The organism is Exiguobacterium sp. Leaf196, assembly GCF_001423965.1.
GTDB lineage: Bacteria > Bacillota > Bacilli > Exiguobacteriales > Exiguobacteriaceae > Exiguobacterium_A.
In genome coordinates this window covers 983,286-1,038,426 of sequence record NZ_LMPV01000001.1, presented here as the reverse complement: position 1 = coordinate 1,038,426, position 55,141 = coordinate 983,286, and the positions used below count along the sequence as shown (strand labels likewise).

Below are 55,141 nucleotides of genomic sequence, written 5' to 3'. Positions count from 1 at the left end.
TCCGTTCCTCATAAATATAGTCCGTTCGCCTGGACGACGAAGTGTGAATGTTCGTAGTGGTAGGTGATGACGGAATAGTCGAACGGACGACCGTTCGTTAAGTGAAAGACTGTCTCGATCGTCAATCCAGGATCGCCCTCGGCGAGATCCAGATGACGAGCCGTCTCTGCGCTTAATTTCCCGACGTGCATGTACATATCCGAGAATCCAATGTTCAATTGCAGTGCTGTCTCTAAATATTCGAAGATCGATTGTTCGACGATTTCGCGATTTAAGTACGGAACGATCGATTGACGATAATAAGACTCTTCGAGACAGAGGATTTTGCCGTCAATGAAACGGATTCGCTTAACGTAATAGACTGTCTCACCCGATTCGATCCCAAGATTCTTCGCGATATTATCCGTTGCATCGATTGGTTCGAGTACGAGAACAGTTGACTCAATCGTATGACCGACGAGATTCTGCTTGAATCCTTGAGTCGAGAACAATCGAATATAGCCGGTCCGATTCGTCTTACGGACAAAAATCCCGCTTCCACGGACTTGAAAGATGATGCCTTTTCGTTCAAGCAATTCGAGTGATTTTGTCATCGTCGTTTTACTGACAGCGAACTGCCGGATTAGTTCTTCGAGGATGGGTAGTTTGTCGCCTTGCTTTAACTCATGTTTTTCTATGTATTGCTCGATTTCATCGGCAGTTTGCTGGTATTTCAGCATAGGACACCTTCTTTTCTCACGAACTGATTTCTAATGTGAGTTTAGCATATTATTGATGTCTCCAAAATAGAATAGTTAATTAAATTATTTATGTATTGATTAATTGTGCATGTACAATTAAAATGAAAGGGTATTCAACGCGTCATATTCAGGGGAGGTACACAATATGGGCAAGGTTCGCGATTATCAAAAACTGGCGCACTCGATTTTAGAAGCGGTCGGAGGAGAAGAAAATATCATCAGTGCTGTTCGATGCGCTACACGACTTCGTCTTGTCTTAAAACGTTCAGATCCAGTAGCCAAAGAAACGGTCAGTGCATTACCTGGCGTCATTACGGTCGTTGAGTCTGGCGGGCAATTTCAAATCGTCATTGGTCAACACGTTGGAGAAGTCCATCAAGAATTTGTGAAACTCGTCGATCTAGAGCAACCGGACACGGAAGAGGCACCGAAAGGGACGGTCCTTAACCGAATCATAGCGACGATGTCAGCCGTTTTTGCACCGTTCGTTTATATCTTAGCTGCAGCAGGGATTCTGCAGGGAACATTGATTTTAGCCACACTTGCTTTTCCGGCATTCGCGAAGACGGGCACTTATGAAGTCTTCAGCTTTATCTCGTGGGCGCCTTTTACGTTCTTGCCAATTTTCATTGCCATCACGGCAGCGAACCATTTTAAAGTCAATGCATTCATTGCCGTTGCGTGTAGTGCGGCACTGGTCAGTCCAACATGGGCAGACATCGCGGCGCGCATTACTGCAGGTGAATCCATCACGTTTCTAGGAATTGCTTTATCCGGAACAACTTATACATCATCGGTCTTACCTCCATTATTCCTCGTCTGGATTTTGTCCTACGTCGAACGATTCCTGAACAAGACGATCCACGAAGTCGTTCGTCCATTGTTCGTGCCATTCTTTAGTATGGTGTTGATGGTTCCATTCACGATTCTCTTGATCGGACCGATTACGACACTTGGTGCAGAAGGGATTGCAAATGGGTATAACTACTTAGCAGAGAATGCTCCTGCGGTCGCTGGTCTGATCATTGGTGGCTTCTGGCAAGTCATCGTCATCTTCGGTGTCCACTGGGGTGTCACGCCGATGGTGCTTGCGAACTTCGAACAATATGGTCGTGATTCATTCCAGGCGTATCAAACGATTGCCGTCATCGCCCAAATCGGTGCTGTCATCGGCGTCATCTTAAAAGCACGAAACAAAGAAACAAAAAAAGTCGGTGTCTCAGCAGGACTAACAGGTATCTTCGGCATTACAGAACCAGCCATCTATGGTGTGACGCTTCGTTTTAAGAAACCGTTCATCTACGGTTGTATCTCTGGTGCGATCGGCGCCGTCACGGCGAGTTTCTTTAAACCGTATTACTTTGCTTACGCCGGATTACCGGGACCATTGACGCTCGTCAACGGAATCGATTCCGACTACCCGTCGTCCATCATCGGTTTATTGATCGGAACAGCGATTGCCTTGATCCTGCCGATTGTCTTGATTCAAGTATTCGGTTTCGGTGAACAAGCAGGACCAGTCGTCGCAACGGAAACGACAGCGACCCCTGTTGTTGAACAAGAAGTCAGTGCGACACTAACGAACGAAGAGACGCTACGTGCACCGCTTGAAGGAACAATCGTTGCCTTATCGGATGTACCGGATCCCGTCTTTGCTTCGGGGGCAATGGGTCAGGGAGTAGCGATTCGTCCAACAGGCAATGTGGTAACCGCACCATTTGATGGGACTATCGTCATGATTGCCCCGTCCGGCCACGCAATCGGGCTACGGTCAACGACTGGCGTTGAAGTTCTGATCCATGTCGGTCTCGAGACGGTGACGCTCGACGGTAAACCGTTCACGTTACACGTCAAAGAAGGTGAAGCTGTGACGATCGGTGACCGCTTGTTGACGTTTGATGCGACAGCAATTGAAGCGCATGGACTCGAGACGATTACGCCGATCATCATCACGAACACCCAAAGTTATGCGCAAATCTTACCGACGGACGAGACCGCCACGACGGCAAACACAAGGATTTTAACAATCATCAAGTAAGAGAAATAGAAGGAGGACATGAAAATGAAGACATTACCAAACGATTTTCTATGGGGCGGTGCGCTAGCAGCGCATCAATTCGAGGGTGGCTGGAACGCTGGTGGCAAAGGACCGAGTGTCGTTGATGTATTGACGGCAGGAGCACACGGCGTCGCACGACGTATCACGGATCAAGTAGAGGAGAATGAATTCTATCCGAATCACGAGGCGATTGATTTTTATCACCGTTATAAAGAAGATATCGCCCTGTTCGCTGAGATGGGACTGAAATGTCTCCGGACGTCAATCGGTTGGAGCCGGATTTTCCCGAACGGAGACGAAGCTGAACCGAACGAAGAAGGACTGAAGTTTTATGATGACGTCTTTGACGAACTACTCAAATACGGTATCGAACCAATCATTACGTTGTCACATTTTGAGATGCCGCTTCACCTTGCGCGTGAATATGGCGGTTTCCGTAATCGGAAAGTGGCATTTTTCTTCGAGAAATTCGCAGAAGTCTGTTTCACGCGCTATAAAGACAAGGTCAAGTACTGGATGACGTTCAATGAGATCAATAACAAGATGGATGTCAGCAATCCACTGTTCCTCTGGACGAATTCAGGTGTCCTCCTCGATCCGGAAGAGAACGCGATGGAAGTCATGTATCAAACGGGACATCATGAATTGCTCGCAAGTGCGCTTGCCGTCGCAAAAGGGAAAGCGATCAACCCAGACTTCGAAATCGGAGCAATGGTTTCGCACGTACCAATCTATCCGTACTCATCGCACCCGGAAGATATTCTACTTGCTGAGACATCGATGCGTCAGCGTTACTTCTTCCCGGATGTTCAAGTCCGTGGTTATTATCCGTCTTACGCATTGAATGAGTTCAAACGAGAAGGATATGACATTCCAATCTTAGACGGTGATGCGGAGATTCTTCGTAACGGAACGGTCGACTATCTCGGATTCAGTTACTACATGTCGACGACTGTCAAACATGATGCCGTCGTCAATAATACAGGTAACATCGTCAACGGGGGTCTCGCACAAGGTGTTGAGAATCCGTACATCCAGTCGAGTGACTGGGGCTGGGCGATTGATCCGGTTGGTCTTCGTTACGCGATGAATCGTCTCTATGACCGCTACCAGATTCCGTTGTTCATCGTCGAGAACGGCTTTGGTGCGATTGATACAATCGAGGATGGTCAGATTCATGACACGGCGCGAATCGATTACTTGCGTGCGCATATCGAAGCGTTCAAAGCAGCCGTGCTCGAAGATGGCGTCGAGTTGATCGGCTACACGCCGTGGGGCGTCATCGACATCGTCTCCTTTACGACGGGGGAAATGAAAAAACGCTACGGTATGATTTACGTCGACCGAGATAACGAAGGCAACGGATCGATGGAACGGATGAAGAAGGATTCGTTTGACTGGTATCGTCACGTCATTGAGACGAATGGTACTGCGTTACACAGTTCAGAGACAGCAAAATGATGAAGCAAGGGGTAACGGAAAAATCCGTTGCCTCTTTTTTTAAGGATTGGAATGAAAAAGAGACGAGGTATGCCACACTAAAGAAAAACGGAGGATAAATAGATGATCAAAAAACGATATGCTGATCGGTGTGACTGGGATCGTATCAAACAGCGACACTATGTTCAAGAGCAGGTCGAGAATGAAGTGTTTCAAGGGCAAGTGACGCTTCTTCAACTTATTGAAGTTGCTTCACCATTAGACGTCAAGTATGGCGACGAAACGATTCAAATCGCTGACGCTGGTTACGTTTGGATACAACAATTTCCAAGTGATGCACATTATGCCGTGACCTCGATGTTTGATGCTTCAGGTCAGTTGGTGCAAACCTATATTGATATCTGCCTTCGTACTGGAATGGAAAACGGACGTGTCTACTGGGACGATCTATTTCTTGATCTGATTGCTTTGCCATCGGGAGAAGTCTTGTTAGTCGATGCGGACGAACTGGAAGTAGCACGGGAGCAAGGGACGGTCTCACAATCAGACTATGCGCTCGCTTGGGCAGAAGCAAAGCAACTCCAGAACCAACTACAAGACGGGTCTTTTCCGCTAGTCGCGCATGCAGAAGTGATGAAAAGGCAGTTAGAGCAGCAACTCAAGTAGGGAACCCCGCGCTGACGGGATTCCCTGTTTTTTAGGCATGTTGTTCTTCTTTCACTTCGTCCGTTGTAAAGTACCGTTGCTTGCTCGGGAGGAGAACCAATCCGAGAAAACAGATTGTCACCAACACGAGTAAACCAGCGAACAGGATCGTACTGAAGCGAATCGACCAGATGTCACCGAGCAGACCGATCGCGACGATTGCTAGAATCTGTAGCAGACTGATACCGACTCCGTAAAGACTCGTAAAGCGTCCCATCAAATGAAGCGGAATATTCGTCTGTTGGAACGTCAGAAAACCGGTTCCTGCAAATGCGTGGAAACATCCGAGCAACAAGAAACCAGTACAGACGATTGAAAACGAATTTGCACTTGCGTACAGCATATAACCGATAGCGACAAACGTATAGCCAATCGTCAGCATCGTCCGAACGGAAAGGGTTTTAGCGTAGCGAGCGACAATCCAGCTTCCGGCAACAGAACCAATCCCCGTTAGGCTCATGAGTAAGCCGTAGTCTGTTTCTGATAAGCCGATGCTTCGCTGTAAAAAGACGACTTCTTGCGTATCGAGTGCAAGCGTCGCAATCATCATCAGCATCGCGAGGACATACAATCCAGTCACATAATGCGCGTCTTTACTGAACTGATAGACAAGCCGCCAATCGGACAGGATGTCTTGTAGCTGCATCCCTCGATCGACCGAAGCGGAAAAACGCGGCAACCGCATCAACAGAACCGCTGATCCGAGGAATGAGACGGCATTGAGCCAAATCGCAACGTCAGCAGAAGCGACATATAAGAGTCCACCAGCGAGAGCCGGACCAATTAAAAAAGCACCAGACGTGATCAGACTACGATAGGCATTAAATGATGTCCGGTCGTCTTTCGGTACAAGCGTCGTGATATAGGTTAAGGTCGCTGGTTCGACGATAGATTTAATGACGGCTAAGGCAAGCAAGTTGATATAGAGCATGGATAGTGGTAGAAATGGCAAAATGCCAATCAAGATTGCACGGAGTAGATCGGTCTGAATCAATAAGCGACGTAAGTCGGATCGGTCGACCCAACTACCTGCGAACGACTTGATGACGAGTGAGACGACCGGGCTGATGATCCAAAGCGCAGCAACAGCGGACGCGGAGCCGGTTAAGCGATAAATATAAACGTTAATCGCAACAAGATAAATGAAGTCGCCGAACTGTGAGATACCGAGAGCGCTTAGGAGCGTCCGTTCACGAGAAGACATGACATCATCCTTTCTTACATCATTTTCCAATATTATACCAGAAAATTCTGATAACATTTTCGTATATCTCTATACTTTTTTCTGGTGAGTGGGTATACTTGGAAAAAATCGAAGAAAGAAGGACTTGTTTATGATATCAACCATCGATTTATATCAAGCATTACCTGTACTTGAAACAGAGCGACTCCGTTTGCGTCCAGTTCGCATAGAAGATGCAACAGATATCTATGCCTATACGAAAGACGAAGAGACGGCACGATATGTCAGCTGGTATGCCCATGAGACACTCGCCGATTCGGAGAAATTCGTCGAATACATCCTCCGACAATACGAACAGGGTAATCCGGCGCCATGGGCGATCGAAGACAAAGCAAGCGGTAAAGTGATTGGCACGATTGATTTCATTAAAGTGTCATTTGAGCAACACCAAGCAGAACTCGGTTATGCGCTGTCGCGCGACAACTGGGGAAAGGGTTTGATGCCGGAAGCAGCAGCGCGTCTTGTGCAGTACGGTTTCGAGACGCTCGGTCTTGAACGTATTCAAGCACGCTGTTTTGTTGCGAATGACGGATCAGCTCGTGTCATGGAAAAGATCGGCATGACATTTGAAGGCGTCTCTCGGAGTGCTTTGTACGTTAAAGAGCGTTTCTGGGATTTAAAGATTTATGCGATCATACGTAGTGATTATGAAGGAAGGTAAGAGATGGGTTCACGGCTAATGCATGCCTATATCGGACAACGATTGATTATGTTGCTACCGGAAATAGAGCCTGCTCGATTCCTTCTAATAGAACGATATGAAGAACGAACGCATCCACTCAGCTTAGGATGCGTTTTTTCTTTATTCATTTTTTAAATTTTAATTCAAAGCAAAACACTCGGAATAAGTTTAATTTTATGATATATTGGAAATAAGAAAAGTAAGGAAGTAAGGAATACAAGAAAAACACAGGAAGAAGGAAGTTCGTAATGGAGCTATCAAAGTTAACGTCAAAAGGACAGATCACCATTCCTAAAAAAATTAGGCAAGCCTTGCAAGTGGAGGAAGGAGATCGCGTGGCATTCATTGAGGAGGACGGATTTGTCATCATGGCGAAAGCGGATTTGAAACAGCTGCATGATCTTCAAGATATATTGAGTGATGAGACGTTCAAGGCGCTCATCCACAAAGCGAATCACCATTTGTAAAATTTAAAAATAGGAGGAAATATAACATGGATATGCGAGAAGTAGATTTACCAGGAATCGGACGGAAGTTCGAAGGCATCACGACACGAGGAGATAAGGTGGTCGTCATCGTTCACGACGACGGACGTCGAGAGGTCCATCATTATGATGATGATGATTTTGATGAGAGCATCTCGAGTGTGACGTTTAATGACGCAGAAGCTCGTCAAATGGCAGGAATTCTCGGAGGACTGTCCTATAAGCCGAAAGATCTCGAGAAAATCGAATTAGCATTTGATGATCTTGTGATCGAATGGTTTAAAGTTGGTCAGGATTCAAAAGTCAACAATCGAACGATCGGGGAACTCGATATCCGCAACCAGTACGATATCTCGATTATTGCCGTGCTCAAGCATGACCGTTCAAAATCGCTGAATCCTGGACCAGAAACGCGTCTTGAAGTGGGAGATACGATCGTCTTATCAGGTGAGCGTCAAAACGTCCGTCACATCACGAAAGCATTATTCTCAATCGAAGGAGGCGGATAATATATGGATCATCTCATATTTGAAGTCGGTACCGCGCTTATCTTAGTGGCGATCGCGGCGCTGCTCGCGAATAAACTTAACTTCTCGATCATTCCGTTTTTAATTGTTTTAGGAATGATTGTTGGACCGCACGCTCCGACAATCGGGATACTAGACTTCAAGTTCATCGAAAGTGCTGAGTTCATCAGTTTTCTCGGACGAATCGGCGTCCTGTTCCTCTTATTCTATCTCGGACTCGAGTTCTCGATTGGTAAATTGATCCGGTCTGGGAAATCAATCGTTACGAGTGGAACGATTTATTTATCCATTAACTTTACGGGTGGTCTACTCTATGGATTCATCGCTGGGTTCCCACTTTACGAAGTGTTGATCATCGCTGGAATCATCACGATTTCCTCGAGTGCGATCGTCGCAAAAGTCTTAGTCGACTTACGTCGGACTGGTAATACAGAAACAGAATTGATCCTTGGGATCATTATGTTCGAGGATATCTTCCTAGCAGTTTACTTGTCTGTTTTATCAGGACTCTTGCTTGGTGATGGAACAACCTTAATGTCTTCTGTCACATCGATTTTGATTGCTCTTGGGTATATGTTGTTGTTCTTTATCATTGCTCGAAAAGCAACACCACTCTTAAACAAAATGCTAAAAATCGCTTCGGATGAAGTCTTCATCATCGTTGTCTTTGCTGCCCTGTTCTTCGTTGCTGGTTTTTCGGAAACGATTCATGTCGCAGAAGCAATTGGTGCCTTGTTACTCGGTCTCGTTTTCTCGGAAACCGATCAAGGAGAGCGGATCGAACATCTTGTCGTCCCGTTCCGTGACTTCTTCGGTGCCATCTTCTTCTTTAGTTTCGGATTGAGTATCGATCCAACGATGCTCTTAGATGCTGTCTGGCTCGCACTTGGTGCTGTCGTCATCACGATTGTCGGAAACTATGTCGCGGGAATGATTGCAGGACGTAAAGCAGGACTTTCGCATAAAGCTTCATCGAACATCGGCTTGACGATCGTCTCGCGCGGGGAGTTCTCGATCATCGTCGCGAATCTCGGAATCGCCGGTGGATTGATGGATATCTTGTCACCATTTTCGGCTCTGTACGTCTTGATTCTCGCGATTCTCGGACCACTGATGACAAAGGAATCGAAACGCATTTACAACGTCATGAATAAAATCTTCAAATGGACGGAACCGAAAGAGAAAAAGACAAAGAAAAATGCGTAATACGATGTAAACGAACAGCCAGTTCGGATTTCTCGAACTGGCTGTTGTTTTGTTTAAGTCAAGACATCATATGTCGCCATCAGGAATTGTCCCGATTGACGACTGTCCTTCAAGTGAAGATTCGTTTCAACGGTTCCTTCTGGAAATAACGGGATACCCGTTCCGAGAATGACAGGGGCCATCGCGAGTTCGATTGAACTGACGCACTGTAACCGTAGCGCTTCTTGAATCAATTCGCCGCCACCAACAAGCCAGACCTTGCCATCAATTGTCGGTGTGATCCGCTCAAGTAATTGATCGAGCGGTTCATCCGTATAGGTGACCGTCTCTGACGTTCGTTGCGTCCGGCTGTAAATATAACTTGGAATATCCGCGTATGGATACGTCTCGCTGAGTTGAAGGACTTCCTCATACGTTTTTCGACCCATGATGACGGCACCAATCTGTTCATAAAAAGTTTGATAGCCATTATCACCGTCTCCAGCAACAGCAAATAACCAGTCGAGGGAACCATCGTGTCTAGCAATTTTTCCATCAAGACTACAAGCGATATACAGTACGGTCGTAGATTGAGACATTAAAATTCCTCCTTAGGATTTGTGTGACTTCATCTTAGCGTATAATGACGACAAAAGATGTCGTCATTTGAGGAGGAACTTTATGAATACGAGACAATGGCGTTTGGTCAGTTTATTAAACCGGGGGGAACACTTTTCTGCACGTATGCTAGCGGAAGAATGTAAGGTATCGATCCGGACGATTCAACGAGACATGACGGTTCTTGAAGCAAATGGTTATCCGATTTATAGTGAACCGGGCGTAGCCGGGGGCTACCGGATGCTGCCGCACCGGAATATGCCGCCACTCGTTTTGACAAATGAAGAGACGATTGTCTTGTTCATGCTACTCGAATGGGTCGGTCAGATTCCAGATTTTCCGTTCGGGACGATCCGCCAGGAAGTCGCTGAACGCTATGCGAACGAGTTACCGAAGATGACGGAGCAACAGATTGTAAAATGGAAAGACCGCTTTCGATTTCAAGCGGTCGATACACCACCGTCACCGCGAAATCCTGCGTTACTCGACCTTTTAGAGAGCGGACGTATGGGGAATATTCTCTATGAGACGACAAAAGGTCAAAAGTCGATCGTAGTGGATCCGATCGGCTTATCGTTCGAACACAATCGCTGGTATTTTTATGGACGGACTGACCGTGGATTTCGGCAGTTCCGTGTCGACCGAGTTCTAGGTGTATCGCTTCATGAGTTGCCTGCAACTGATTTGACCTTTTCTGATTTAGAAAAGAACATGACACATGTACCGATGACGACGGTGAAACTAGAATTAACTTCTTTAGGTGAACGAATGCTCGAAGGCATTTTACCTCTTCGTCGTGACCGAACATGGCAAATTCCGATTCGCGAGCTCACTTTTTTAGGACGACAATTGATGCGGCTCGGTCCGGAAGTTCGAGTCATAGAACCGCAGGATCTCCGCGAACAATTGATTCGTCAAGCAGAAAAAATGATCGCTGTGCAACAGTCCGATAAGCCGTTCGGACAGAATTGATCAAAAAACTATGTTACGATATAGCTAGAAAGAAACAATAGAGGAAGGGGTCTTCCATGGAAACACTATCACTGATTTTATTGATGCTTGCGCTCATCTTACTGACGCAAGTCGTCGGACATTACATCCGTTTCATCCCAACGGCTTTGATCCAAATCATTGCCGGAACCGTCGCCGCTCTCCTGATGAGTGGCTTGACGATTGAGGTCGAATCCGAATGGTTCCTCCTGTTATTTATTGCTCCGTTACTTTATAACGATAGCTCTCACTTTCCGCGCGAAGATTTGTGGCGGATGCGCACAGCGATCTTCGGTAATGCAATCATCCTCGTCTTATTGACGACGATCGTCGGAGGATACTTCATCAATTGGTTGATTCCGGTCATTCCAGTCGCTGCTGCGTTTGCCTTAGCCGCAATCTTATCGCCAACGGATCCAATTGCCGTCAACGGAATTGCAAAACGTGTCCAGATTCCAGAACAAATCTTGACACTCGTTCGCGGAGAATCGCTGATCAATGATGCATCGGGATTAGTCGCGTTCAGTTATGCTGTTGCCGCTGTTGTCACGGGTTACTTCTCGATTCAGAGTGCGACAACAGAGTTCTTTTACATGTTCTTCGTTGGAGCCTTGATCGGATTGTTGATTTCGCTCACGATGAACTTTCTCAAGGTACGCTTGCGTCGAGCGGGTATTGAAGATGTCGTCTTCTACGCTTTACTGCAAATCCTGACACCATTTATCATCTTCTTCGTTGCTGAAGAAGGATTTCATGCATCAGGCGTCATCGCCGTCGTCACAGGTGGTATCTTGCATGCCTTGATCAAAGAACGAACAGAAACGTTCTTTGCGCAAGAGCAGACGTTGACGGATAACATCTGGACGATGATTGCGTATACGTTAAACGGGATTATCTTCTTATTGCTCGGTTTGACGTTGCCAGAAGCGACACGCGAGATTTTTGCGGATGACGCGATCAACAACTGGCGTCTCATGCTATATGTCATCGAAATCGGTTCATTCATTCTCGCGATCCGTCTCGTCTGGACGATGTTCTTCAATTGGTTCGATCATCGGTTCTTTAAAAAAGAGGACCGCGATCATCGTCGACCGTCCTTCAAACAAGATTTAATTACGACACTGGTCGGGGTTCGCGGAACGATCACGATGGTCGGGGTCTTGTCATTACCGTTCTTGACGGAGTCCGGCGAAGCCTTCCCGGAACGCTCATTGATTATCTTCCTTGCAGCGGGTGTCATCATCTATACGCTCGTTCTCGCGACGATTCTCTTACCGGTATTGAACCGTGGTGAGGCGGCAATGCCGATCGCACTCGACCTGAATGCCCAAAAACAACGGATGATTCGCCGGGCGATCTCAGAGATCAAACAAGTGACGGACGAAGACAATGCGGTCGTTGCGTTTGATTTACTCAATGAGTATCATGTGATGCTCCGGTTGTTGCGCGCGCAGGAAAAAAGTCAAGAAGAGCTCGATCAATTCAATGATCAGTTGAAGGCACTTCGTCTTGAAGCCGTCCAGTGGGAAAAGGAAGAATCAAAACGTTTCGTCGCTGAGAACAAGGTGCCGGATCTGCTGAAAAAGGATGTTTTCCGCTCGATTGAAAATCGTCGCAAGGCGATCGGTAAGGATTCGCGTTTCCAGATCGTCCAGCCGATTCGTAAATTGTGGTGGAAACGGAAACGATCGAACATGTCGTCGGATGCGTTAATTCAAATGACGCAAGTCGAGCATGATCTGTATGAAAAGGTCATGGGCACAGTCATCGAACGTCTCGAGAATTGCCGCACGTCTTATCCACCAGACGTCGTTCAAAGTGTGCTTGAGTTCTATAAACGACTTCGTTTCAAACATACGCGTTGGTCATCACCAATCGGTGGCAAGGACGTCGATCAGCAGAAGGAAGAGCTCTGCTTGAAAGCCATCGAAGTCCAGCGTCTTGAAATCGCCAATATGTCAAAAGAAGGGGATCTCTCGAACGAAGAGGAGAAGGAGTTACGCCGCTTCATTCACTATATCGAGAGTGTCGTTCTCTACGAATACGTTGAATAATATTTAAAAAAAGACAAGAAGAGCAAACTTTTAATGCTCTTCTTGTCTTTTTTTATATCACGACTTGAGTGCCAACTTCTGAAAAAATAAAACGAGTAACTGTATGCGCATATGGATGGATTTGTTCTATAAAAAATTCTGCCTCTTGAAACGTTTGGAAATGTAATTTTAGCATGAAGCAAGAATCACCAGATATTCGATAACAAAAGTCAACGTTAGTAAGTTGCTGAATATGATTTTTAAATGAATCGTACCGTCCTTCTTTAATGGTTGCTTCTACTAAACATTCAATAGGAGAACCTAGCTTTTCGTAATCGATTTTTAAACTGTATTCTTTAATGAGTCCAAAAGATTCCATTTGTCGGACACGCTCTGTTACGGAAGGAGCTGATAAATTAATTCGTTTAGCTAATGAACGCATCGACAGTCGACTATCTTGAGCCAGTTCATTTAATATTTGTCGATCAATCATATCGATTTTCAAATGTAAATCCTCCTTCAAAATAAGTTGCTGGATATAAAGTATTTTTTCAATATTTGTTTCAAATGAAATGTGATAATTTTTAATCATTATATAAAATTATTGTAGAAGGAGTGAATAAAATGACAAAAATACCTTTATCCCAAATAGGAGAAACACCATTTCAAAAATTACTAGGTCATAATCCTAAAATCTTATCCAGTTGGACAAGGCTAGAAAAAGATTTGATTGAAGAGGGAGCCTTAAGTTCGGATGTGAAAGAACAAGTTAGAAGAACATTAGCGCAATCAAATGGATGTGCATATTGCAAGGCAAAAGGAAAGCCAAAGAAAAAAATGATGGATGAAAAAATGATTTTAGCAACTGGATTTGCAGATCTTTTTTTAAAGGTGAAAGGAAATATCCCTGATTCAATATTTTTACTCATGAATGAAACATTTACTATTCCAGAAATCAGTGAATTATGTGCATTCATTACATTTTGTACAGCATCTCAATACTACGGAGCAATCATGAATTTACAGCCAATTGATAGTCCCTGATTTTACTTTTTTTACACACTTTTATATTTTTTCTTTAGTGCATTCTGAACAGTCCATCTTTGATGTTCATGAAATAGATGATCGATTGCATCAGACGGATCGATCCATTGTAAGACATGATCATCCTCGATTGGACTTTGTACTTCCTCTCCAGCATCACAACGATAGAACTGCCCTTCGTTCAAATAATATGTCGTTTCATTTTGTGAATAGAAATATTGATTGGCTCGTCCGATGAAATCACCGATATTGACGTCCATTCCCGTTTCTTCAAGTACCTCTCTTTTTAAACATTCTTCTGGCGTCTCATTGGCCTCAATACCGCCACCCGGAAGAAACAACTTGCCGTCCTTTTTTTGAATGACGGCGATTTTACCTGTTTGAGGGTCGCGCATGACCGCATAAACAGCAGGTCTCGTGATGTAGTGTTGGTTCTGTTCTTTCTGCCCGAAGGTGATGACATCCATTGTTTAATCACTCCTTTTCGTATAATCATTTGAATTCAATCATACCTTACAAAATAGTATGTAAGCATCAGCCGTACAAAAACCCCTCATTTCGATTTAGAAATGAGGGGTTACCTATGAATAAAGATGGTTCGTTTCAAACGAAATGTCTGATGGATTAACCGAGCGACAAGTATTTGACTTCGAGATAATCTTCGATGCCGTAGACGCCACCTTCACGGCCAAGACCACTCTCTTTATAGCCACCAAATGGGGCTTGTGCAGCTGATGGCGCACCATCGTTCAGACCGACGATTCCGTATTCGAGTCGTTTTCCGAGCATCAATGCTTCATCGATGCGTTCAGAGAACGCGTAAGCCGCAAGTCCGTATGGTGTGTTGTTCGCCCGTTCGATGACTTCATCAAGTGTCTCAAAGACAGAGATCGGTGCGAGCGGACCAAACGTCTCTTCCTGCATGCAAAGCATATCTTCCGTGACATTCGCAAGCACGGTCGGTGTGACGAAGTAGCCGACCGATTCGTCAATCGTACCACCAGTCAAAATCGTTGCTCCTTTTGCGACAGCGTCATCGATGTGTGCTTTGACTTTTGCAACGGCTTTCGCATTGATCAATGGACCAACTGTCGAGTCAGCGTCCATGCCGTTCCCGACTTGTAGTTGTTTGACGGCTGCTGTGAATTTTTCCGTGAATGCATCAAGGACAGATGCTTGCACATAGAAACGGTTCGTCGCGACACACGCTTGACCACCGTTGCGGAATTTTGAACGCATTGCCCCTTCGACAGCTTTATCGAGATCCGCATTTTCCGTGACGATGAAGGGTGCGTGACCACCGAGTTCAAGTGATAGTTTTTTCATCGTATCGGCTGCTTGACGCATGATCAATTTCCCGACGGCTGTTGAACCTGTGAACGTGATCTTCCGGACACGGGAATCGGCTTGCCAGACACCACTGATTGTTGCCGCGTCACCTGTTAGGACATTGATGACACCTTTAGGGATACCTGCTTCTTCTGCTAGTTCAACGAGGCGAAGTGCCGTAAACGGTGTCTCTTCCGATGGTTTAAGGACAATCGTACAACCCGCTGCAAGAGCCGGTGCGAGTTTACGTGTGATCATCGCTGCCGGGAAGTTCCACGGTGTGATTGCTGCAACGACACCAACCGGTTCTTTTTCGACGAACAGTCGCTTTCCTGGAACGGAAGCCGGAATCGTTTCACCGTAAATCCGACGTGCTTCTTCAGCGTACCAACGAACATATTGATTGCCGTAATCGACTTCACCGAGCGCTTCGACATACGGTTTCCCTTGTTCCGTCGTCATGATTCGGGCGAGTTCCTCGCGGTGTTCATTGATCAAGCGATACCAGGCGTCGACTAAATTCGCACGTATGTCTGCGGTTTCGTTTGACCACTTCACGAATGCTTCGCTCGCTGCATCAACGGAACGTTGTGCGTCTTCCGCTGAACTGGCCGGAACATGTCCGAGTAACGCTTTCGTTGCTGGGTCATAGACCGGAATCGTTTCTGACTTATCGTACCATTCCCCATTAATTAAGTTCTTTTCAATCATCTTGTTGCACCTCCGTGAATTTCGTTACGTTCTTTATTAAACACCTCAAGACGAGTGAACGGAAGTTCCGCTTTGGATGGACAGTCATAACGAAACGGAATGACTCAAAAAATAGTTAATCGACTGAACAATAGGGAACAGTTAAAATAATAGAGAATGAAAATGTCAAAATTAATGAAGGGGTCGAAAGACATGAAACGGAACTGGATCATTAGCGGTGTGGTGCTAAGTTTACTACTAAGTGGATGTGGGGGAAGCGAAGTCGCCGAGAAAAAGTCTGAAAAACCACGAGAAACTGAACAAAAAAGGCAAGCTACTCAGCAAGCATACATAGAAAAGACGATACAGCGTGCCGAGCGTTACGCTGCCCAGTACGATTATGAGCGAGCAATCAAGGTATTAAAACCTGTACGCACAAAAGAGACGATACAAAGAACGAAAGAATACGAACAGAAAAAGCAGGCGCTCCTGCCTGTGACGAAACCTGTGCCGCATCTCTTTTTCCATTCATTGATTGCCGATCCAAAACGAGCATTTGACGGCGACCGGAAGGAAGCAGGATACGATGATTACATGGTGACGCAACAGGAGTTCGAACGAATCTTAGATGCGTTATACAAAAACGATTACGTACTCGTTCGACCGACGGATTTAGCAAAAGAGATGAACGGCAAGATCGTCGAGACACCCGTCCGTTTACCAAAAGGAAAACAACCGCTCGTTCTTTCTCAGGACGACGTCAATTATTATGAATACATGGAAGGGGATGGATTTGCGAAGAATTTGAAAGTGAAGGATGGTAAAATCGTCAACGAGATGGTCGGAAAGCCGGATGGTGCTTATGATCTTGTACCGCTCGTTGATGCGTTCGTCCAGTCTCATCCTGACTTTTCCTATAAAGGAGCAAAAGGGTTGCTCGGTATTACAGGTTATAATGGGGTGCTCGGGTATCGTTCCTCCTACAACCAGTACGGACACAATAAACAGGTCGAAACGGCACGAAAACAAGCGAAGCAGACCGCTGTCGCATTAAAACAGGACGGCTGGCAGTTCGCGAGTCATACGTACGGACATATTTGGGTCGGGAAAGAATCAGTCACGACGATTCGCGCGGATCTTAAACGCTACAAACAAGACGTTGCACCGCTGATCGGAAAAACGACGCAATTGATTTATCCGTACGGCAGTGATGTCGGGGATTGGCACGATTATTCGGGTGAGAAATATCGTTTGCTCATCGATAGCGGTTTCCGCTATTTCTTTAATGTGGATGCGAGTCAACATGCGTGGAAACAAGTTGGTCCCGACTATTTCCGTCAAGCCCGAATCAACGTTGACGGGATTCGTCTACGTCAAGCCGTTGCTGGAAAGACGAGTGTTCTCGATCCATTCTTTGATGCGAAAAAGGTCTTTGATCCAGCGCGATCGGAACGGAAGTGAGTGATTGAAAACTAGTTAATCCATCGAGTAAAGCAATTAAAACGGTAGTGGCTGCGTCCCGTCCTGATCTGTAAATTGATACGTCTTCGCGAGATCGGCAACGAAGACGGCTTGTCCAGAATAACGGCTAACGGCGTCATCCGCCATCAGCGTTGTAACGGCTCGTCCGATATAGGTCGTCGATTCAGTCGCAGCACTCGCAAATCCAGCATCGACGACCCGTTCAGTCCGCATGAAACCGGGGCAGAGCGCGATGACAGAAATGGTCGTCTGAGCTAACTCCTGCGCCATGACGTGTGTCATTCGATTAATCGTTTGCATCGCCAAATCATAATAGAGGTTTCCGGCCACCTGATCTGGAGTGAATGACGTCAAATTGATGACGAGCGCAGCTGGACTTTGTTGTAGCAATGGCATCGTAGCCCGAATCGTCCACAAATACGCTTTTGGTCCGGCAGACATCATCGCGTCCCAATGTTCCGGTGGTCGCTCCCAAAACCGTCGTCCGGTTCCAGACGGCAAGTGGCTTTCCGAACCACCGAACACGCAGTTGACGAGGAAATCGATTCGACCATGTTGGTGCTGAATCTGCTGAATCAGACGATCGATGTCCGTTTGATTCGTATGGTCACAAAAGACTGGGATGCCAAGTCCGCCGCGTGCTGTGACACCAGCAGCTGTCTCTTCGATCGTTTCGCTTCGTTGATCCGTTGTCTGTTCATTCGTACTCCGTCCTGTGACGTAGACAATCGTTCCAGCGTCACCCAAGGCATAAGCGATGCCACGTCCGGCACCACGCGAGGCGCCAGCGACGAGTGCAATCCGTTTTGACATGATGAAACTCCTTTCAGATACGAGAAGACGGATGGGCAGATGCGCATCCGTCTTCTTCTGTCTTTAAAAACCTTTAATCGTCATCCCACCATCGACATAAAGCGTTTGTCCGGTCACGTAACGGGCTGCAGCAGACGATAAGAAGACAGCTGGTCCAACCAGTTCTTCTAATTCACCGACCCGACCGAGCGGTGTCACGTCAACGATCTCTTGCAGGTATGTAGGATCTTTCAGTAATGGTTCCGTTAATGGTGTCTTAAAATACCACGGTCCGATCGCATTGACACGAATGTTTTGTGGTCCCCATTCAAGCGCCAGTACTTTCGTCATCTGAATCATTGCCGCTTTCGTCGTCGCATACACGACGCCGGTCCGTAAGGCGACGTGACCAGCAACCGAGGCGATATTTAAAATGCTTCCACCTGTCTCCTGCATCCGTTTACCAATTTCTTGAGCAAAGAAGAACGCGGATTTCAGATTGGTCTGCTGGATCGTTTCCCACTCGTCTTCCGTCACATCAAGTGCCTTCGAACGAATGTTCATTCCGGCATTGTTGACGAGCCCATCAATCTGCGGTACTTGTTCGTAGGCACGAGCTACCGTCTCGACGACTTGTTTCCGGTCAGTGATGTCGCACGGGAATATGTAAGCCGTTCGACCGAGTCGTTCGATTTCTTGTGCCGTCTCTTTCAAATCGCGTTCCGTCCGGGCGACGAGAATGATGTCGGCACCTGCTTCTGCCATTCCGATGGCGAGCGCACGTCCGATGCCTCGACCAGCTCCTGTGATGAGAAATGTCTGATCGGTTAACGAAAAACTTGGAAGATACATGATGTCACGTCCTTTTATTGAGAGTCATCACTTACTCTAATGAAAAATTGACTGAAAAGAAAGAAAAATCACTCCGAGCTAGAGTAGAGATGGTAAAATATTGAAAAGGAGGGATAGGATGAAGCGTGGGTTAGTTGTGACATTATGTATAGCAATCGTAAGCCTTGCTGCGATTCAACTGGTCGGTACGGAAGTCTATCGTTATTTCTTTTATGATCCGGCAACCTATCAAGCCAGATTTATGTTTGATGGAAGCGGAAAAGAAGAAGGGAAACCGACCAAACAAAAAATCGACATTCAAAGCGGGGGATTTACGGATAAGGATGCATTAGGAGTTGTTACCTTTTACGGTGTCGTCGGTCTTGTCATACTACTGATCGTCCTCTTCAGTGTACGTTACTTCTTGAAGCGTCTGCAAAAACGACGCAGACGAGAGAATGTAATCGACGATTTAATGGAGCCGCCGCCAGTGTTTTCCCCAAATCGTTCGATACGACAAACACTTGTTGGTGAAGAATCAGAGTCAGAGATTCGCCGTCTGTTACAAACGTTCGATCGAAAACTGACACGACAAAAACGCCGCCGCTCCGAAGAGACGGTCGGCGAATGGTTACAGCGGATTGATGTCACGCTCGATCCATCGATCTATCATCTCGTCCGGTACGGTGAGACACCGGACTCGGCGATTTCACAAGATCAGGTCGATGATCTAAGACATGAACTACAAGTGCACCTTCAGCGCGACTGACCGAGTAAATCAAGCAGGATCGCATGATGGGAGGCGTCTCGTGAGACGAGTGACAATTTGCGGACGACATCAAACCCATCGACCGGTAACGTCTTGATTTCAGGGGATAGTCCGTCTTGAAAAATCTCCGGTAACAGGGCGATGCCGAGCCCGGCGCGAATGAAACCGAGGACGCTTGATCCGAATTCCATCTCGTTTTCTGCCTGATAGACGGCACCTCGTTCGATGAACGCGTCTTTTAGGATGTTCGTCGAATCGCAATCAATCGGAAGCGATAAAAAAGAGGCATTTCGAATTTGATCAAACGCAACTGACGTGCAGCCCGCGAATCGTTCATCGTCTTGATGCACGTAAAGCAAAAAAATCTCCGTATATAAATGCGTCGTATGATACGGATGGATATGATGACGATCGTCGAGTAAAACAGCATCGTATCGGCGTTCTTCAAGCCCTTGCATCAAATCAATTGTCGTATGCGCTGTCTTCAACTTGAGGTCTGGTGCTGTCGCGTGACGTGAGACATGACGCGGTAAATACGTCATCGCGACGCTCGGCCATGATCCGAGCGTCAGTGTCGTCCGTTCATCGATCGTACCAATCCGCCGTTTCATTTGATCAATTCGGTCAAGGAGTTCACGGCTCTCTTCAAAGACGATTTCGCCTGCAGGCGTCAACGTGACACCATGTGCTGATCGATGCAACAGCGAGACTTCGAGCGCACTCTCAAGACTCTTGATTTGTTTACTTAATGCCGGTTGCGTCATATGCAGTACTTCGCTTGCTTTCGTCAGGCTTCCGGTTTCTGCAGTGACGAGAAATGCTTCCATCCATTCGGTCTTCATTGGTTCACGCTCTTTTCATACAGGTTGTCTAGAACGTACGCCATTTGAACGCGTCTGACAATCATTTTGCACTTTTTATATTCTTGGTTTGGAATATTCTGAATTGGGAATATATAAAATAAAGAGGTGAACGGATATGAACGAGCAGATGTCCGCACGATTTTCAGCACTCGGCGACCCAATACGATTACAACTCATCGAAGCATTACGAAAAGGTCCTCGCTCCGTCAATGAGTTAGCCGATCAACTACACTTACGCCAACCGCAAACCTCGAAGCACTTAAAGCTGTTGCTTGACGCAGAACTAATCACTGTCGAGCGGCAGGCGAATCGTCGCTTGTATAGCCTTCGTCCAGAAGCTTTTCGAGAACTTGTCACGTGGAGTAACACAATGGCTCAGATGGAAGCACGCATGTATCGTCTAGATGAACATTTGCAGCGGATGCAATCATCCGCGAAGGGAGACGAGACGAATGAAAAAGGAACTGAAGACATCGATTGATGGTAAGGTGCTACGAATGGAATGGGTTTGTGAGGCACCGCGAGAAATCGTCTTTGCCGCATTCACGGAAAAAGAGCAACTCGAAGCCTGGTGGGGACCAGAAGGCTGGGAGACGACAATCAAAACGTTCGAATTTCAACCGGACGGCGTTTGGCATTATTGCATGCGGTGTGTCGATCCAACACAAGGTGATTTTTATGGCATGGAGTCGTGGGGGAAAGCAATTTTTAGACATATCGATGCCCCGAACACCTATAGTCATGCCGATTACTTCTCCGACGCGTCAGGAGCTATCTCTGAAAATTTACCAGGTAGTGAAAATGTCACGACATTCATTGACCATGGAGAAACGACCTTGATTGTCTTTGAATCGACCTACGAAACGGAAGCAGCTGTGCAAGAAGTGCTGGGGATGGGAATGAAGGAAGGTTTCACGTCGCAACTGTATCGCCTAGATCACCTATTGACGAAACAGTAAGAAGGAGTCGATGTTTTGGTGCGGAAGATCGGTTTGGCTTTATGTATCCTATTCTTAGTAGGTTGCGGAAAATACACGATGGAAGAGGCAAAGGAGAACGGCGACATCATCGTCCAGAAAGGTGTTGAGAACAGCGACCGATTCGAGTCTTTTTTGAATAAGTCGAAGCAAGGAAAATCAGATCAGATTCGCATCACAGCCTACACGACCGAGGGAGATCCGATTGTGTATGACGTCGAGTATGACGGCAAGACGTATCAGTATTCGTCTGATGCATCACGTGATCAGTTCGGTTCAACAGACGACGATCGAAAGAATGAAGTCTGTCAGCAACTCGATAAAACGATCGTGAAGCAAGAGGCAATCTATACGTTAAGTAAATGCGCTGAAGGAACGGATCATGAATTGCTACGATTACCAAAACAATAATCAAAAAGGATCGTGTCCCGTCGAATCAATCAGCGGGCACGATCCTTTTTATTCGCTGTCAAGCCGTCGTAAGGCTTCGCGCCAACTGGAGAAGCGTTCAATCAACAATGTCAGTGAAGGTGCTTGGTGCGCACGCGCCCACTTGGCATATTGCTGACTCGTCAGAAGCGGTCCATGTGTGGCAGCAGCTTGTTGAAGAGCGTCTAAGCAGTCTTGATCGGTGAAGAAGCCGTTCGAGGTGAGGTCGAAGTGTGCCAAGGCATTTTTCCAGGTGCCGAAACGACGAATGATCGTATTCGCACTCAGCATTTCTGGGTGTAGATCCCGCAATTCCGTATAGGAGCGAATCGTCATGTTCGTTCCTTTTTGTGCGACATAAAAAGCGACGCTTTCTTCGATCGACCACCGCTTCGTTCGCTTGACCGCGGCGGGACGGTTCAACGTCATGCGTTCTTTCGTCGATAAATGGGAAGTCTTGACGATTCCAGCTCGTTCTAACAAGTGTGCCCACGAACCAAATCGGGCATTGATTTCTTCAAGCGAAGGGTAAGGAAGTTGAGCTGCTAACTTTTGATAATGGGTAGCTTTCATAGGTGAATGGTGCATTTGATGAAGACCTTGAATCAAGCGGATGATCTTCTCATCCGTTGCTAAGGTGGAAGTGGAAGTCGGATGTTGACGCATGCAAGATATCTCCCTTTTGAATGGTTGTTTCAATTACAGGCTAGTGTAGCATGAGCGATTGCGAGAACATACTAACAATATCGTAAGGTAAGAAAAATAGCGTATTTTTATCCAGGAAATACAGGAAAATCAGAGCTGAAACACGAATACAATATTATAGAAGAAAAGAGGGGGAACTGATCAATGACAGAAACACAGACGATTGATACGATGGAGGATATTTTAAAGATGCTCGACGCACGATTGCGTGAACCAGAACCGTTTTGGGACAAGTTCTATGAAGATCGGACGAAACCGGTCCCGTTTTTTAAGAACATTCCGGACGAGAACTTAGTTCGCTACATCGAAGAGGGCTGGCTCTCGCCTGGTGACGCATTAGATCTCGGAACAGGACCGGGGCGAAATGCGATTTATCTCGCAACACACGGTTTCTCGGTGACGGGACTGGATCTTTCAGCAAACGCGTTAGACTGGGCAACAGAACAAGCGCAACAGACTGGAGCGCACGTTGCGTTTCGAAAGCAAGATTTTCTAGAGACGACCGAACAGAATACATATGATTTCATTTACGATTCCGGCTGTTTTCATCATATGGCGCCACATCGACGTGTGACTTATGTGACGCGACTGAAGGAGATGTTGCGCCCAGGAGGATATTTCGGATTGACGTGTTTTGTTGCGGGCGGTCCGCTTGGCGGCGCGACGTTGACGGACTGGGAGGTCTATCAAGAAAACAGTCTCCAAGGCGGACTCGGCTATACGAAAGAGCGATTACTCGCCATATTTGATGCATTCGACGTCATCGAACTAACGGAAATGAAACCCGTCGACAATCCAGAGGCATTATTTGGTCATGCTGGACTGTGGACTGGTCTGTTTCGATTAAAGGATTGACTCGTCCGGCATTCGAGACATGAACCAATCCACAAAGTAGTGGACATCCTCTAGCGAAACGATTTGGTGTGTATCGTATGCGGTGAACAGTGACAAAAAGCGCGGTTCGTCAGGGAAATAATGAAGCAGGATCGGACGGAGTGTCTCTAGGTCATGCACGAAGCTTTGATCGTCTTCTAGAATAAGGTGATAGGTGCTCCGAATAATCCGTTTCACGATCGAATCGGAATGAAGCAGAGCGACCTGACCGGTTTCTAAGAGAAATAAATCCGTTTTCAACTGCTCGCATACCCCACTGTTTAATGCGAAGCCAAGAGCGCGTGTCGGACGAAGGGATGGAAATCGACTTTGGAGATTTTCGCCTGCCAAAAACAAGTTGACGGATTTCAACCAGACGCCCCAGCGAAGTGCTTCGTCATCCCGTATGACGTCGCCAAGCAGACCGATGTCATAATCGATTTTGGTGACGAAGGGATAGTCCGTCAACCAGTGTTCCGTCTGTTTATCTAACTGCATGTGTTCTTCTTCCGTCAACGGTTCTGTCAAAATCAGTGTAAAATCGAGGTCGGATTCAAAAGGACGCGCCGTTCCTTTGGCGACGCTGCCATACAAGTACACGCCATGAAACGCGGATAAGGTTTGTACATAGGCGACGACGTCCTGAATCACGGCACGATAACGGACAGGAATCGTTTCAGCGGAAGTTGGATTGTGGATGTAGCCATTTTTCGTGCCCAATGTCGTTGGATACTGCATCTGTCTTCCTCCTCATCCTTCAGGAATGGATTGATAGCGATACCATTTCTTGTTTCGCTGCACATATAGAAACATCGTATCATCTTTTTCTTGATAGATGACTGTACCGCTCATAAGATGAGTTGCCATGCCGTCCTCGAGCGTCTTTTCGGGTGCTATTTTTTGAACACGTGGACCAGGAGTCAAGAAAAGATCGGAGACGGTTACGACCTGATCTAGTCGATACACGCGATCGTTCAAGCGGATGACGTCTTGATCTTGTTCAATGGCTTCTGCCGCGATGAGGTCCGTCGTTGTCATCGTCGTCTCCGCTAAGCATCCACTGAGAAAAAGAATGATCAATAAGATAGTAGCTAACACTTTTTTCATGAAAATACCTCTTTCTCTGGTTATATATCGTAATTTACGATATATTCGGATTATACGATATAAGGGGGAGTATTATGATTTCAGCTGATTTTGCAAAAATTTATTATCAACTACATCCACGGTTCGAGGAAAACCTGTCTCACCAAAGTGTGCGTATTTTGCAATATATTCAATTTGCGGTGAATCCGACGATCAAGCAGATTGCCGAGGCATTTCGCCTCTCACATAATACGACGTCCGAGCACGTCAAAAAGTTGGATAGATTAGGCTATATCGAAAAAAAACGGAATCCAGAAGACCAACGCCAAGTGACGATTGGTTTGACAGACTTAGGAGATACAATCGTTCGTCGTCATACGGAACTTGATCCTGAACGGTTAAATCAAGTCCTTGCTACGATGTCAAAAACAGACCAACAGGCGATTGAACAGGCGTTTCGATTGTTGCGGGAGGCGGCAGATGACTGCTTTTCTCGTTAAGGTGCTGTCGAGTGCACTGGTCATCGGTCTCGTCACGGAAGTCGCCCGGCGTTCACCGTCACTGGGTGGTGTGTTGTCTGCATTGCCCGTCGTCAGTCTAATTAGCTTTGCCTGGCTCGTTAAACAGGGAAGTGAACGGGCAGAACTGAGTACATTCTTAAAGAGTGTGTTACTCGGATTACCAGCGACGTTCTTATTGCTTGCCGTCTTATATGGATTGATCCGCTTAGGCATTCCTATTTTTTACAGTATACTCGGTGCAACGAGCTTTTTTATTGCTTGTTGGTATATCCAACGTTACCTACAACAGTGGTGGCAAACCTAAAAAAGGAGACAAAGTAATGATAACCCTTCAAACAAAGCGATTGACGATTCATCCATGTACAGCGACAGACGTAACGCGTTTACAACAACAGCAATACGAGAACGGACCTGAAGTACAGCATCACTTGACGTTACTCGCGTCAGATCCATTGATGCTGTACTGGGGAAGTTGGCTCGTCATGACAAAAGACGGGCAGGTAGTCGGAGATATTGGATTCAAAGGGAAACCAGACTCGCGACAAGCAGTCGAAATCGGTTATGGTTTGTTACCAGCGTTTCTCAATCGAGGTTTTGCGACGGAAGCCGTCCGAGCCTTGATTGATTGGGTGTTCGACCAAACCGAAGTGAAGGCTGTACTCGCAAAGACGGATTTGACGAATCAAGCATCGATCAGGGTGCTTGAAAAAGCGGAATTGATTCAGATTGGGAGCGACGATCGGTATATCATGTGGGAGCGTTTGAAGTAGGTGTAAAGGAAACTTGACAGGTGATGCGTTATTTACATATAGTGGAATAAGCGAGGTGGAACTATGAAAAATCATGTCAAGAAGATGCGCGAGGAACGAGGTTGGTCGCAAGGCGAACTGGCAAAACGATTGAACGTATCGCGTCAGACGGTCATTTCCATCGAAAAAGAGCGGTATAATCCGTCACTTGACCTCGCTTTTGCACTGGCTGATTTGTTTGAGCGGCGAATCGAAGATATTTTTACACCGAGTCGAACGAACGAGGAGGGAGCGGAATGATGCGAGTCAATGTGTTACTAGATATTTTTTTAATAGGAGTAGGTCTGTACTTAACAATGACGGATCCTGCGGCTAAAACACTCGGAATCATCCTCGTTTTAGCAGGTGTCACGTCACGTATCACAGGAACGGTATTCTCGCCAACGGAACCGTATGATGAGCGTCAAGGAACGATTAAAATCCGTAGTGGACATATCGCTTATCTCGTAAGTATCGGATATCTTTTTTTGATTTTAGTTCTCGTCAATTTATCAATCCTTCAAGACATTCAATTTGCTCTGTTGCTAGCATTAGGAGGACAAGTCTTGTTCTTTCCACTTATACTGCTGTACGTGAATCGAAAGATGTGAAGAAATGAATGTTTATAAAATGATACTTGTAACCGTTATCAACAATGGTATAGAATGTAATGGAATAGGGATTGTTACTGGTCAAGCAGGCGAAACCCAAATCAGCGATCACTGGAACCGTGAGTGACGTTTGATTTGGGTTTTTCTATTTTTCCTGATTTGAAAGGAGGTCACCGATGATCATTCACCAAATTTTCAACAACAATGTTATTAGTGTATTTGACGAAGTAGGGCGTGAGCGAGTCGTCATGGGGAAGGGAATCGGATTTAAGCGGAATTCAGGACAGACGATATTAGCCTCAGATGTAGAAAAAGTCTTTTATCTCGATGATGCAGGTAATCATGAACGATTTAAATTATTACTTCAAGAAATTCCTGAAGAAATCATCGTTTTGACTGATGATATCGTAACGATTGCTAAATTGACGCTTGGAAAAAAACTCAATGAACTTGTCTACATCGCTCTTGCCGACCATTTGCATTTTGCATTAGAACGTCATGAAAAAGGTTTAGAAATCAAAAATGTATTGCTTTGGGAGATTAAGCGTTTATACCAAGATGAGTTTAATGTAGGTTTGCAAGCACTTAAATTGGTTGAAGAAAAATTCAATATTAAATTACCTGAAGACGAAGCAGCCTATATTGCACTTCATATCGTGAATGCTGAATTAAACGAAGAGATGCCGAATATCGTTTCAATGACAAAAGTCATTCAAGAAGTATTGAATCTCGTAAAATACCACTTTGCACTGGAGTGGGATGAGAATACTCTCGCCTATCATCGTTTTGTTACTCATCTCAAATTTTTTGCACAACGACTCGTGACGCGAACCGAATATGAAGGAGATGAGAGTGCGCTTTTTGATCTAGTGAAAATGCAATATCCCAAGTCCTATGTTTGTACTGAAAAAATTTCTTCCTTTATTCAGACAAAATATGATTATCGGTTGACGGATGAAGAAAAATTATACCTAACGGTTCATATCACAAGATTAATTAAAGAAAAAAAGAGTGGTTGACATATAAAAGTAAAAATGTTATTATTTGTTTATTAAATATATATATTTGCTGGGATTGTTACTGGTCAAGCAGGCGAAACCTAGGTGAAACAAGACGTATTTTCATGAAATACGTTACTTGTTCTCATCTAGGTTTCTTTTTGTGTCTATCAACTATGGAGGTGTCTTATGAAATACGATCAATTAGCAAAAGAAATCATTGAATCTGTCGGAGGCGAACAAAACGTTAGTTCACTTGTACATTGCGCGACTCGACTACGTTTCGTACTTAAAGACAAAGCAAAGGCTGATAAATTAAAACTTGAAAAACTAGAAGGTGTCATTGCTGTAAAAGAGAGCGGAGGGCAGTTTCAGGTCGTTGTCGGAAATACAGTACCTGAGGTATATCAAGCAATTGGAAAACAAACAAAGCTGATGGAGGAGTCGACAGAAACTAGTAAGACAAATGAAAAAGGAAACATTCTTGGTCGAGCAATCGATATTATTTCAAGTATCTTTACGCCATTGCTTGGTGTCATGGCGGGAGCTGGTATCTTAAAGGGTTTACTTGCGATTGCGACGAATGCAGGTTGGTTAATTCCTACTGAAACAACGTATATCATCTTAAATGCTACAGCGGATAGTCTCTTTTACTTTTTACCTATTTTGTTAGCGGTTACATCAGCACGAAAGTTTGGTGCCAATCAATTTGTTGCCATGACAGTAGCGGGTGCTTTGATCTATCCGACAATCATTCAACTGAAGACGGATGCAGTCACGACGACATTCTTCGGTATACCCGTGACGATGATGTCATATACATCTACGGTCATTCCAATCATTCTTGCCGTTTGGGTTATGAGTTATGTTGAAAAATTCTTCAATCGACATGTCCATGAGAGTGTTAAAAATTTTGTTACACCTTTGATTGCTCTCATTACAATCGTTCCATTAACGTTAATCGTGTTTGGACCAATCGGTGTTACGTCAGGCGACTTGATTGCTGCCTTCATTCTAAAGGTATTAGCATTTAACCCAATTTTAGCAGGGGCGTTCATTGCTGGTGTATGGCAAGTCCTCGTCATTTTCGGTATTCACTGGGGAGTCGTTCCGATTTTCATCAATAACATTGCCACTAAAGGATATGACTATATCAAACCGGCAACTGCTCCAGCAATTTTTGCACAGGCAGGAGCATCATTCGGTGTCATGCTTCGTTCAAAAAATAAAAAGTTAAAAACATTAGCAGGTTCTACGGGAATTACCGCGTTATTCGGTATTACAGAACCTGCCGTATATGGAGTCACTTTACGCTTAAAGCGTCCTTTCATTGCAGCTGTCATTAGTGCAGCAGTGGGTGGAGGGATCGTAGGGCATTTTGGAAGTGTAGCAGTAGCTTCTGGTCCTCCGGGATTATTGACGTTACCTGTCTTCATTGGCGATAGTATGACAGCATTTTACGGGTTGTTAATTGGTGTCGGTGTCTCATTCTTTTTATCGATGGTCTTAACATACATCCTTGGATTTGAAGATGATCCGATTGAAAAAGAAGCAGAAAAAAATGTTCGTGCATCAACAGATATGACGATTCCAAGCCCAGTTTCAGGTCAAATCGTTTCTCTCGAAAAAGTTTCTGATAGTGTGTTTGCGAGTGGAGCGATGGGACAAGGTTTCGCAGTCGTTCCGACTGAAGGAAAAGTAATCGCCCCAGTGTCAGGTCAAGTAACTGCTATATTTGCAAGCAAACATGCGATTGGTATTCGGTCAGAGGACGGAATGGAGATCCTCATTCATGTTGGGATTGATACGGTACGCTTAGATGGAACTCACTTCGAATTACACGTCACACAAGACCAGAAAATCGAACCAGGGGATGTATTAATCACTTTTGATGTGGAATCGATTCAAGCAGAAGGTTATGACATCATCACACCTGTGATTTTCACGAATTTATCAGAAGAACGACAAATTACGATTGATCAAGATCAAATTTCAGTAAGTGAATACAATAAACCTGCTTTTGCATAAGAAAGGATGAGACGATGCAATTTCCAAAAAACTTTTTATGGGGTGGCGCTATTGCGGCCAATCAATCAGAAGGTGCCTATTTATCCGATGGGAAAGGATTATCTTCCGTTGATTTAATTCCTAGTGGTTCAACTCGAAGAGCCGTTATGAAGGGAGAATTATCGCATTATGAGCCCCTTCCAGAATTAATTTATCCATCCCATGAGGCGATTGATTTTTATCATCGTTATAAGGAGGATATCGCTCTATTCGCTGAAATGGGGTTTAAAGCGCTTCGTTTATCGATTTCATGGGCACGTATCTTCCCAAAGGGTGATGAAGAACAACCAAATGAACAAGGATTGAAGTTTTACGATGAGGTGTTCGATGAATTATTAAAATATGGAATTGAGCCAGTCGTTACAATGGCACACTTTGATGTACCCGTTCATTTAGTAGAGCATTATGGAAGTTGGCGTAATCGAAAAATGGTCACATTCTTCGAACGATATGTTGAGGCGATCGTATCTCGTTATCATTCGAAAGTACGTTATTGGATGACTTTCAATGAAATAAATATGTTGTTCCATCTTCCTTACATGGGAGCTGGATTAGTATTCGCAGAAGGAGAGAATCGACAACAGATTCAGTATCAAGCGGCACATCATCAATTGGTAGCGAGTGCGCGTGCCGTGGAAATTGCTCATACGATCAATCCGAATCTTCAAGTAGGGTGTATGTTGGCAGCAGCCATGACGTATCCTTATACCTGTAACCCGGATGACGTCGAAAAAGCAATGGAACGTGATCGTGAGAATTTCTTCTTCATTGATGTACAAGCTCGCGGTGCCTATCCGGGTTATGCATTAAGACAATTGAAAGAGGCTGGTATTGAAATTCAGATGGAACCAGGTGATATTGAACTATTACGCAACCACACAGTGGACTTTATTGGTTTTAGCTATTATTCGAGTCGCTGTATCAGTACGGATCCAGAAATACTGGATAAAATGACGGCGGGGAATGTGTTCCCGACTGTCAAAAATCCATATTTGAATCAATCAGAATGGGGATGGACGATTGATCCGAAAGGACTTCGTCTAACGGCAAATCAGCTATACGACCGTTATCAACTTCCCTTATTCATCGTCGAAAATGGCTTAGGCGCATTTGATGAATTGGATGGAGAAGGAAACATTCAAGATGACTATCGGATTTCTTATTTAACAGATCATATTCGAGCAATGTACGAATCGATACAAGACGGAGTAGAACTCATCGGTTATACGAGTTGGGGATGTATCGATCTCGTCAGTGCGTCTTCCGGTGAATATGCAAAACGGTATGGCTATATTTATGTAGATCGTCATGATGATGGTAGCGGAACGAATAGTAGACGGAAGAAGGCGTCCTTTGATTGGTATAAAAAGGTAATTGCATCTAATGGTGCCTGTATAGAAGATCAAAAACATATTAAAATTAAATAAAAGTATAGCTAACGATGCGGATCTAGAAATGCTTAGATTACGAATCGTTAGCTTTTTTTAGTGTTATTCGTATTTTGTATTAAGATTTTTGCAGTATTCTTAGAACAGAGTGAACAGCATGGTACTATAACTATAAAATAAATTAAGGCGATAACCCTTCTTAAATGGTTATAAAAAAATCTAAGCAGGAATAATAAAGATTTAGCTCTCAATCGCAAACGTATCGCGCAATTCAATGATCGTTCCTTCCGGTGCTTTTAATTTACTCAGATGTCCATCGACGACGAAATAGATGTTGCCACCGTGTTTTGGTAAAAAAGGCATCCCGAGTTGTTCCAGTCGTGTTACTTCCTCTTGCAAGTCGTCAACATAAAGGGCGAAATGAACAGGACCCGCTGCTTGTTTCGTGTAATCGGTGAACGGTTGACCGGATTTGGGTGTCTGTAACTCGATATAGAAATCACCGAGTCGTAACCAGCTGTTAAAGTCGCGGTCATGAAAATCGGGTGTTTCTTGAACGAGCGAAAAGCCGAGCTGTTCATAAAATTGTTTAGACGCGACGTAATCCGTCGTCTGAATACAGATGTGATGAATTTGTTTCATACTAAAACCTTCCTTCGTGTTCAATGAAATCATGCAGAACTAGTGTAGCATTTCGCGGATCAGTTGGAGTGATAGAAATGGAGAATACGATGCAACATGCCATAAATTTGATATGTGAACGTTTTTCGTTAGGGCAAACGATCAGCGAACCTGTCCGATTGACGGGTGGTCTTCTGCATGAGTCGTGGCGACTACAGACAACAACAGGATTCTATGTCTTAAAACGATTGAATCCGGAAATCATGCGACGCTCTGAAGCACGAAACAACTTTAAAATGTCAGAAGACGTTGCGATGCAAGCATCTCTTTACTTAGCAGCATTACCAGCACGTCGCGTCAACGATCAAGTGGTACAGACGATTAATGGTTCTGATTACCTTTTGTTTGATTGGGTCGATGGCGAGACGTTATCAGCCGATCAAATTCGACTTCGACCGGCACATGCACGACAAATCGGAGTTCAACTAGGAAGGTTACACGGTCTTTCCGTGGCGACGACTGGTTTTTCACAGCCGGATACCTCCAGTATGCCAATCGATTGGAACGATTACCTAGAAGAAGGAAAGCGACAGCAATCAGACTGGCTACAGTTGCTAGTCGAAGAGCAGGAACAGCTACAACGACTGGAACGATGGGCACAGGAAGCAAAACTTCAACTATCTACAGACTGGATCGTCAGCCACCGTGATCTTGATCCGAAAAATGTTCTCTGGACAACAAATGATCCGGTCTTGATCGACTGGGAGTCTGCAGGGTTGATTCATCGTGCCGTCGATTTATTTGAGACCGCCTGTTATTGGTCAAAGCGTAAAGACGACACGTTTGATCATGATCGATTTTCTGCTTTCCTTGACGGCTATCAAACAGAGCAATCTTTGCCTATCGTTGACTGGGTATACATCATTGACATCAGTGTCCAAGGGAAGCTAGATTGGCTTCGATTCAATCTGGATCGCTCATTCGGGAAACATGGTATACCTGAAGTGGAACGGATGCTCGGGACAGAACAGGTTCTTTTGACGATAAAAGAACTACAGGTTCACGATCGGAATCTCTGGATTAAGTGGATAATAGCAAGATGATCATAAGAAAGAGGCACTGAATCATTCGATTCGATGCCTCTTTCGTTATTAAAACGACTTGACTAGAAGTTCAACGGTTGATTCAGGAGTACGAAACGGAACATACCCTAATTGCTTGATGCGATCATTCGAAAATGTCGCTTGTTCCGCTGGACGATCTGGTGCTTTAAATGGTTTACCACTTGCTTCAATCAATTTCATGCGGAAATCTGTTTCTGGCAGATTAACATCAATCGCATTAAAGATGTCCCCATCTTGCGCATTTGTTGCAGCAAGAACAATCATCTCGACTAGGTTATCCGCATGGATCCACGGAACGACGTCTTCCGGGTGTACCCAAGTAATGAGATCTGCCACTTTCATCCGCTCGACTTGTCGATCCCCCCAGTAGGATTGTTCCTCGGCACAAATAGAACCAGGTCGGAGGATGATCAAATCAGACTGCGGCGTACGCTTTTGTAACAGCCGCTCGGATGCCTGCTTCGTATGGATGTAGACATGTTTTGATGCTGGTAACGGCGATGTTTCCGTAAAGTGTCCACTTACCACTTCTCCGTAAACAGAAGTCGTCGAGATATGTATGATGCGCTTGACACAAGCATTTGTTGCAGCATCGGCGAGATGTTTCACACCTGTGACGTTTGCTTCTTCCGCTAAGTCGGGGTCATCCCCAAGGTAGGCAGCACAGTGGATCAAGAGATCGACGCCTTGAAGTGCTGCAAGAAGCGAAGCCGGATTACCGAGCTCACCAATGATTGGAATAACATCATTTGTTGAATAGTGATCCGCCTGTTCCTGAGAACGATAGAGTCCTCGAACTTCACACGCTTCTTTAAGAAAACGTCGCGCGACACGTGAGCCAAGCGTCCCGGTCATCCCTGTAATCAAAATCGTACTCTCGTTTAAGTTCATGATGCTTACTCCTTTGACTCCGTCTTTTCAGCGAAACATTTCTCACAAATGAAACGACCTTCGCTTTTTAAGTAAGCTTTTACTTCCGTCATCCCGCGATGTTTTGGATAACGCATCTGGATATAAACCTTTTCGTTTCCTTCGATCGTTTTGCCACAATGAATGCATGTCGGTTCTTTACCAAACATCCTATCGCTCCCTATATATTTTTATCTTCTACCTTATCGTAAAGGAAAATTAAGGGTGTTGGAAGAATAAAGTAAAAAAAGGAATATAAAGGAAGGTGTCTATGATCTTCATTGCTATTTTTCTCGCCGTCGGTGGAGTCGTCTGGTTCATTTCAGCGCGCAGTCAGTCGAAACATCGTTCGCTCGATGATCAGGAGTATACGCTGAACCAGCACGACGTCCATCAGCAGCAAAATCATCGTGATTTTTGAAGGCATGTCAAGGAGCATCCGGTCGATTGACTGTATGCTCCTTTTTAGCGATTGCGTACATAAAGGAAATATTTCGCGTTGCTCCAAATCAAGGCGATAATCAATAAACTGATTGCGAAGATCTGAGACTGTCCGGTTTCATACGAATAAATGACCAATACGACGATGACACCTATCAATAGGAGTTGCAACGAAGATTGTGAACGAATGAGACCTTCTAACATGACGTGTCGTTCTCCGTCATCTGAGGCGGCAAATAGCTTTTTGACATAGTTTGTTTCCGAGTACTTTGGGAAATCACGGTTTGGGTAAATGTAACGCATAAGATTAAGATAATAATAGGATGCAAAACTACTGATGATGAAAAAGAGACCACTTAGTAATAAAAGAAGTCCGAAATGATTTTCGATGATGCTAAAAGATGCGAGACCGATGCTGAGAAGAGTAGAAACCTGAACCATCATCATGCCATCCGCATAGTATCGATTCACTTGACCGTCAATCGCATCCTCGTCGTCTGAAGAAACAGAGCGTCGAGTCAATTGACGAATTTGCAAATAGCGCACGATATAACTGAAGGTAAGAACCGTCAAGATAACGAAAAGACCAGTGAATATGTAATTAAGATAGAGCGATAGTTCAAACTTTGACAAGCTGGTATGTTTAAAGACAGACATGACGATATAGCTACTAATGAAACCGAGCAGTGCTGCGATGATGACTTTGCTTGCTTCTTTTTTCATATTAATTCCTCCTCCTCGAAATAAAAAATTTCTTCTAACGGCGTATCAAACACACGAGAAATTTTGACAGCAATCAATAGCGAAGGCATGAATTCTTCACGCTCGATTAAGCTAATTGTCTGGCGTGAAATGTTTGCACGCCGCGCCAGTTCAGACTGATTCCATCCGTGACGAGCACGTAATTCTTTTAAGCGGGATTTCATATAGGGATTCACCTCCTATATAATGTAACTTATCATAGTCTTTTTGACAACTATAATAGTCAAAAAAGATAATATGATGGTCATTAATATGTAAATCAATCATATCGATGGGATAAATTGTATACTAGAATAAGTCGAAAGGAGATGTGAAACACATCGATGAAATCTCAGTCATCTGTAAACGATGTTTTTTATCATGATGAGGATGTTGCGTGCCGAATCGCTTCGGTTCTACAAATCGAAGAGACACTACTCAAACAAAAAATCACCTATCTCCAAGACGTGACAGACTCGGACGCAAGTAATACATACGAACAAGGACGTCAGCAGCTATCAGACAAACTCGATACGTTAAGACGTTCGGTAAAAATGAATCTTATCTCTCGCGACGATGTCGCACTCCGAACGCGAGCACTCTGGAAACAGTCACTCAGAGCGACGCGTGTAACGGAAGAGGAAGCGCGTCTCGTCCAAGAGTATCTCCGGATTGAGGCAACGATGCTGACACAATCAGGAGAAGCGGTTTCTGATCTCTATGCCGCCTTATTTGATGCAGATGAGCCGACACGGAAACAAGCATTCTTATCGATTGAAGAAGCATTCCGGACGAATGAATCCGTCATTCAACGATTATTTTCGCAACTTGTCGACTTGCGACAAGTGCGTGCTTCTGCAAGCCATCAGGCGGGTTACGAAGAATTGGCTTTTTCGGAGCTTGGTCGTATCGATTATTCAAGCAAGGATGTCGATCATTACGCCAGCATCGTTCAAACTTATTTCCGACCGGTTAAACAGCAATTTCAGCTCGAGCAACAAATGTTTCTTGGCAAACAGGCGCTCCATCCGTGGGACGTCCGGCAATCGGCCTATACGCAGATTGATCATCGCATAACCGGTTCTGACGCTTCATTTTTAGATAAGGCACAAGCGATTCTTGAGAGCGTTCATCCGTCTTTTGCTGACATATTACAAGAAATGCGCCAAGCGGTTCATCTCGATATCGATGCCCGTTCAAACAAAGCTGGAGGAGGATTTTGTGAGTATTTACCCGTCGAACGTCAATCATTCTTGTTCATGAATCGTATGCAGACATTCGATGATCTCGTCATCTTCATGCACGAGATGGGGCATGCCGTCCATCACGAGGCAATGAAAGAGACGTATGATGGACTTCAACCGATTCCGCTCGAAGTAGGGGAATTCGCCGCCATGTCACTTGAGCTGTTGACGATGAACGAGTGGCACCAAGTGATTCCAAATAAAAGAGACGTTGCTCGAGCGAAACTCGAACAGATCCGTTCGATAGTGGAGTTCTTGCCGCAAACGATCATCGTTGATCGTTTTCAGTCGTGGCTCTATGCTCACCCGGACCATCTGCCGGAAGAACGACAAGCTTCTTTTGCACGTCTCCGGGAGACGTATGATACGGACGTCATCGATTGGTCGGAAACACCCGATTGGAAAGGCCACGAATGGATGAGTGTCATCCATCTCTTTGAGACGCCGTTTTATTACATTGAGTACGCGATTGCTCAGATTGCCGCTCTTCAGTTGTATCATCGTTTCACGAAAGACCCTGACCAAACGTTGAAAGACTTCATCGCAGCCTTGGCGCTTAGTCAAACCCATTCGGTTCAAGACATCTATGCGAGAGCGGGTGTGTCCTTCTTACCGAGTGATGCGGAAATGAAAGAGTTGATGACGTTCCTAGAAGGTCAAATTGAAATTTGGACAAATGAGTTAGAAAAGGCATATTAAAAAGAGAAAAGCTTCAGTCTGGAACAGCAGTAGTACAAAACGATAGGAGGACGAACATGAATATCCGTAAAAACATCGTCTATGCGACATTATTCAATGCCACAGGCGATCAATTATTGATGGTCGAGAATCGTGGCGATCACGGTGATTACTATACATTGCCCGGTGGGACGGTCGAACGAGACGAAACGCTACATACGGCAATCACGCGCGAAGTACTGGAGGAGACAGGATATCATCTAACGCCGGGAAACATCGTCCATGTGGCAGAAGCATTCTTCCCGCAAGCGGGGGAACATTGTCTCTTTTTCTTCTTCGCGGGAGAAATCACTTCCGGTCAGTTAAAAACGAATGTTCCGGAAGAGATTTCCGGACTCGTCTGGATGGACCGTGAAGAAGCGTTCAAACACCTCAATTTACCGGAAGCGTCAAAAGAATCGCTCTTTGCTGGTCGAACGGTACCGTATGATTTTGCCGGAGAGATCATTCACGCGTAAGGAAGTGTTGCTTGACGTACTAAGTTGACAGGTTTTCGGGTACAACACTACAGAAGCATTACCCGAAATTTGTAGAAAGTCAGGTGAACACACAGTATGTCGATTCTTACGTTTCACGAAGTCAGCTATCAACACATCTTACACGAAATAACGGGTGAGTTCCGAGAAGGTGTCATTACGACGCTCGTCGGACCGAGTGGTGCCGGAAAATCCACGACATTGAAACACATCAACGGACTTATTTCTCCCGATCGCGGCGAAATTTGTTTTCGAGGCGAACCACTCGAGCAGATGAATCTGCTCGACGTCCGCAAACGGATCGGAATGGCGTTCCAAAGCGCGCCGATGATTCCAGGTACCGTCTACGATAATATCAATTTACCGAAATCGATCTTCGGGGAATCGTTGCCACGCGAGGAGGCGGAACGCTTGCTACAACAAGTCGAACTATCCGTCGAACTTGAGCGACCGGTCAAAGATTTGTCCGGTGGCGAACGAAGCCGACTTGGAATCGCACGGACACTCGTCAATCGTCCAGACGTCCTGTTGCTCGATGAAATCACGGCAAGCCTTGATTACCGGATGGTGCAGGAGATTGAGAAGCTGATTCTCGATTTACAGCAGGAGTTACAGACGACGATCATCTGGATTACCCATGACTTGGAGCAAGCGAAGCGGGTCAGCGACGACGTCTGGTTTTTAAAGGACGGGCGATTGATTGAGTCTGGTGATTTTAAAGAGCTCGCTTCAAGTGGTCAAGCAGAGACGCAAGCGTTCTTGAAGGGGGAATTGGTATGAGTTACCTTCAACTGGCGACTTCGCTAATCTTCATTCTGATTCCTCTCGTCTTAGCGCGGACGTTACGGCTTGGTTTAGAGAAGGACATCATCATCGCAACCGTTCGATCAATCGTCCAACTCTTGATCATCGGTTACATTTTGACGTTCGTCTTTGAGAGCGGCAGTCCGGTCTTCATGCTATTGATGGTTTTGTTGATGATTGGTGCAGCGACACTGAACGTCATCCGTAAAGGGGACGGGATCCCTGGTATCCAGTGGATTATTTTGTTCACGCTGATTATCGTCGAAGCATTGACGATGGGCATTTTGCTTGGGTTACAAATCATTCCATTCGAAGCCCAGCAAGTCATTCCAATCAGCGGGATGGTCATCGGGAACTGTATGATTCTTTCCTTACTGTTTCTCAATAAGTTCAAGGACGAGGTCGAACGGAGCGACGAGGTCATCGAACTGATTCTCTCACTTGGTGGGGATGCGAAGACTGCGATCGATACGAGTTTAAAAGGAGCAATCCGGACGAGTATGATTCCGACGATTGAAGCGCAAAAGACGATGGGACTCGTTCAACTACCGGGGATGATGAGCGGTTTGATCATCGGTGGAGCGGATCCGATGGAAGCAGTCCTCTACCAACTATTGATTCTATTCCTGATTTTAACGACGGCAGCGATGGCATCCGTCCTCGTCGGCTTTTTATCCTACCGCCGACTCTTCAATGAAAAAGCACAATTCATTGGATTGACCTATAAGAAAAAAGACACATAAGGAGTATGACATGCAAACCTATCCTATTACAGAAGCCGACCTGCAACTGGTCGAACTAGCAACCGAAACGATTCAAAGCCGCTATGCTGACGACAAACATCACGTCGCAGCTGCTCTCCGGACGAAAGATGGCGCGACGAAAGTGGGCGTTCACGTCGAAGCCTATATCGGGCGGGTAACAGTTTGCGCGGAAGCCATCATGATCGGTTCCGCCATCACGGATGGATTGACAGATTTTGAAACGATCGTCGCAGTTCGACACCCCTATTCGGACGAGGCGGACCGAACGATTCGTGTCGTCAGTCCGTGCGGCATGTGTCGCGAATTGATTTCCGATTATGCATCGGACGCATTTGTTCTCTTGATGATCGACAATCAGTTGACAAAAGTCCAGATTTCCGACTTGATTCCAATGAAATATGTACGCTCATGAAACAGGAACTCTTCATCAAACGATGAGGAGTTTTTTGCATTTACTTCTAAAAAATCCTTATATTGGTTATGATGAAGGCGGAATAAATGAGGAGGGATATATGTGTCAGCTTTATTAGAAGTCGAACGATTATCAAAAACCTATACGCGGGGAACAGAGACGGTTGAAGCGCTAAAACAAGTTTCCTTCAAGTTAGAAGAAGGTGGCTTCATCGCCATCATGGGTACGAGTGGCTCTGGAAAAAGTACCTTATTGAATATTTTAGGGGCGCTTGACGCGCCAACAGGTGGAGCGTTGACGCTAAAGGGAAAACGGCAATGGAACATCTTCACTGAACCAGCAGCCACGCTGTATCGTCAGCAACACATCGGGTTCATCTTTCAGTCGTTTCATTTACTCGATGACTTGACGGTCCATGAGAATATTGCTTTACCGTTGATGTTAAAGGGGATGGATGAAAAAACGATCAATCAAGAGGTAGAAATTTGGCTCAACCGTGTCAGACTGACGAAGTGGAAAGACCATCGACCGCAAGAACTGTCTGGTGGACAACAACAGCGCGTCGCGATCGCGCGTGCCTTGATCAGTCGACCGCCAATCATCTTAGCTGATGAACCAACGGGTAACCTCGATTTTAAGACATCCGCTGAAATCATGCAGTTATTGCAGGAACTCAATCGGGAACAACAGACGAGCATCTTGCTCGTGACGCATGATGCGACCGTTGCCGCTCATGCGAAACGTGTACTGTATTTCCATGACGGACAGATCGTCGCCGATCAGCCGTCGACTGGTGACGTGGCGCCAATCTTAGAGACATACGAACAGTTCGTGGGGGCCGTATGAAGCGACAACATCTCTTCCGTCTTTCCCACCGATTGTACCGTAAAAGTCCTATGATTTTAGTGACCTCAATCGGAAGCGTCATGATTTCGATTGGTCTCGTCTTAACGATGATGATCTTTTTGTTACATAATCAAGCAACAATCGAAGCAGATCGACAGCTGACATACGGTCGAGTCGATCTGACAATTAAATATGCATCTGAAGACGAGCGGACGGAACAGACCTTGCTTGAGCAACTCAAGAAGGATAAAGGTATCTTACGAACAGAGCCGACCTTACAGACGACAGAGCGGATTTCTGGTCAAACGATGGCCGACGTCGAAACGATTGGTGTTCAGTCAGATGCGTTAACGAAAAGTCGATACCATTTCACAAACGATTTAAGTCGGGGAGAAGCGATCCTATCGGCTAGACTCGCGACGGCGCTTGACCGTACTATCGGGCAATCGCTGCGTGTCGGGGAAAAAACGTATCAGATTCGCGAGATTCTACCGGACACCAAAACATCAAAGAACGCGCAAGATCAAGTCCTACTTTCGTATGCTGATCTGCAGAAACATCACACAAGCGAATTTAAAGCGATTTTGCTCGATGTGAAAGAAGGGACGGATGTCGTACGCTATGCCGATACACTCGTCCAATCGAATCCGAAGCTTCGTATTGAACTTTCGGAAGGACAAGCACTCTCACCGACACTGAACGGCTACATCGGGATCTTGTCATTGCTGATCCTTGTCGTGTCCGGCTTCATCTTGATGGCGAACTTCGACTTGTATTTACGCAAACATGCTATCCAATTTGCCATCATGCGGACGCTTGGGGCGACAACCGGGCAACTGTTTCAGTTATTCCTCGTTCAATCCGGCTTGATTGTCTTATCGGGAACGGTCCTCGCAATCCTGAGTGGTATTTGCTTACCGTTACTTGGTCAACTGGTATGGCCAACGGAAGGGAAAATGATCGTCTCCCTCATGATCGAACAAGGAGCGTTCTTGATGCTCATCACGTTAGGTAGTGCCTTATTGATTTTGATGTTGCTCGCGAGCACTGCTTACCGAAAACGAGATGTGTTACCGCTCCACGTCTTACGAGAAAATCTAAAAACCGCGTCACGACCGACACGACGAAAACGTCTCGTCCTTGCTAGTAGTGGGTTGACTGCTAGCTTGATCTTGTTCGCAGAAGTGATCGCAAGCACAGAAGGGGCGCGGGCGATGACTTGGATCGGTGCAACCATTGCCTTTTTACTAACGATGTATCTTGCGACGCCACTGCTCTTGAAGGGAGTGCTCCATCGAGCGGAGCCGATCGTTCGTCGGTTAGCGGGACCGACGAGTTTCGTCGCCTTCCGGGGCGTGTTGCCACAACTACGGAAAAACGCCTGGTTGATGCTGATCGTTCAAGTATTGATGATTATCGTCGTCATTGGATCGACGTTCCTTGAGACGGTACAACAAAACGAGCGGAACTACATCATCAGCCAATATCCGACGGAAGTCGTCTTACAGAGTCGCTTGGATGAAGGATCGCAAGGGAATCCGCTGCAATTGATTCGACGAATTGAAACCGAGCTACCTGGCGCAAAAGCGACCTTCCTATCGTCTCGAAGTTCCTTTGAATACCAGTTGCCTCAAGAAGATGTCTCAATCGAGTACGAAGTGACGGACTATCGTCATCTTGACGTCTTAGAGGGAGAACAGACGAGTGACACAGACGGAATCATCATCTCACGTACCTTCGCTAAAAAACACGGTCTCCAAAACGGCGATACGTTGCCGCTCGGTCGATGGGACGGGGAACAAGAGCGAAGTGTTTCGCTCGGTCAATTCCGAATCGTTGGAATCGAAAAGAAGATAGCACCAGACATCCTCGTGGATTGGCGGAACGAGGAGCTACGGCAACCAAACGATCACATCTTGAATGTCTTTATCGACGTTCCATCCGAGTTAAAGAAGGCGCAAGTGACAAAAAAATTATCAGAGATCACGCAAAGTTATCCGACATTGCAAATGAATCGACTATCTGACGCGCTTCATGATGCGGAGCAACAAACGACGGAACGTTGGTTCGTCTTCATCATTGCGCTTGTCGTCATGAGTGGATCCGTCTGGTTCGGACTTGCAAACGCCTTACTCAGTTTCGTGAGTGGAAAACGAGGCGAGTATGCCTTGCTACGAACGATTGCGCTGACTCGAAACAGGCTGCGTCAATTGACACTCATTCAAATGCTCTTGTTCATTGGGAGCGGCATCATCTTTGGACTGATCAGTGGTCTTGGTGCGACAATCTTCGTGACACGGATTGATGATACAGGATCATTCTATCTCAACGTCCCGACGATTGCTGGAACTATTGCCGGTTTGGTGGTGCTTGTCCTAGCCATCGCTTGGTTCGTCACCCGACGGAAGCAGGAAAACCTCGTTCACGAATTGAAACAGTAAGTATGGGCAAGTGAACCGGGGGGATCGAAATGCGAAAAACGATCGGGGCGATTCTATTACTTGTAGTGATTGGCGGTGTTGGTTGGTGGATGATCGCAGATGAACGGGATGCAACCTATGAGCAGATTGTTGAAGTGCAAGTCGTTCGGCACGTGACGAAGCAGTTCGGGCGCGACAATATCGCATCAGTCAAACCGTACTTCGTAGCGTCGGAATCATCGAAATCACGTCGTCATCAGATTGCCGTTCAATTGAAATCGGCACCGACTGGAGAATACCGGATGTACCGAGTATTTCAGAATAAGGTCGAATACATCGGTCGATCACGAACCGTTCGATCAGATTAAACAGGTACGTTGAATCAGTTGGGGGATTTAAATGAAAACGAAAGCCGAACGTATCGCGTTCATTCAAGAAGAAAAACGTCAACTCGTTAAACCACGTTTGTACAGCTCGTTACTGTACGGCTTTAGCATCCTGTTGGTCGTCGCCAATCGGGATATGTACTGGCCACTATTTTTATTATTTGTATCACTAGTCTGGATTGCGCGGATCCACTCGCAAGAAGTCGAACGTGATATGGCATTAACGATAGAACCAGAGATGAAGAAAATCATTCAATGGCAGTATGTAACGGATTTTCTGTTCGTCATCTTAATGGGATTATTCTTTCCAATACTGATCGTATTCGATTTACCATTTTTCCTAAGTTTTGCCGTCTACGTCGTGTTTGCTATCGCTTTGCTCGTATCAGATATGCTACTTGAACGAAACGGAAAACGTCTCGATGTCGAGCATCCGACAAAGAAGGAATTGCGGACGCATCCGAAGTCGTGGAAAAAGATTTAATTCGTGGAGCCGGTCGTTGAACCGGCTCCTTTTTGAGCATTCCGGTCGCTTCAGCGTGCGAGACTGCCGTATGATGAAAGGGCACATGAATAAGGAGGTCCTCGTATGCTTGCTATCATCATTGGATTTATCATCGGTTTGCTCGTACCGGTTCAAACGAGTGTCAATACACGATTGCGAGGCGTCGTCGGTTCGCCATTCCTCGCTTCGCTGATTTCCTTTTCGATTGGCTCACTATTCTTACTGATTCTTGTATTGCTGGTCGACGGGAACCTCGCAGGTCTCACGGCTGTTGCCGATGAACCGTTCTGGATTTGGGCTGGCGGGATACTCGGTGTCATCTATTTGACCGGGAACATCTTGCTGTTTCCTCGTCTCGGAGGTGTCCAAACGGTCATCATGCCGATTTTCGGTCAAGTCATCATGGGACTGTTGATCGATCATTTCGGATTGTTTGAAGCGAACATCACGACACTTTCATTAACGCGGATCATCGGTGCAGCGCTAGTGTTACTCGGTGTCGTCGGAACAGTCGCGCTCGGTGATTATTTCGCACGGCGCCACAAGCAACAGGTGGTATCAACAGAAAAATCATTGTTTCTCTGGCGTCTGCTCGGGATTCTGACTGGTACGATGGGTGCTGCTCAAACGGCTATCAATGGTCATCTTGGGAGTGTTCTCGGTTCAGCCGTGAAAGGTGCCTTGATTTCGTTCGTCATCGGAACGATCGCATTGTTGTTGCTGAATCTGATTTTACGAACGAAGTGGCAAATTGATCGCTCGCAACCATTACCTGCCTGGATTTGGATCGGTGGATTGATCGGTGCATTGTTCGTTGCCGGTAATGCCTTCATCGTTCCGCTCGTCGGTACAGGTCTCGCCGTCGTGATCGTCACGATTGGCTTACTGACCGGCAGTCTGTTGATTGATCGTTTCGGTTGGTTCGGTGCAAAAAAACAACCGGTCACAGGTGTTCAAATCATCAGTCTGCTTGTCATGCTTGGAGGTATCGTGTTGATCCGCATTTAAGAACAGCTCGTTCGAACGTATGGATAGATACGTTGAGAACGAGCTGTTTGTTTAATCGTTCTCAATAAAAAGCAGGAAATGATTTCCTAATCGATGAATTGAGGTAAACTGAAGAAAGAGTCATCATTTAGAAAGTAGATTCGGAGGAGAAATGCATGAATCTAGTGGATATCGAACGACGATTACGAGAAGACGATGAATTACAACAAATGCTAGAGATCGTAGAACGACTCGATTTATCGGATTGGTGGATTTGTGCTGGCGTCTTACGCTCGAAGATTTGGAATTTCGAACGACATGAGACGTCGGATATCGATATCGTCTATTTTGATCCATCGGATCTGTCAGAAGAGACGGAAAAGCGACATGAACAATACTTGAATTCACAGATGGATTTACTGTGGTCCGTCAAAAATCAGGCACGTATGCACACGATTAACGAGTTACCACCCTATACATCTGCACAAGATGCGATTTCACAGTTTCCAGAAACCGTCACGGCAATCGGCGTGACGAGACGACCAGACTTTGAACTCTATCTTCCATACGGGGCAGATGACTTTATGGATCGAATCATTCGCCCGACACCCCATTTTCAAATCGATACCGTGCGTCATTTGATTTTTCAGCGACGGGTGATCGAAAAAAGATGGCAAGACAATACAGGTCTACATATTTGTATATGAAACAGGAAGGAGCTTATGCCATGAAACGACTCAAACCTAAAAAGCAAATCACTCTTTTCGTGTTAGGACTTCTTTTTATCAGCGGATGCGCACCGGAAAAAAATGTCGAGGTGAAAGAAAAAGTTCAAGTGGATGGCACGAGTTTGTTCGATGGTGGATCCTATCCGACTGCTGCAGAGACGGCCGAGCATCAATTTAAGTATGACTTGAGTGACAAGTCAACCTATACGTTAAAGAAAGGTGATTTCCGAGTGGACGCGCGATTCGGCGACTATAGTCTACTGCTAGCAAGCATAATCGAAGGACGATACGATACGCTGATGATTTATGAAAAGAAGTCGAACTGGATATTAAGAAGTTCGATGGAACTCATTCGAGATCAACCAACAAAAGGTGAGACGATCGCAGGGAGTCTATCGTGGGAAGGGAATAAGAAAAAATGGCGACGAAACTTGTAACGAATCGTCATTATACAGTGATTGAGACTCGACTGGAAAATGAGCGTATTCCAGCTCGATTCGGAGAACGAACACGCACTATCAATGGGTTGAAAGTACATATTCAAAAGCCAGGGAAACAACTTAATCTTGCCTATCGAAACGGGACCTCCGTCATCTGGCTCATCAGTGATCGACCAGAAAAAGTTCTGCTTCGACTCATCACGGCATCTCCAGACAGTCCGATTTCGAAGCTATCCGATGACTTTTAGATCCGCCATGGGGGATCTTTTTTTATTTTTATGACCCGGTTGGAAATTGTACATGGTTGAGGTCGAGGAGCGTTTATCTGTGAAGCATAGAGGGAATCTTATTCATGCAATCATATGTTGAAAATAATGAAAGCGATCGATGGTCGTACAGGTGAGGTGAGTTGTTAATCGTAACGCATTCATAGAAAAGGAAGTGAGAACTTCATGCGATTCAGAAGGGAACATGTCAATGTCGTTGATCCGGCGCAAACGAAAAAAAGTGTTTATGCGACCGGAATCGGCAATGCGATGGAGTGGTTTGATTTTGGGTTGTACTCCTACCTCGCTGTCATTATCAGTCAAAATTTCTTTAGTGGTGTAGAAAATGATGAACTGAAGCTGGTCTTTACGTTTGCGACGTTTGCGATCGCCTTTTTGATGCGACCACTCGGCGGATTGATCTTTGGACGAATGGGCGACCGTCTGGGACGAAAAGTCGTCTTGACGACGACGATCGTCATGATGGCATTTTCGACTTTGTTAATTGGTCTGCTACCGACCTACGATCAAATCGGTGTCTGGGCACCGATTCTTTTACTGTTAGCAAGGATCTTGCAAGGCTTTTCGACCGGTGGTGAATATGCTGGTGCGATGGTCTATATCGCCGAGTCTTCACCCGATAAACACCGGAGCGCGTACGGTAGTGGTCTTGAAATCGGAACGTTAGCCGGGTATATTCTTGCTTCCGTATTAGCGACGATCTTGTTCGTCTCTCTATCAGACGACCAAATGTCATCTTGGGGATGGCGTATTCCCTTCATCTTAGGCGCACCACTCGGATTATTTGGTCTTTATCTTCGGCGACACCTGGATGAGTCACCGATTTTCGAGAATGAGATTGATGAGAGTGAACAGGAACAAGCGACGTTTCGGACGATCATCCAAGAACACCGGAAAGACATCATCGTCTGCTTTATCGCCGTTGCTTTCTATAACATCACGAACTATATGTTGTTATCCTATATGCCGTCTTATCTGGATGAAATCATCGGTCTACCGAGTGCAACGAGTACGATGTTAATCACCGGTGTCATGATCATTATGATTCCGCTTGCTTTATCGTTCGGGCGCTTGAGCGATCGGCGCGGCAATCGACGATTGGTACTGCTTGGATTGACGGGGTTAGCCTTAACATCAATCCTCTCATTCTTCCTAATCGGGCAAGACTGGTTGTTATTCGTCGGCATCGGGATCTTCATTATTGGTTTCTTTTTGTCAATTTTCGAGGGGACAATGCCAAGTCTGTTGCCAAGTATTTTTTATTCAGATGTGCGGTACCGGACGCTTTCCGTTACCTTTAATATCGCAGTGTCGATCTTTGGTGGGACGACCCCACTCGTCTCGACCTGGCTTGTGCACACGACAGAAGATCCACTCGCTCCAGCCTATTACCTGACAGCCGTCAGCGTCATTGGCTTCATCACATTCTTCTTTTTCTTTGAGAACACAGCAGGTAAGGCGCTCAAAGGATCACATCCGACGGTTGCTTCGGAACAGGAAGTACATGAAGTCGCAAAAAATCCGGAAGATGCGCTGTGGTGGAAAGAAGACGACAAAAAAGAATGACGATAATACGAACAGTCCCTTACTCGATGGAGTGAGGGACTGTTGTTTTTCATGAATTTGTGATGCAACGTTACGAACGTTTAGCAGACTGAAAGACATGTCTAAGAAAATCAGCAATCCGTTGCCAAGCCTGAAGCGCTACGTTTGCGTCACCGTGATGCGTAAAGGCATGGGGTTGTCCGGCAAATTCCTGGTGTACGACGTGAACACCTGCTGCTTGAAGTCGATTAGCATACTGCTGAGCTTCCTGCGCCAGTGAGTCGTGCTCAGCCGTCAAAATGAGTGTCCGCGGTAGTGCTTCAAGTTGAGCCGCATAGAGTGGCGAAGCAAGGTGATGATACGCATCTTCCGCACGAGCGATGTACATCGCATTGAACTGGCGTGCCTGCTCAGTAGGTATGGCTTCTTCAAAAAACGGTTTGTCCGCTGGGTCCGTTGCGAGATCGAGCGGAGGATAGTCAAGGATTTGAGCGATGAGCGGAACCGGATGTGTCTGCTCGGCGTTCCATAACGATATGGCAGTAGCGAGGTTCCCACCAGCACTATGTCCCCCGATCGCGATGCGCGCAGCATCGAGGTGTAGCGTATCAGCATGTTGAAAAATCCACTGGACGACCTCATAGGTGACGTGGACTGGAATGGGGAATGGATGCTCCGGTGCTAATGGGTACTCGATATTAAAAACATGACAGTTGACGGTCTCAGCAAGAAACAGATTCCATGGTTTGTCCATCTCTGGCGTTCCTGTGATAAAACCGCCACCATGGAAACTGATGAATCCAGGTAATATGTCTGCTGCATCGATCGGCGAGTGCAGCAATACTCGGACATCGCCGATCGATGTCGGCACCTGTAACGTACTCGTTATAGCTTGCGGTGGTTGAGGGGGTGTGACTTTAGGACGTTCCTCTCCCGAGCGAATCTGTTCGGCAAGGTCAATCATTTGTTGACGATTCATCGAATTCCTCCTTTATGTCTATCTTCATCATACCGAACGGATTGGTTGATTTCTCTTTTGGATTTGTTTTCTCTAGGTACAGGAAAAAACAGCCAGGTTTTGATACACTTTTGAAAGAAACTAGAAACCGAAAGGATGAAATAGATGCCAACACTTTACATGACGCGTCATGGCGAGACGGAATGGAACTTAGAAAAACGAATGCAAGGCTGGGAAGACTCTCCCTTAACAGCGAAAGGCAGACAGAATGCACGGGACCTCGGTCACCGCTTACGTGAAGTACATTTAGATCACCTTTATATCAGTCCGATTGGCCGCGTCCGAGAAACAGTTCGGATGATGGATCTTGATCCGTCGATTCCAGTCACCGTCGATGATCGATTACGAGAAATGCACATGGGTACTTGGGAAGGACGGACGGCAGCGGAAATTGAAGTGGCGCACCCCATCGCTCATACTTCGTTTTGGCAAACTCCACACGCATACATACCGGAATCCGGGGAGTCGTTTGACGAGGTTCGTGAGCGCATCCTATCGTTTTTGGAACGACTGGCTGACCATAAGGAAGACGAGAACATCTTGATCGTTACGCATGGCATCTTCCTGAATATTTTGCTAACACATCTCCATCAGAAACCATTCGCGACATTATGGGATCCGCCCTTCATTCATGGAACCAGTTTGACGATCGTCGAATACACGGATGGTGAAGCGTTAATTCAACTAGAAGCCGACATGTCACATGTCATAGAGAACTAAAAGACGGCGGATTTTTTTCGGTTCGCCATTCGATTTATCATGACTTCGTCAAATAGATTAATATCGCACCTTCCTGTTTTCTGACGTTTAGGTGAGGGGAAGATAACGTGTCGATCGAGCGACTGATGATCGTCTCGCCGGTCGTATAGCGTTTCAGTAGTAAGGGATAGAACGAAACATTCGTCTGTTTTTGATCATTAAATTGACCGCTGTCAGTTTGAACATGCTTTGGTAAAGTGTATATCGTTTTCTTCTCAGGAAAGCCATTTTTCGCCTCAAGAGAATAGGTGAAGGCATGCGAATCATTTAACAGATTCAAATCATATGTTAATTGGAACGGTGTCTGGTCGTATGTACCGGCAGGAATCGATTTGTCGATCAGCACTTCGGGTGATGCTGCGTCATCGAATTGTACCGCCTTAAGATGTAGCGGACGATCAAGTGTACCAGTAAAGAAAAAAGTCTGTTGTTGGAACGCCTCTTCCTTAGAGGTAGCTGGAGTAATCGAGAAAGAAGACTTTTTGATCTCGACAGTTTTTTTGGGAAGGACGGTTGCTTCCGTTGCACAACCAGCAAGCAAGAAGGGAAGAGTAAATAAAAGCGCATATTTCATGACGTGTTCCTCTTTTCCATAGTCATAGTAAATCGGGTTAAAATTAAAAATATTCAAAAAATTAGAAATGATGCCTATATTGTACCAGGAATCATACTGTCAAATATGTCAAATAAAGGAGGAAAACATGAAAGGGAAATGGTTATTAGCGACCATACTGCTCGTCGGTTGTGCCTCGACGAGTGATGAGGCCGAATCGACGGCAAAATCGTTATACGTCGCACCGAACGGCAGTGACGAAAATGCAGGAACACTAAAGCATCCGCTTAAAACGGTACGACAAGCGACAAAAAAAGCGACGGCCGGAACGACCGTCTATCTGCGTAAGGGAACGTATCACGAAGCTCTGAATGTTACACAGAGCGGAACGAAACAACATCCGATTATCTTTCGTAATTACAAACAAGAACGGGTCGTCTTAAGTGGGAAAAACATCAAAGATCGAGATGACGTTTTACCGATCATAAAAATCAAGAATCGGCAATACGTGACCATTCAAGGGCTGACGATCGTAGCCGTTCAGTCGAAACGAACGGACGCGACGCCAATCGGCATTTTGGTCACGGGATCAGGGTCACACATCACGTTAAAAAACAATACGGTTCGCCACATTAAGACGCTCGCGAAAGAAGGAAATGCACACGGGATCGCCGTCTACGGATCGGGAGCGATTCGTCACCTGACGATCTCCGGAAATCGAGTCGAACAGAATCGCCTTGGTTTCAGCGAAGCACTTGTTTTAAATGGAAATGTCAAACATTTTCGTGTGACAAAGAACGTCTTACGGGATAACAACAATATCGGTATTGATTTGATCGGGTATGAAGGCATCGCCCAGTCGAAGAAAGACGACTATGTCCGCGAGGGCATCGTATCGGAAAATCGTGTCTACCATACGTCGAGCTACGGGAATCCTGCTTACGGGAAGGAATACAATGCAGCCGGTATCTATGTCGATGGTGGTAAACACCTAACAATCGAGAAGAATCTCATCGAAGCGAGTGATATCGGGATTGAAGTGACGAGTGAACACGCGGGACGGTATGCAGAAGATGTCATCGTCCGCCAGAATGATGTACGGCGAAACATCTACACCGGGATTGCGATCGGTGGTTATGACACGAAGCGGGGTGGTACAAAACGTGTCCGGATCGAGCAAAATCAGTTGATCGGGAATGATACAAAGGGACTCGAGGGTGGTCAATTGCTTGTCCAGCATGACGTCCATGACAACATGATCATCAGAAACACATTCGACGGTCTTTTAAGTGTCGCCCATTACTTTAAGACGAGTTCTGGAAATCAGTTTGAAAAAAATACGTTCAACCATACGAAACGTTTCATGTGGCGCGACAACTCCTATAAAACGGAACAAAGCTTCTTGAAAGCAGTTCGAAAGGGGGAATGAGGATGAAACTTTCGGAGCGACTCCTCGCTTACTGGATCAATATTCCGAGACACTGGCGGCTCGCAACGTTGACAGCCTTCTTATTAACGGTTTGGACGATCGAGGGCATTCGTTTTTTAACAAGTCCAACATTACGCCTCCCGACCTTTACCGATGCAATCATCTGTCTCATACCGGCAATTCTTTTGTTTGTGATATGGAAAACAAAGAGCCAAAATCACCTCTGAATTAATTGGTTGAAACAAGGAATTTGTTTAGGCGTTCTCGAAAAAAGGAGGGAACTTAAATTATAAGGAGGAAGAATAATGACGAAACTAACGATTCAAGCTGTGATTGACCGTCCGGTCGAGACAGTATGGGAGCTTTGGAACGCGCCGGAAGACATCAAACGCTGGAACGCAGCGTCTGACGATTGGCATACGACGGCGTCAAAAAATGATTTGACGGTCGGTGGTCAATTCACGAATCGAATGGAAGCAAAAGACGGTAGCATGGGATTTGATTTCACGGGTACATATGAGTCAATTGTGCCCCATGAACATATCGCCTATGTCCTTGAGGATGGTCGACAGGTGACAATCGACTTTTCTCGAAACGGAGACCAAACAGAGATTGTTGAATCGTTTGATGCCGAAACAATCAACCCGCCTGAGATGCAACAAGCGGGTTGGCAAGCGATTCTTGATCAGTTTAAGGCGTATGCTGAGTCGAAATAAGTCGTTCGCTTCGTAACTTCCGACCACGACGGTCCGTCAGGGCGGGAATACCGCCGCTCTCGTACCGCTGAACCCAGCTATACAATTGTTGATACGATACATCATGCCGTCCGGCGATACGTTGGTAGTCCTTTGCGGCTGCCAAACAATCGAGGACGGCATTCATGCGTTGTTCCATGTTTATATGTCGTAATGCTCGCATGATATAGCAGCTCCTCTTTAAGGTCATTTCAGACCAGAATGGGTGATTCCCTTGACGAAAAAACGATTTGCCCAGATAAAGAGTAATAGCGCTGGCAAGGTTGCGATGACAGTTGAAGCCATCATGGCTGCTGGATTGACAAAGTTCGATCCTTGGACGAGTGTAGCGATGCCAAGTGTCATCGTTTTCATTTCTGCTTCATTCGTTACAAGCGATGGCCACAGAAAATCATTATAGATCGCAAGGAAAGTGACGATTCCAAGCGTCGTGATGATAGGGCGCAAGGTAGGTAGGATGACTTTCGTCAACACCTGCCATTGACTCGCCCCATCGAGATAAGCGGCTTCTTCTAAATCTTTCGGAAATGTCCGCAGAAAGTTATAAATCAAAAAAACGCCAAGTGTTCCTGCAGCATAGGGCACGATGAGAGGAACATAGGAATCAAGTAATTCTGCTTGTCTAAAGAGATAAAACGCTGGGAATAATGTCACGATGCCTGGAATCGTCAAAGCGATGACGACGATGGCAAGAATGATTTTACGACCTGGAATCTGAAGGCGTGCTAGAGCGTATGCGGCTAACACGTCGACAAATAAAACAAGTAATGTTCCTAGGACAGTGACGATCGTCGTGTTTAACAACCATCGAAGTAATGGAGACTCGCTACTAGCGTTTAAGATGAGACGGTAATTTTCAAGCGTCCAAGATTTCGGTAGTAGGCTGGCGCTTTCCAGTGAATCACTTAACGTTTTAAATGATGTTAATATCATCCAGACAAGCGGAAGTAAAAAAATGATCGATAATAAGCTGGCTACGGTCAACAACAGGATCGTCGTCGTTTTTTTGTGTCTCATGTGATCTTCCGCTCCTTTTCAGCATCGCTCTTGATAGTAATGTCTGTAGCTGAAGAAGTTGACTTCTTTTGGGCAACGGATTTCGATAAGACAGGTTCTTTTTTTGTTGCCATATAGGATACAAAGAACTGCATACCGGTAATGATCATCATAATGAATCCCATTAAAAGTGCCATCGCTGCTCCCATTCCTAACTGATTCTGACCGAATACGGTCGTATTGATTCCCATGATCAATGAGGTCGTCGATTGCTCTGGTCCTCCTCGGGTAATCAAAAGCGTCTGTCCATACAAATTAAAAGAAGCGATTAACGTCGTAATGAGGACAAAAAATGTAATTGGTCGAATCGTCGGTAATGTAATGCTTATAAACTGATGCCAGGGAGACGCGCCGTCTAAGCTAGCTGCTTCGTATAACGTGTGATCCACTTCTTCCAGTGCATTCAAGAAGAGTAACATATTGAAGCCGACCGTCCACCATACAGTCGCAATGACGATGACGACCCAGGCAAACGGTTGATCACTCGTCCAATTGACTGGTGAGTTGATGAGGTGGAGATCAAGTAATAATCGATTGATGAATCCACCATTCGTCGCAAACAACCAAAGATAAATGGCAGATACTGCTGTCACCGAGATGGAGTAGGACATGAAGAAAATCGTCCGAAAGAATGTTTTAAATCGTCGTGGAAGATGACGGATTAAGAGCGCGAGCAATAAACTACAGATAACAAGTAACGGTACGCTGTAAACCATGAACCATAATGTGTTCGTTAACGTTGCTAAAAAGAGACGTTGATGTACGGTCTCATTAACAAGTAAATCCCGATAGTTCGAGAGACCGACGAAACCATTTTCTCCAAAAGACAGTCTGAAATCATGTAGACTCATCCAGATGCCATACACTAGCGGGAGTAACCAAAATAAAACGAAACAGATAAGGAACGGAAGTAAAAAGAGCAATCCGAACCAACGTGATCGTCGTGTCAAATACATTGGTCTCCTCCTTTAACTCACTTGGATTTAGCAATTTCTTGAGCCTGTTTGGTCGCTTTTTTCAGTTCTGTCATCAAGGCATCTTTCGTCAGATTACGATCACTCGTTAATTTTGCGAACACGACTTCGTTCATATACCGCATCTGCTCATCAAACTGATAGACCCGGGGTGCACGAACATAATCTTTCAATTGCTTTTGATTTTCAGCTGCGAGTGCATACCGGGATGGATCATCAGTAATCAATTTTAATGTCTCTTTGTGAGAAGGGGTTTGACCCGATTCAGCCCAATTGGCTAAGTGTTTCGGAGTGTAGAGGTATTTAAAGAAAGAAGAGATTCCTTTCTTGACCTCTTGATCCTGAACAGAAGAACTGACGGCGATCGTATGGGCATTTCCTGTCGTAGCTTTTGATTTGAATAAGAGGGGCATTGGTCCAATGCCTAATTGATCTTTATATTTATCCTTGACTGCCGAATAATACCAAGGACCCGTAAATGATACGGCGGTCTGATTGGCGTTATTCGATGCAGTTTTCATGAAAGATTGGAATTCGCCATCTAGACCTAATTTTTTAGGTGAACTTTGATCGACGAATATCATATCATGATATTTCATCAACGCATCTGCATAGGCAGGTTGCGCAAAATCAAGGTAGCCATCACGTTCGAGTTGAATGTCATTTTGTGCAGCCGCGACAGTTAGATAGAATGGTGTCAGTCCACTTGATGGAAGACCGAATGCGTAGAGATGATCATCTTTCTTTTGAAGTTGTTCATTCAATTGTTCGAGATCAGCATATGTTTTAGGCATAGATTTAACTAAATTTTTGTTATAAAACATCGTGAGTGGATGAATGTCTAACGGCAGGGCGTACATTTTATTGCCAACTTTGGCAGAGTCCACTCCAGATGTTAAGAAATCATTCTCTTTGATGTTTGCTTGTTTCATATAATCGGTAACAGGCTGAATCATTTGATCCGACTGATACGTTCGTAAACTTGCTTCATGAATGACAACTAAATCGTATTTTCCTGATTTGAATTTCGTATAATGATCTTTCTCTTGCGATTGGACCAATTTATACTTTTTCTGACTTGCATTGAATCCTTTGACGATTTTCGTCATATATTGACCATCGCCACCTGTGAATCCATTGATGAACTTAATCTCAATCTTGCCATCTGCATTCTTACCGTCACCACATCCTGTAAGCGGTAACAATAAACCGCTTAATAAAAGCAGTGG

Annotated in this window: 67 protein-coding genes (1 of these 67 running past the window's edge); 44 read left to right on the top strand and 23 right to left on the bottom strand. The window is 45.5% G+C overall.

Annotation, left to right across the window (positions count from 1 at the left end; translation table 11 throughout):
• Positions 1-8: 8 nt before the first annotated feature.
• Complete coding sequence (locus tag ASG02_RS05590; protein ID WP_035407572.1) at positions 9-719, bottom strand: GntR family transcriptional regulator; 711 nt, start codon at positions 717-719, stop codon at positions 9-11.
• A 166-nt stretch (positions 720-885) separates the two neighbouring features.
• On the opposite strand from ASG02_RS05590, the gene ASG02_RS05585 reads away from it, so the two are divergent.
• From ASG02_RS05585 to ASG02_RS05575, 3 genes are all read left to right on the top strand, one after another.
• Positions 886-2,778: a beta-glucoside-specific PTS transporter subunit IIABC gene (locus tag ASG02_RS05585; RefSeq protein WP_056061792.1), complete on the top strand. Its 1,893-nt coding sequence runs from the start codon at positions 886-888 to the stop codon at positions 2,776-2,778.
• Between the two features lie 24 nt (positions 2,779-2,802).
• Positions 2,803-4,260 carry a 6-phospho-beta-glucosidase BglA gene (gene bglA, locus ASG02_RS05580; RefSeq protein ID WP_056061789.1) on the top strand — a complete coding sequence of 486 codons (1,458 nt, stop codon included), beginning with the start codon at positions 2,803-2,805 and terminating at the stop codon, positions 4,258-4,260.
• A 102-nt stretch (positions 4,261-4,362) separates the two neighbouring features.
• Positions 4,363-4,905, top strand: coding sequence for a DUF402 domain-containing protein (locus ASG02_RS05575; protein WP_056061785.1), 543 nt, complete (start codon positions 4,363-4,365; stop codon positions 4,903-4,905).
• 31 nt (positions 4,906-4,936) lie between these two features.
• Here the strand turns inward: ASG02_RS05575 and ASG02_RS05570 are convergent, their stop codons facing one another.
• Positions 4,937-6,148: an MFS transporter gene (locus tag ASG02_RS05570; protein WP_056061782.1), complete on the bottom strand. Its 1,212-nt coding sequence runs from the start codon at positions 6,146-6,148 to the stop codon at positions 4,937-4,939.
• Between the two features lie 130 nt (positions 6,149-6,278).
• Here ASG02_RS05570 and ASG02_RS05565 point away from each other — a divergent pair, with 130 nt between their 5' ends.
• From ASG02_RS05565 to ASG02_RS05550, 4 genes are all read left to right on the top strand, one after another.
• Positions 6,279-6,848 carry a GNAT family N-acetyltransferase gene (locus ASG02_RS05565; RefSeq protein ID WP_056061779.1) on the top strand — a complete coding sequence of 190 codons (570 nt, stop codon included), beginning with the start codon at positions 6,279-6,281 and terminating at the stop codon, positions 6,846-6,848.
• Positions 6,849-7,117: 269 nt separating this feature from the next.
• On the top strand, positions 7,118-7,336 hold the full coding sequence (locus ASG02_RS15890) for an AbrB/MazE/SpoVT family DNA-binding domain-containing protein (protein WP_035407592.1): 219 nt from the start codon (positions 7,118-7,120) through the stop codon (positions 7,334-7,336).
• 26 nt (positions 7,337-7,362) lie between these two features.
• Entirely contained in the window at positions 7,363-7,863 is a 501-nt protein-coding gene (locus ASG02_RS05555; RefSeq protein ID WP_056061776.1) for a cation:proton antiporter regulatory subunit, read from the top strand.
• Positions 7,864-7,866: 3 nt separating this feature from the next.
• The gene (locus ASG02_RS05550; protein WP_035407596.1) at positions 7,867-9,087 is read left to right on the top strand and encodes a cation:proton antiporter; all 1,221 of its coding nucleotides are present in this window, start codon (positions 7,867-7,869) and stop codon (positions 9,085-9,087) included.
• Between the two features lie 53 nt (positions 9,088-9,140).
• Here ASG02_RS05550 and ASG02_RS05545 read toward each other — a convergent pair whose 3' ends face one another.
• Positions 9,141-9,665, bottom strand: coding sequence for a dihydrofolate reductase family protein (locus ASG02_RS05545; protein ID WP_035407598.1), 525 nt, complete (start codon positions 9,663-9,665; stop codon positions 9,141-9,143).
• Positions 9,666-9,747: 82 nt separating this feature from the next.
• Between ASG02_RS05545 and ASG02_RS05540 the strand changes: the two genes are divergently transcribed.
• Positions 9,748-10,656 carry a YafY family protein gene (locus ASG02_RS05540; RefSeq protein WP_056061773.1) on the top strand — a complete coding sequence of 303 codons (909 nt, stop codon included), beginning with the start codon at positions 9,748-9,750 and terminating at the stop codon, positions 10,654-10,656.
• 56 nt (positions 10,657-10,712) lie between these two features.
• Positions 10,713-12,728 carry a Na+/H+ antiporter gene (locus tag ASG02_RS05535; RefSeq protein WP_056061770.1) on the top strand — a complete coding sequence of 672 codons (2,016 nt, stop codon included), beginning with the start codon at positions 10,713-10,715 and terminating at the stop codon, positions 12,726-12,728.
• 52 nt (positions 12,729-12,780) lie between these two features.
• On the opposite strand, the gene ASG02_RS05530 is transcribed toward ASG02_RS05535, so the two are convergent.
• Positions 12,781-13,212: an Lrp/AsnC family transcriptional regulator gene (locus tag ASG02_RS05530; RefSeq protein WP_035407606.1), complete on the bottom strand. Its 432-nt coding sequence runs from the start codon at positions 13,210-13,212 to the stop codon at positions 12,781-12,783.
• Positions 13,213-13,331: 119 nt separating this feature from the next.
• On the opposite strand from ASG02_RS05530, the gene ASG02_RS05525 reads away from it, so the two are divergent.
• Entirely contained in the window at positions 13,332-13,751 is a 420-nt protein-coding gene (locus tag ASG02_RS05525; protein WP_035407609.1) for a carboxymuconolactone decarboxylase family protein, read from the top strand.
• Between the two features lie 11 nt (positions 13,752-13,762).
• Here ASG02_RS05525 and ASG02_RS05520 read toward each other — a convergent pair whose 3' ends face one another.
• Together ASG02_RS05520 and ASG02_RS05515 are read right to left on the bottom strand one after the other, a co-directional pair.
• Positions 13,763-14,218: an NUDIX hydrolase gene (locus ASG02_RS05520; RefSeq protein ID WP_056061767.1), complete on the bottom strand. Its 456-nt coding sequence runs from the start codon at positions 14,216-14,218 to the stop codon at positions 13,763-13,765.
• A 157-nt stretch (positions 14,219-14,375) separates the two neighbouring features.
• Positions 14,376-15,791 (bottom strand): NAD-dependent succinate-semialdehyde dehydrogenase, encoded by a 1,416-nt coding sequence (locus ASG02_RS05515; protein WP_035407615.1) that lies wholly within the window; start codon positions 15,789-15,791, stop codon positions 14,376-14,378.
• 192 nt (positions 15,792-15,983) lie between these two features.
• Between ASG02_RS05515 and ASG02_RS05510 the strand changes: the two genes are divergently transcribed.
• Positions 15,984-17,231 carry a polysaccharide deacetylase family protein gene (locus tag ASG02_RS05510; protein WP_235514008.1) on the top strand — a complete coding sequence of 416 codons (1,248 nt, stop codon included), beginning with the start codon at positions 15,984-15,986 and terminating at the stop codon, positions 17,229-17,231.
• 36 nt (positions 17,232-17,267) lie between these two features.
• Here the strand turns inward: ASG02_RS05510 and ASG02_RS05505 are convergent, their stop codons facing one another.
• Both ASG02_RS05505 and ASG02_RS05500 read right to left on the bottom strand, forming a co-directional pair.
• Complete coding sequence (locus ASG02_RS05505) at positions 17,268-18,065, bottom strand: SDR family NAD(P)-dependent oxidoreductase (RefSeq protein ID WP_056061764.1); 798 nt, start codon at positions 18,063-18,065, stop codon at positions 17,268-17,270.
• 63 nt (positions 18,066-18,128) lie between these two features.
• Positions 18,129-18,896 carry an SDR family NAD(P)-dependent oxidoreductase gene (locus ASG02_RS05500; RefSeq protein WP_035407629.1) on the bottom strand — a complete coding sequence of 256 codons (768 nt, stop codon included), beginning with the start codon at positions 18,894-18,896 and terminating at the stop codon, positions 18,129-18,131.
• 118 nt (positions 18,897-19,014) lie between these two features.
• Here ASG02_RS05500 and ASG02_RS05495 point away from each other — a divergent pair, with 118 nt between their 5' ends.
• Complete coding sequence (locus ASG02_RS05495; RefSeq protein WP_056061762.1) at positions 19,015-19,644, top strand: hypothetical protein; 630 nt, start codon at positions 19,015-19,017, stop codon at positions 19,642-19,644.
• Here the strand turns inward: ASG02_RS05495 and ASG02_RS05490 are convergent.
• Positions 19,632-20,486 (bottom strand): LysR family transcriptional regulator, encoded by an 855-nt coding sequence (locus tag ASG02_RS05490; RefSeq protein WP_056061760.1) that lies wholly within the window; start codon positions 20,484-20,486, stop codon positions 19,632-19,634. The genes ASG02_RS05495 and ASG02_RS05490 overlap by 13 nt on opposite strands.
• Positions 20,487-20,622: 136 nt before the next feature.
• On the opposite strand from ASG02_RS05490, the gene ASG02_RS05485 reads away from it, so the two are divergent.
• Genes ASG02_RS05485 through ASG02_RS05475 form a run of 3 tightly spaced genes read left to right on the top strand, consistent with a single transcriptional unit; the run spans position 20,623 to position 21,895 of the window.
• Positions 20,623-20,988, top strand: coding sequence for a helix-turn-helix transcriptional regulator (locus ASG02_RS05485; protein ID WP_056061757.1), 366 nt, complete (start codon positions 20,623-20,625; stop codon positions 20,986-20,988).
• On the top strand, positions 20,960-21,466 hold the full coding sequence (locus ASG02_RS05480) for an SRPBCC domain-containing protein (protein WP_056061754.1): 507 nt from the start codon (positions 20,960-20,962) through the stop codon (positions 21,464-21,466). The genes ASG02_RS05485 and ASG02_RS05480 overlap by 29 nt, the downstream gene beginning before the upstream one ends.
• Positions 21,467-21,484: 18 nt before the next feature.
• Positions 21,485-21,895 carry a DUF4362 domain-containing protein gene (locus ASG02_RS05475; RefSeq protein ID WP_056061751.1) on the top strand — a complete coding sequence of 137 codons (411 nt, stop codon included), beginning with the start codon at positions 21,485-21,487 and terminating at the stop codon, positions 21,893-21,895.
• Positions 21,896-21,943: 48 nt separating this feature from the next.
• Here ASG02_RS05475 and ASG02_RS05470 read toward each other — a convergent pair whose 3' ends face one another.
• Entirely contained in the window at positions 21,944-22,579 is a 636-nt protein-coding gene (locus ASG02_RS05470; protein WP_023468471.1) for a homing endonuclease associated repeat-containing protein, read from the bottom strand.
• A gap of 183 nt (positions 22,580-22,762) precedes the next feature.
• Here ASG02_RS05470 and ASG02_RS05465 point away from each other — a divergent pair, with 183 nt between their 5' ends.
• The gene (locus ASG02_RS05465; RefSeq protein WP_056061748.1) at positions 22,763-23,473 is read left to right on the top strand and encodes a cyclopropane-fatty-acyl-phospholipid synthase family protein; all 711 of its coding nucleotides are present in this window, start codon (positions 22,763-22,765) and stop codon (positions 23,471-23,473) included.
• On the opposite strand, the gene ASG02_RS05460 is transcribed toward ASG02_RS05465, so the two are convergent.
• Positions 23,462-24,229 (bottom strand): nucleotidyltransferase domain-containing protein, encoded by a 768-nt coding sequence (locus tag ASG02_RS05460; protein WP_035407649.1) that lies wholly within the window; start codon positions 24,227-24,229, stop codon positions 23,462-23,464. The genes ASG02_RS05465 and ASG02_RS05460 overlap by 12 nt on opposite strands.
• Positions 24,230-24,241: 12 nt before the next feature.
• Complete coding sequence (locus tag ASG02_RS05455; protein ID WP_056061745.1) at positions 24,242-24,598, bottom strand: hypothetical protein; 357 nt, start codon at positions 24,596-24,598, stop codon at positions 24,242-24,244.
• Positions 24,599-24,672: 74 nt separating this feature from the next.
• Here ASG02_RS05455 and ASG02_RS05450 point away from each other — a divergent pair, with 74 nt between their 5' ends.
• From ASG02_RS05450 to ASG02_RS05415, 8 genes are all read left to right on the top strand, one after another.
• Complete coding sequence (locus ASG02_RS05450) at positions 24,673-25,077, top strand: MarR family winged helix-turn-helix transcriptional regulator (RefSeq protein WP_035407655.1); 405 nt, start codon at positions 24,673-24,675, stop codon at positions 25,075-25,077.
• Positions 25,058-25,402: a DUF3147 family protein gene (locus ASG02_RS05445; protein WP_035407658.1), complete on the top strand. Its 345-nt coding sequence runs from the start codon at positions 25,058-25,060 to the stop codon at positions 25,400-25,402. Before ASG02_RS05450 ends, ASG02_RS05445 begins: the two co-directional genes overlap by 20 nt.
• Positions 25,403-25,418: 16 nt before the next feature.
• Positions 25,419-25,868, top strand: a complete 450-nt coding sequence (locus ASG02_RS05440; protein WP_235514007.1) for a GNAT family N-acetyltransferase — start codon at positions 25,419-25,421, stop codon at positions 25,866-25,868.
• A gap of 63 nt (positions 25,869-25,931) precedes the next feature.
• Positions 25,932-26,147 (top strand): helix-turn-helix transcriptional regulator, encoded by a 216-nt coding sequence (locus ASG02_RS05435; protein ID WP_056061742.1) that lies wholly within the window; start codon positions 25,932-25,934, stop codon positions 26,145-26,147.
• Positions 26,144-26,497: a hypothetical protein gene (locus tag ASG02_RS05430; RefSeq protein ID WP_052019007.1), complete on the top strand. Its 354-nt coding sequence runs from the start codon at positions 26,144-26,146 to the stop codon at positions 26,495-26,497. Before ASG02_RS05435 ends, ASG02_RS05430 begins: the two co-directional genes overlap by 4 nt.
• 176 nt (positions 26,498-26,673) lie before the next feature.
• Positions 26,674-27,516: a BglG family transcription antiterminator LicT gene (gene licT / locus ASG02_RS05425; protein ID WP_035407664.1), complete on the top strand. Its 843-nt coding sequence runs from the start codon at positions 26,674-26,676 to the stop codon at positions 27,514-27,516.
• A gap of 168 nt (positions 27,517-27,684) precedes the next feature.
• On the top strand, positions 27,685-29,523 hold the full coding sequence (locus ASG02_RS05420; protein WP_056061738.1) for a beta-glucoside-specific PTS transporter subunit IIABC: 1,839 nt from the start codon (positions 27,685-27,687) through the stop codon (positions 29,521-29,523).
• A gap of 14 nt (positions 29,524-29,537) precedes the next feature.
• Positions 29,538-30,989: a 6-phospho-beta-glucosidase gene (locus ASG02_RS05415; protein ID WP_056061735.1), complete on the top strand. Its 1,452-nt coding sequence runs from the start codon at positions 29,538-29,540 to the stop codon at positions 30,987-30,989.
• 201 nt (positions 30,990-31,190) lie between these two features.
• On the opposite strand, the gene ASG02_RS05410 is transcribed toward ASG02_RS05415, so the two are convergent.
• A complete protein-coding gene (locus ASG02_RS05410) occupies positions 31,191-31,592 on the bottom strand; it encodes a VOC family protein (protein WP_056061732.1) in 402 nt (133 codons plus the stop codon).
• An 89-nt stretch (positions 31,593-31,681) separates the two neighbouring features.
• Between ASG02_RS05410 and ASG02_RS05405 the strand changes: the two genes are divergently transcribed.
• Positions 31,682-32,674: a phosphotransferase gene (locus ASG02_RS05405; protein ID WP_162236130.1), complete on the top strand. Its 993-nt coding sequence runs from the start codon at positions 31,682-31,684 to the stop codon at positions 32,672-32,674.
• Between the two features lie 48 nt (positions 32,675-32,722).
• Here ASG02_RS05405 and ASG02_RS05400 read toward each other — a convergent pair whose 3' ends face one another.
• A complete protein-coding gene (locus ASG02_RS05400) occupies positions 32,723-33,586 on the bottom strand; it encodes an NAD(P)-dependent oxidoreductase (protein ID WP_056061725.1) in 864 nt (287 codons plus the stop codon).
• 5 nt (positions 33,587-33,591) lie between these two features.
• A complete protein-coding gene (locus ASG02_RS05395; RefSeq protein ID WP_035407678.1) occupies positions 33,592-33,774 on the bottom strand; it encodes a hypothetical protein in 183 nt (60 codons plus the stop codon).
• Positions 33,775-33,875: 101 nt separating this feature from the next.
• Here ASG02_RS05395 and ASG02_RS15580 point away from each other — a divergent pair, with 101 nt between their 5' ends.
• A complete protein-coding gene (locus tag ASG02_RS15580) occupies positions 33,876-34,025 on the top strand; it encodes a hypothetical protein (RefSeq protein WP_023468457.1) in 150 nt (49 codons plus the stop codon).
• 44 nt (positions 34,026-34,069) lie between these two features.
• Here ASG02_RS15580 and ASG02_RS05390 read toward each other — a convergent pair whose 3' ends face one another.
• Positions 34,070-34,768, bottom strand: a complete 699-nt coding sequence (locus ASG02_RS05390) for a DUF3169 family protein (protein WP_056061722.1) — start codon at positions 34,766-34,768, stop codon at positions 34,070-34,072.
• Positions 34,765-34,971 carry a helix-turn-helix transcriptional regulator gene (locus ASG02_RS05385; RefSeq protein WP_056061719.1) on the bottom strand — a complete coding sequence of 69 codons (207 nt, stop codon included), beginning with the start codon at positions 34,969-34,971 and terminating at the stop codon, positions 34,765-34,767. The genes ASG02_RS05390 and ASG02_RS05385 overlap by 4 nt, the downstream gene beginning before the upstream one ends.
• 159 nt (positions 34,972-35,130) lie before the next feature.
• On the opposite strand from ASG02_RS05385, the gene ASG02_RS05380 reads away from it, so the two are divergent.
• The 14 genes from ASG02_RS05380 (at position 35,131) to ASG02_RS05315 (ending at position 47,389) form a co-directional block, all read left to right on the top strand.
• Positions 35,131-36,729 (top strand): M3 family metallopeptidase, encoded by a 1,599-nt coding sequence (locus tag ASG02_RS05380; RefSeq protein ID WP_056061716.1) that lies wholly within the window; start codon positions 35,131-35,133, stop codon positions 36,727-36,729.
• 56 nt (positions 36,730-36,785) lie between these two features.
• The gene (locus tag ASG02_RS05375; protein WP_082478670.1) at positions 36,786-37,226 is read left to right on the top strand and encodes an NUDIX domain-containing protein; all 441 of its coding nucleotides are present in this window, start codon (positions 36,786-36,788) and stop codon (positions 37,224-37,226) included.
• 96 nt (positions 37,227-37,322) lie between these two features.
• Complete coding sequence (locus tag ASG02_RS05370) at positions 37,323-38,024, top strand: ATP-binding cassette domain-containing protein (RefSeq protein ID WP_056061713.1); 702 nt, start codon at positions 37,323-37,325, stop codon at positions 38,022-38,024.
• A complete protein-coding gene (gene fetB, locus ASG02_RS05365) occupies positions 38,021-38,791 on the top strand; it encodes an iron export ABC transporter permease subunit FetB (RefSeq protein ID WP_056061710.1) in 771 nt (256 codons plus the stop codon). Before ASG02_RS05370 ends, fetB begins: the two co-directional genes overlap by 4 nt.
• A gap of 10 nt (positions 38,792-38,801) precedes the next feature.
• The gene (locus tag ASG02_RS05360; protein ID WP_056061707.1) at positions 38,802-39,224 is read left to right on the top strand and encodes a cytidine deaminase; all 423 of its coding nucleotides are present in this window, start codon (positions 38,802-38,804) and stop codon (positions 39,222-39,224) included.
• Positions 39,225-39,320: 96 nt separating this feature from the next.
• Entirely contained in the window at positions 39,321-40,070 is a 750-nt protein-coding gene (locus ASG02_RS05355) for an ABC transporter ATP-binding protein (protein WP_056061703.1), read from the top strand.
• Positions 40,067-42,511 carry an ABC transporter permease gene (locus ASG02_RS05350; protein ID WP_056061700.1) on the top strand — a complete coding sequence of 815 codons (2,445 nt, stop codon included), beginning with the start codon at positions 40,067-40,069 and terminating at the stop codon, positions 42,509-42,511. Before ASG02_RS05355 ends, ASG02_RS05350 begins: the two co-directional genes overlap by 4 nt.
• 29 nt (positions 42,512-42,540) lie before the next feature.
• Positions 42,541-42,858 carry a hypothetical protein gene (locus ASG02_RS05345; RefSeq protein WP_035407705.1) on the top strand — a complete coding sequence of 106 codons (318 nt, stop codon included), beginning with the start codon at positions 42,541-42,543 and terminating at the stop codon, positions 42,856-42,858.
• A gap of 31 nt (positions 42,859-42,889) precedes the next feature.
• Positions 42,890-43,360, top strand: coding sequence for a hypothetical protein (locus ASG02_RS05340; RefSeq protein WP_056061698.1), 471 nt, complete (start codon positions 42,890-42,892; stop codon positions 43,358-43,360).
• Between the two features lie 105 nt (positions 43,361-43,465).
• On the top strand, positions 43,466-44,389 hold the full coding sequence (locus ASG02_RS05335; RefSeq protein ID WP_056061695.1) for a DMT family transporter: 924 nt from the start codon (positions 43,466-43,468) through the stop codon (positions 44,387-44,389).
• A gap of 155 nt (positions 44,390-44,544) precedes the next feature.
• Positions 44,545-45,075, top strand: a complete 531-nt coding sequence (locus ASG02_RS05330) for a nucleotidyltransferase family protein (RefSeq protein WP_056061692.1) — start codon at positions 44,545-44,547, stop codon at positions 45,073-45,075.
• Positions 45,076-45,095: 20 nt separating this feature from the next.
• Entirely contained in the window at positions 45,096-45,533 is a 438-nt protein-coding gene (locus tag ASG02_RS05325) for a hypothetical protein (RefSeq protein ID WP_056061690.1), read from the top strand.
• Positions 45,515-45,784 carry a hypothetical protein gene (locus tag ASG02_RS05320; RefSeq protein ID WP_056061687.1) on the top strand — a complete coding sequence of 90 codons (270 nt, stop codon included), beginning with the start codon at positions 45,515-45,517 and terminating at the stop codon, positions 45,782-45,784. Before ASG02_RS05325 ends, ASG02_RS05320 begins: the two co-directional genes overlap by 19 nt.
• A gap of 204 nt (positions 45,785-45,988) precedes the next feature.
• Positions 45,989-47,389, top strand: a complete 1,401-nt coding sequence (locus ASG02_RS05315; RefSeq protein WP_056061684.1) for an MFS transporter — start codon at positions 45,989-45,991, stop codon at positions 47,387-47,389.
• Between the two features lie 70 nt (positions 47,390-47,459).
• Here ASG02_RS05315 and ASG02_RS05310 read toward each other — a convergent pair whose 3' ends face one another.
• Positions 47,460-48,347 carry an alpha/beta hydrolase gene (locus tag ASG02_RS05310; RefSeq protein WP_056061681.1) on the bottom strand — a complete coding sequence of 296 codons (888 nt, stop codon included), beginning with the start codon at positions 48,345-48,347 and terminating at the stop codon, positions 47,460-47,462.
• A 144-nt stretch (positions 48,348-48,491) separates the two neighbouring features.
• Between ASG02_RS05310 and ASG02_RS05305 the strand changes: the two genes are divergently transcribed.
• Positions 48,492-49,106 carry a histidine phosphatase family protein gene (locus ASG02_RS05305; protein ID WP_056061678.1) on the top strand — a complete coding sequence of 205 codons (615 nt, stop codon included), beginning with the start codon at positions 48,492-48,494 and terminating at the stop codon, positions 49,104-49,106.
• A 37-nt stretch (positions 49,107-49,143) separates the two neighbouring features.
• Here the strand turns inward: ASG02_RS05305 and ASG02_RS05300 are convergent, their stop codons facing one another.
• Positions 49,144-49,719 carry a hypothetical protein gene (locus ASG02_RS05300; RefSeq protein ID WP_056061675.1) on the bottom strand — a complete coding sequence of 192 codons (576 nt, stop codon included), beginning with the start codon at positions 49,717-49,719 and terminating at the stop codon, positions 49,144-49,146.
• A 127-nt stretch (positions 49,720-49,846) separates the two neighbouring features.
• On the opposite strand from ASG02_RS05300, the gene ASG02_RS05295 reads away from it, so the two are divergent.
• The 3 genes from ASG02_RS05295 (at position 49,847) to ASG02_RS05285 (ending at position 51,843) form a co-directional block, all read left to right on the top strand.
• Positions 49,847-51,127: a right-handed parallel beta-helix repeat-containing protein gene (locus tag ASG02_RS05295; protein ID WP_056061674.1), complete on the top strand. Its 1,281-nt coding sequence runs from the start codon at positions 49,847-49,849 to the stop codon at positions 51,125-51,127.
• A gap of 2 nt (positions 51,128-51,129) precedes the next feature.
• On the top strand, positions 51,130-51,354 hold the full coding sequence (locus ASG02_RS05290) for a hypothetical protein (protein WP_056061671.1): 225 nt from the start codon (positions 51,130-51,132) through the stop codon (positions 51,352-51,354).
• A gap of 78 nt (positions 51,355-51,432) precedes the next feature.
• Positions 51,433-51,843, top strand: coding sequence for an SRPBCC family protein (locus tag ASG02_RS05285; protein ID WP_056061668.1), 411 nt, complete (start codon positions 51,433-51,435; stop codon positions 51,841-51,843).
• Here ASG02_RS05285 and ASG02_RS05280 read toward each other — a convergent pair.
• The 4 genes in view from ASG02_RS05280 to ASG02_RS05265 are tightly spaced (at most 23 nt apart) and all read right to left on the bottom strand, a layout consistent with a single transcriptional unit that may run on beyond the window.
• Complete coding sequence (locus ASG02_RS05280; RefSeq protein ID WP_056061663.1) at positions 51,818-52,045, bottom strand: helix-turn-helix domain-containing protein; 228 nt, start codon at positions 52,043-52,045, stop codon at positions 51,818-51,820. The genes ASG02_RS05285 and ASG02_RS05280 overlap by 26 nt on opposite strands.
• A gap of 23 nt (positions 52,046-52,068) precedes the next feature.
• On the bottom strand, positions 52,069-52,899 hold the full coding sequence (locus ASG02_RS05275; RefSeq protein WP_056061661.1) for a carbohydrate ABC transporter permease: 831 nt from the start codon (positions 52,897-52,899) through the stop codon (positions 52,069-52,071).
• Positions 52,896-53,894 (bottom strand): carbohydrate ABC transporter permease, encoded by a 999-nt coding sequence (locus ASG02_RS05270; RefSeq protein WP_069201465.1) that lies wholly within the window; start codon positions 53,892-53,894, stop codon positions 52,896-52,898. Before ASG02_RS05270 ends, ASG02_RS05275 begins: the two co-directional genes overlap by 4 nt.
• Before the next feature lie 17 nt (positions 53,895-53,911).
• Positions 53,912-55,141, bottom strand: partial view of a hypothetical protein gene (locus tag ASG02_RS05265; protein WP_056061658.1) — the 3' portion only. Its footprint extends 21 nt past the window's final position; the window shows 1,230 of its 1,251 coding nt (coding positions 22-1,251); its start codon lies beyond the right edge, outside the window — the gene reads right to left on this strand; its stop codon occupies positions 53,912-53,914.

Bases quoted from the DNA above. Each gene is read 5' to 3' on its own strand.
- ASG02_RS05370 (WP_056061713.1), top strand. From the start codon at position 37,323: ATGTCGATTCTTACGTTTCACGAAGTCAGCTATCAACACATCTTACAC.
- ASG02_RS05270 (WP_069201465.1), bottom strand. From the start codon at position 53,894: ATGTATTTGACACGACGATCACGTTGGTTCGGATTGCTCTTTTTACTT.
- licT (WP_035407664.1), top strand. From the start codon at position 26,674: ATGATCATTCACCAAATTTTCAACAACAATGTTATTAGTGTATTTGAC.
- ASG02_RS05405 (WP_162236130.1), top strand. From the start codon at position 31,682: ATGCAACATGCCATAAATTTGATATGTGAACGTTTTTCGTTAGGGCAA.
- ASG02_RS05390 (WP_056061722.1), bottom strand. From the start codon at position 34,768: ATGAAAAAAGAAGCAAGCAAAGTCATCATCGCAGCACTGCTCGGTTTC.
- ASG02_RS05305 (WP_056061678.1), top strand. From the start codon at position 48,492: ATGCCAACACTTTACATGACGCGTCATGGCGAGACGGAATGGAACTTA.
- ASG02_RS05460 (WP_035407649.1), bottom strand. From the start codon at position 24,229: ATGCAGTATCCAACGACATTGGGCACGAAAAATGGCTACATCCACAAT.
- ASG02_RS05290 (WP_056061671.1), top strand. From the start codon at position 51,130: ATGAAACTTTCGGAGCGACTCCTCGCTTACTGGATCAATATTCCGAGA.
- ASG02_RS05525 (WP_035407609.1), top strand. From the start codon at position 13,332: ATGACAAAAATACCTTTATCCCAAATAGGAGAAACACCATTTCAAAAA.
- ASG02_RS05310 (WP_056061681.1), bottom strand. From the start codon at position 48,347: ATGAATCGTCAACAAATGATTGACCTTGCCGAACAGATTCGCTCGGGA.
- ASG02_RS15890 (WP_035407592.1), top strand. From the start codon at position 7,118: ATGGAGCTATCAAAGTTAACGTCAAAAGGACAGATCACCATTCCTAAA.
- ASG02_RS05280 (WP_056061663.1), bottom strand. From the start codon at position 52,045: ATGCGAGCATTACGACATATAAACATGGAACAACGCATGAATGCCGTC.
- ASG02_RS05435 (WP_056061742.1), top strand. From the start codon at position 25,932: ATGAAAAATCATGTCAAGAAGATGCGCGAGGAACGAGGTTGGTCGCAA.
- ASG02_RS05495 (WP_056061762.1), top strand. From the start codon at position 19,015: ATGAAGCGTGGGTTAGTTGTGACATTATGTATAGCAATCGTAAGCCTT.
- ASG02_RS15580 (WP_023468457.1), top strand. From the start codon at position 33,876: ATGATCTTCATTGCTATTTTTCTCGCCGTCGGTGGAGTCGTCTGGTTC.
- ASG02_RS05490 (WP_056061760.1), bottom strand. From the start codon at position 20,486: ATGAAGACCGAATGGATGGAAGCATTTCTCGTCACTGCAGAAACCGGA.
- ASG02_RS05535 (WP_056061770.1), top strand. From the start codon at position 10,713: ATGGAAACACTATCACTGATTTTATTGATGCTTGCGCTCATCTTACTG.
- ASG02_RS05315 (WP_056061684.1), top strand. From the start codon at position 45,989: ATGCGATTCAGAAGGGAACATGTCAATGTCGTTGATCCGGCGCAAACG.
- ASG02_RS05585 (WP_056061792.1), top strand. From the start codon at position 886: ATGGGCAAGGTTCGCGATTATCAAAAACTGGCGCACTCGATTTTAGAA.
- ASG02_RS05510 (WP_235514008.1), top strand. From the start codon at position 15,984: ATGAAACGGAACTGGATCATTAGCGGTGTGGTGCTAAGTTTACTACTA.
- ASG02_RS05410 (WP_056061732.1), bottom strand. From the start codon at position 31,592: ATGAAACAAATTCATCACATCTGTATTCAGACGACGGATTACGTCGCG.
- ASG02_RS05470 (WP_023468471.1), bottom strand. From the start codon at position 22,579: ATGCGTCAACATCCGACTTCCACTTCCACCTTAGCAACGGATGAGAAG.
- fetB (WP_056061710.1), top strand. From the start codon at position 38,021: ATGAGTTACCTTCAACTGGCGACTTCGCTAATCTTCATTCTGATTCCT.
- ASG02_RS05570 (WP_056061782.1), bottom strand. From the start codon at position 6,148: ATGTCTTCTCGTGAACGGACGCTCCTAAGCGCTCTCGGTATCTCACAG.
- ASG02_RS05375 (WP_082478670.1), top strand. From the start codon at position 36,786: ATGAATATCCGTAAAAACATCGTCTATGCGACATTATTCAATGCCACA.
- ASG02_RS05330 (WP_056061692.1), top strand. From the start codon at position 44,545: ATGAATCTAGTGGATATCGAACGACGATTACGAGAAGACGATGAATTA.
- ASG02_RS05415 (WP_056061735.1), top strand. From the start codon at position 29,538: ATGCAATTTCCAAAAAACTTTTTATGGGGTGGCGCTATTGCGGCCAAT.
- ASG02_RS05440 (WP_235514007.1), top strand. From the start codon at position 25,419: ATGATAACCCTTCAAACAAAGCGATTGACGATTCATCCATGTACAGCG.
- ASG02_RS05515 (WP_035407615.1), bottom strand. From the start codon at position 15,791: ATGATTGAAAAGAACTTAATTAATGGGGAATGGTACGATAAGTCAGAA.
- ASG02_RS05450 (WP_035407655.1), top strand. From the start codon at position 24,673: ATGATTTCAGCTGATTTTGCAAAAATTTATTATCAACTACATCCACGG.
- ASG02_RS05340 (WP_056061698.1), top strand. From the start codon at position 42,890: ATGAAAACGAAAGCCGAACGTATCGCGTTCATTCAAGAAGAAAAACGT.
- ASG02_RS05485 (WP_056061757.1), top strand. From the start codon at position 20,623: ATGAACGAGCAGATGTCCGCACGATTTTCAGCACTCGGCGACCCAATA.
- ASG02_RS05360 (WP_056061707.1), top strand. From the start codon at position 38,802: ATGCAAACCTATCCTATTACAGAAGCCGACCTGCAACTGGTCGAACTA.
- ASG02_RS05505 (WP_056061764.1), bottom strand. From the start codon at position 18,065: ATGTCAAAACGGATTGCACTCGTCGCTGGCGCCTCGCGTGGTGCCGGA.
- ASG02_RS05320 (WP_056061687.1), top strand. From the start codon at position 45,515: ATGGCGACGAAACTTGTAACGAATCGTCATTATACAGTGATTGAGACT.
- ASG02_RS05480 (WP_056061754.1), top strand. From the start codon at position 20,960: ATGAAAAAGGAACTGAAGACATCGATTGATGGTAAGGTGCTACGAATG.
- ASG02_RS05430 (WP_052019007.1), top strand. From the start codon at position 26,144: ATGATGCGAGTCAATGTGTTACTAGATATTTTTTTAATAGGAGTAGGT.
- bglA (WP_056061789.1), top strand. From the start codon at position 2,803: ATGAAGACATTACCAAACGATTTTCTATGGGGCGGTGCGCTAGCAGCG.
- ASG02_RS05550 (WP_035407596.1), top strand. From the start codon at position 7,867: ATGGATCATCTCATATTTGAAGTCGGTACCGCGCTTATCTTAGTGGCG.
- ASG02_RS05455 (WP_056061745.1), bottom strand. From the start codon at position 24,598: ATGAAAAAAGTGTTAGCTACTATCTTATTGATCATTCTTTTTCTCAGT.
- ASG02_RS05400 (WP_056061725.1), bottom strand. From the start codon at position 33,586: ATGAACTTAAACGAGAGTACGATTTTGATTACAGGGATGACCGGGACG.
- ASG02_RS05380 (WP_056061716.1), top strand. From the start codon at position 35,131: ATGAAATCTCAGTCATCTGTAAACGATGTTTTTTATCATGATGAGGAT.
- ASG02_RS05500 (WP_035407629.1), bottom strand. From the start codon at position 18,896: ATGTATCTTCCAAGTTTTTCGTTAACCGATCAGACATTTCTCATCACA.
- ASG02_RS05275 (WP_056061661.1), bottom strand. From the start codon at position 52,899: ATGAGACACAAAAAAACGACGACGATCCTGTTGTTGACCGTAGCCAGC.
- ASG02_RS05350 (WP_056061700.1), top strand. From the start codon at position 40,067: ATGAAGCGACAACATCTCTTCCGTCTTTCCCACCGATTGTACCGTAAA.
- ASG02_RS05335 (WP_056061695.1), top strand. From the start codon at position 43,466: ATGCTTGCTATCATCATTGGATTTATCATCGGTTTGCTCGTACCGGTT.
- ASG02_RS05295 (WP_056061674.1), top strand. From the start codon at position 49,847: ATGAAAGGGAAATGGTTATTAGCGACCATACTGCTCGTCGGTTGTGCC.
- ASG02_RS05345 (WP_035407705.1), top strand. From the start codon at position 42,541: ATGCGAAAAACGATCGGGGCGATTCTATTACTTGTAGTGATTGGCGGT.
- ASG02_RS05590 (WP_035407572.1), bottom strand. From the start codon at position 719: ATGCTGAAATACCAGCAAACTGCCGATGAAATCGAGCAATACATAGAA.
- ASG02_RS05520 (WP_056061767.1), bottom strand. From the start codon at position 14,218: ATGGATGTCATCACCTTCGGGCAGAAAGAACAGAACCAACACTACATC.
- ASG02_RS05325 (WP_056061690.1), top strand. From the start codon at position 45,096: ATGAAACGACTCAAACCTAAAAAGCAAATCACTCTTTTCGTGTTAGGA.
- ASG02_RS05465 (WP_056061748.1), top strand. From the start codon at position 22,763: ATGACAGAAACACAGACGATTGATACGATGGAGGATATTTTAAAGATG.
- ASG02_RS05285 (WP_056061668.1), top strand. From the start codon at position 51,433: ATGACGAAACTAACGATTCAAGCTGTGATTGACCGTCCGGTCGAGACA.
- ASG02_RS05385 (WP_056061719.1), bottom strand. From the start codon at position 34,971: ATGAAATCCCGCTTAAAAGAATTACGTGCTCGTCACGGATGGAATCAG.
- ASG02_RS05420 (WP_056061738.1), top strand. From the start codon at position 27,685: ATGAAATACGATCAATTAGCAAAAGAAATCATTGAATCTGTCGGAGGC.
- ASG02_RS05540 (WP_056061773.1), top strand. From the start codon at position 9,748: ATGAATACGAGACAATGGCGTTTGGTCAGTTTATTAAACCGGGGGGAA.
- ASG02_RS05545 (WP_035407598.1), bottom strand. From the start codon at position 9,665: ATGTCTCAATCTACGACCGTACTGTATATCGCTTGTAGTCTTGATGGA.
- ASG02_RS05300 (WP_056061675.1), bottom strand. From the start codon at position 49,719: ATGAAATATGCGCTTTTATTTACTCTTCCCTTCTTGCTTGCTGGTTGT.
- ASG02_RS05445 (WP_035407658.1), top strand. From the start codon at position 25,058: ATGACTGCTTTTCTCGTTAAGGTGCTGTCGAGTGCACTGGTCATCGGT.
- ASG02_RS05575 (WP_056061785.1), top strand. From the start codon at position 4,363: ATGATCAAAAAACGATATGCTGATCGGTGTGACTGGGATCGTATCAAA.
- ASG02_RS05565 (WP_056061779.1), top strand. From the start codon at position 6,279: ATGATATCAACCATCGATTTATATCAAGCATTACCTGTACTTGAAACA.
- ASG02_RS05555 (WP_056061776.1), top strand. From the start codon at position 7,363: ATGGATATGCGAGAAGTAGATTTACCAGGAATCGGACGGAAGTTCGAA.
- ASG02_RS05395 (WP_035407678.1), bottom strand. From the start codon at position 33,774: ATGTTTGGTAAAGAACCGACATGCATTCATTGTGGCAAAACGATCGAA.